At 56.0% G+C, this 57,539-nt stretch carries 52 protein-coding genes and 1 pseudogene (1 of these 53 running past the window's edge); 43 read left to right on the top strand and 10 right to left on the bottom strand.

Translation table 11 applies throughout. The features are described from left to right. A pseudogene (locus tag NQZ67_RS13370) lies at positions 1 to 496 on the top strand (NADP-dependent phosphogluconate dehydrogenase); the annotation flags it as partial. A gap of 3 nt (positions 497 to 499) precedes the next feature. On the opposite strand, the gene NQZ67_RS13375 reads toward NQZ67_RS13370, so the two are convergent. Further along, positions 500 to 805, bottom strand: coding sequence for a hypothetical protein (locus NQZ67_RS13375; RefSeq protein WP_257446361.1), 306 nt, complete (start codon positions 803 to 805; stop codon positions 500 to 502). A 152-nt stretch (positions 806 to 957) separates the two neighbouring features. On the opposite strand from NQZ67_RS13375, the gene NQZ67_RS13380 reads away from it, so the two are divergent. From NQZ67_RS13380 to ptsP, 6 genes are all read left to right on the top strand, one after another. Then, complete coding sequence (locus NQZ67_RS13380; protein WP_257446363.1) at positions 958 to 1,488, top strand: shikimate kinase; 531 nt, start codon at positions 958 to 960, stop codon at positions 1,486 to 1,488. A gap of 25 nt (positions 1,489 to 1,513) precedes the next feature. After that, on the top strand, positions 1,514 to 2,824 hold the full coding sequence (aroA, locus tag NQZ67_RS13385; RefSeq protein WP_257446366.1) for a 3-phosphoshikimate 1-carboxyvinyltransferase: 1,311 nt from the start codon (positions 1,514 to 1,516) through the stop codon (positions 2,822 to 2,824). 25 nt (positions 2,825 to 2,849) lie between these two features. Continuing rightward, on the top strand, positions 2,850 to 3,284 hold the full coding sequence (locus NQZ67_RS13390; RefSeq protein ID WP_257446369.1) for a CoA-binding protein: 435 nt from the start codon (positions 2,850 to 2,852) through the stop codon (positions 3,282 to 3,284). 123 nt (positions 3,285 to 3,407) lie between these two features. Beyond that, positions 3,408 to 4,052: a hypothetical protein gene (locus tag NQZ67_RS13395; RefSeq protein WP_257446372.1), complete on the top strand. Its 645-nt coding sequence runs from the start codon at positions 3,408 to 3,410 to the stop codon at positions 4,050 to 4,052. 139 nt (positions 4,053 to 4,191) lie between these two features. After that, positions 4,192 to 6,078, top strand: coding sequence for a glucose PTS transporter subunit IIA (locus tag NQZ67_RS13400; RefSeq protein ID WP_257446375.1), 1,887 nt, complete (start codon positions 4,192 to 4,194; stop codon positions 6,076 to 6,078). Continuing rightward, on the top strand, positions 6,075 to 7,829 hold the full coding sequence (gene ptsP / locus NQZ67_RS13405; protein ID WP_257446377.1) for a phosphoenolpyruvate--protein phosphotransferase: 1,755 nt from the start codon (positions 6,075 to 6,077) through the stop codon (positions 7,827 to 7,829). Before NQZ67_RS13400 ends, ptsP begins: the two co-directional genes overlap by 4 nt. Positions 7,830 to 7,852: 23 nt before the next feature. Here the strand turns inward: ptsP and NQZ67_RS13410 are convergent, their stop codons facing one another. Then, positions 7,853 to 8,383: a type 1 glutamine amidotransferase domain-containing protein gene (locus tag NQZ67_RS13410; RefSeq protein ID WP_257446379.1), complete on the bottom strand. Its 531-nt coding sequence runs from the start codon at positions 8,381 to 8,383 to the stop codon at positions 7,853 to 7,855. Positions 8,384 to 8,459: 76 nt separating this feature from the next. On the opposite strand from NQZ67_RS13410, the gene NQZ67_RS13415 reads away from it, so the two are divergent. The 4 genes from NQZ67_RS13415 to NQZ67_RS13430 all read left to right on the top strand — a co-directional run bounded on the left by NQZ67_RS13415 (position 8,460) and on the right by NQZ67_RS13430 (position 11,399). Next, positions 8,460 to 8,861 carry a VanZ family protein gene (locus tag NQZ67_RS13415; RefSeq protein ID WP_257446382.1) on the top strand — a complete coding sequence of 134 codons (402 nt, stop codon included), beginning with the start codon at positions 8,460 to 8,462 and terminating at the stop codon, positions 8,859 to 8,861. A 187-nt stretch (positions 8,862 to 9,048) separates the two neighbouring features. Beyond that, positions 9,049 to 9,462, top strand: a complete 414-nt coding sequence (locus NQZ67_RS13420) for a hypothetical protein (RefSeq protein WP_257446383.1) — start codon at positions 9,049 to 9,051, stop codon at positions 9,460 to 9,462. A gap of 228 nt (positions 9,463 to 9,690) precedes the next feature. Then, positions 9,691 to 10,695, top strand: a complete 1,005-nt coding sequence (gene ccpA, locus NQZ67_RS13425) for a catabolite control protein A (protein WP_257446385.1) — start codon at positions 9,691 to 9,693, stop codon at positions 10,693 to 10,695. Between the two features lie 5 nt (positions 10,696 to 10,700). After that, a complete protein-coding gene (locus tag NQZ67_RS13430; protein WP_257446386.1) occupies positions 10,701 to 11,399 on the top strand; it encodes a 5'-methylthioadenosine/adenosylhomocysteine nucleosidase in 699 nt (232 codons plus the stop codon). 48 nt (positions 11,400 to 11,447) lie between these two features. Here the strand turns inward: NQZ67_RS13430 and NQZ67_RS13435 are convergent, their stop codons facing one another. Both NQZ67_RS13435 and NQZ67_RS13440 read right to left on the bottom strand, forming a co-directional pair. Further along, on the bottom strand, positions 11,448 to 12,626 hold the full coding sequence (locus NQZ67_RS13435) for an acetoin utilization protein AcuC (RefSeq protein WP_257446387.1): 1,179 nt from the start codon (positions 12,624 to 12,626) through the stop codon (positions 11,448 to 11,450). Between the two features lie 36 nt (positions 12,627 to 12,662). Then, positions 12,663 to 13,298: a GNAT family N-acetyltransferase gene (locus NQZ67_RS13440; RefSeq protein WP_257446389.1), complete on the bottom strand. Its 636-nt coding sequence runs from the start codon at positions 13,296 to 13,298 to the stop codon at positions 12,663 to 12,665. Between the two features lie 212 nt (positions 13,299 to 13,510). On the opposite strand from NQZ67_RS13440, the gene acsA reads away from it, so the two are divergent. Further along, positions 13,511 to 15,235 carry an acetate--CoA ligase gene (gene acsA, locus NQZ67_RS13445; protein ID WP_257446391.1) on the top strand — a complete coding sequence of 575 codons (1,725 nt, stop codon included), beginning with the start codon at positions 13,511 to 13,513 and terminating at the stop codon, positions 15,233 to 15,235. A gap of 79 nt (positions 15,236 to 15,314) precedes the next feature. On the opposite strand, the gene NQZ67_RS13450 is transcribed toward acsA, so the two are convergent. Continuing rightward, positions 15,315 to 18,416, bottom strand: coding sequence for a transglycosylase domain-containing protein (locus NQZ67_RS13450; RefSeq protein WP_257446393.1), 3,102 nt, complete (start codon positions 18,414 to 18,416; stop codon positions 15,315 to 15,317). A gap of 352 nt (positions 18,417 to 18,768) precedes the next feature. On the opposite strand from NQZ67_RS13450, the gene NQZ67_RS13455 reads away from it, so the two are divergent. Next, positions 18,769 to 19,293 carry an NfeD family membrane protein gene (locus tag NQZ67_RS13455; RefSeq protein WP_257446395.1) on the top strand — a complete coding sequence of 175 codons (525 nt, stop codon included), beginning with the start codon at positions 18,769 to 18,771 and terminating at the stop codon, positions 19,291 to 19,293. 19 nt (positions 19,294 to 19,312) lie between these two features. Then, positions 19,313 to 20,836, top strand: a complete 1,524-nt coding sequence (gene floT / locus NQZ67_RS13460; protein ID WP_257446397.1) for a flotillin lipid rafts scaffold protein FloT — start codon at positions 19,313 to 19,315, stop codon at positions 20,834 to 20,836. A 48-nt stretch (positions 20,837 to 20,884) separates the two neighbouring features. Here the strand turns inward: floT and rpsD are convergent, their stop codons facing one another. After that, on the bottom strand, positions 20,885 to 21,484 hold the full coding sequence (gene rpsD, locus NQZ67_RS13465; RefSeq protein ID WP_257446399.1) for a 30S ribosomal protein S4: 600 nt from the start codon (positions 21,482 to 21,484) through the stop codon (positions 20,885 to 20,887). Between the two features lie 357 nt (positions 21,485 to 21,841). On the opposite strand from rpsD, the gene NQZ67_RS13470 reads away from it, so the two are divergent. From NQZ67_RS13470 to NQZ67_RS13495, 6 genes are all read left to right on the top strand, one after another. Next, a complete protein-coding gene (locus tag NQZ67_RS13470) occupies positions 21,842 to 23,743 on the top strand; it encodes a sensor domain-containing diguanylate cyclase (protein WP_257446402.1) in 1,902 nt (633 codons plus the stop codon). A gap of 136 nt (positions 23,744 to 23,879) precedes the next feature. Continuing rightward, positions 23,880 to 24,638 (top strand): hypothetical protein, encoded by a 759-nt coding sequence (locus tag NQZ67_RS13475; protein ID WP_257446406.1) that lies wholly within the window; start codon positions 23,880 to 23,882, stop codon positions 24,636 to 24,638. Positions 24,639 to 24,686: 48 nt separating this feature from the next. Continuing rightward, on the top strand, positions 24,687 to 25,802 hold the full coding sequence (locus NQZ67_RS13480; protein ID WP_257446410.1) for an aminopeptidase: 1,116 nt from the start codon (positions 24,687 to 24,689) through the stop codon (positions 25,800 to 25,802). A 105-nt stretch (positions 25,803 to 25,907) separates the two neighbouring features. Continuing rightward, positions 25,908 to 26,150 (top strand): HPr family phosphocarrier protein, encoded by a 243-nt coding sequence (locus tag NQZ67_RS13485; protein WP_257446413.1) that lies wholly within the window; start codon positions 25,908 to 25,910, stop codon positions 26,148 to 26,150. A gap of 136 nt (positions 26,151 to 26,286) precedes the next feature. Further along, entirely contained in the window at positions 26,287 to 26,580 is a 294-nt protein-coding gene (locus NQZ67_RS13490; RefSeq protein WP_257446415.1) for an Fpa/YlaN family protein, read from the top strand. A 113-nt stretch (positions 26,581 to 26,693) separates the two neighbouring features. Beyond that, positions 26,694 to 27,074, top strand: coding sequence for an Asp23/Gls24 family envelope stress response protein (locus NQZ67_RS13495; protein ID WP_257446417.1), 381 nt, complete (start codon positions 26,694 to 26,696; stop codon positions 27,072 to 27,074). Positions 27,075 to 27,141: 67 nt separating this feature from the next. Here NQZ67_RS13495 and ftsW read toward each other — a convergent pair whose 3' ends face one another. Together ftsW and NQZ67_RS13505 are read right to left on the bottom strand one after the other, a co-directional pair. Next, entirely contained in the window at positions 27,142 to 28,359 is a 1,218-nt protein-coding gene (gene ftsW / locus NQZ67_RS13500) for a putative lipid II flippase FtsW (protein WP_257446419.1), read from the bottom strand. 15 nt (positions 28,360 to 28,374) lie between these two features. Beyond that, complete coding sequence (locus NQZ67_RS13505) at positions 28,375 to 28,719, bottom strand: YugN family protein (protein WP_257446420.1); 345 nt, start codon at positions 28,717 to 28,719, stop codon at positions 28,375 to 28,377. A gap of 242 nt (positions 28,720 to 28,961) precedes the next feature. Here NQZ67_RS13505 and NQZ67_RS13510 point away from each other — a divergent pair, with 242 nt between their 5' ends. Continuing rightward, positions 28,962 to 30,152, top strand: coding sequence for an amidohydrolase (locus NQZ67_RS13510; protein ID WP_257446423.1), 1,191 nt, complete (start codon positions 28,962 to 28,964; stop codon positions 30,150 to 30,152). Between the two features lie 32 nt (positions 30,153 to 30,184). Here the strand turns inward: NQZ67_RS13510 and NQZ67_RS13515 are convergent, their stop codons facing one another. Next, a complete protein-coding gene (locus NQZ67_RS13515) occupies positions 30,185 to 31,045 on the bottom strand; it encodes a thermonuclease family protein (protein ID WP_257446426.1) in 861 nt (286 codons plus the stop codon). Between the two features lie 169 nt (positions 31,046 to 31,214). Between NQZ67_RS13515 and NQZ67_RS13520 the strand changes: the two genes are divergently transcribed. The 7 genes from NQZ67_RS13520 (at position 31,215) to NQZ67_RS13550 (ending at position 38,397) form a co-directional block, all read left to right on the top strand. Beyond that, positions 31,215 to 32,927 (top strand): DNA repair helicase XPB, encoded by a 1,713-nt coding sequence (locus tag NQZ67_RS13520; protein ID WP_257446428.1) that lies wholly within the window; start codon positions 31,215 to 31,217, stop codon positions 32,925 to 32,927. Continuing rightward, the gene (locus NQZ67_RS13525; protein WP_257446431.1) at positions 32,924 to 34,942 is read left to right on the top strand and encodes a helicase-associated domain-containing protein; all 2,019 of its coding nucleotides are present in this window, start codon (positions 32,924 to 32,926) and stop codon (positions 34,940 to 34,942) included. Before NQZ67_RS13520 ends, NQZ67_RS13525 begins: the two co-directional genes overlap by 4 nt. Before the next feature lie 72 nt (positions 34,943 to 35,014). Further along, positions 35,015 to 35,500, top strand: a complete 486-nt coding sequence (locus NQZ67_RS13530; RefSeq protein WP_257446433.1) for a YlbF/YmcA family competence regulator — start codon at positions 35,015 to 35,017, stop codon at positions 35,498 to 35,500. Between the two features lie 55 nt (positions 35,501 to 35,555). Then, positions 35,556 to 35,819 carry a YlbG family protein gene (locus NQZ67_RS13535; protein WP_257446436.1) on the top strand — a complete coding sequence of 88 codons (264 nt, stop codon included), beginning with the start codon at positions 35,556 to 35,558 and terminating at the stop codon, positions 35,817 to 35,819. 200 nt (positions 35,820 to 36,019) lie between these two features. Next, a complete protein-coding gene (locus NQZ67_RS13540; protein WP_257446438.1) occupies positions 36,020 to 36,457 on the top strand; it encodes a hypothetical protein in 438 nt (145 codons plus the stop codon). Between the two features lie 168 nt (positions 36,458 to 36,625). Next, the gene (locus NQZ67_RS13545; RefSeq protein WP_257446442.1) at positions 36,626 to 37,537 is read left to right on the top strand and encodes a selenium metabolism-associated LysR family transcriptional regulator; all 912 of its coding nucleotides are present in this window, start codon (positions 36,626 to 36,628) and stop codon (positions 37,535 to 37,537) included. After that, complete coding sequence (locus NQZ67_RS13550) at positions 37,528 to 38,397, top strand: PHP domain-containing protein (RefSeq protein ID WP_257446445.1); 870 nt, start codon at positions 37,528 to 37,530, stop codon at positions 38,395 to 38,397. The genes NQZ67_RS13545 and NQZ67_RS13550 overlap by 10 nt, the downstream gene beginning before the upstream one ends. A gap of 76 nt (positions 38,398 to 38,473) precedes the next feature. Here NQZ67_RS13550 and NQZ67_RS13555 read toward each other — a convergent pair whose 3' ends face one another. Next, the gene (locus NQZ67_RS13555) at positions 38,474 to 40,222 is read right to left on the bottom strand and encodes an Rqc2 family fibronectin-binding protein (protein ID WP_257446448.1); all 1,749 of its coding nucleotides are present in this window, start codon (positions 40,220 to 40,222) and stop codon (positions 38,474 to 38,476) included. A gap of 412 nt (positions 40,223 to 40,634) precedes the next feature. Between NQZ67_RS13555 and NQZ67_RS13560 the strand changes: the two genes are divergently transcribed. The 15 genes from NQZ67_RS13560 to pknB form a co-directional block, all read left to right on the top strand. Then, positions 40,635 to 43,415, top strand: coding sequence for a calcium-translocating P-type ATPase, SERCA-type (locus NQZ67_RS13560; RefSeq protein ID WP_257446450.1), 2,781 nt, complete (start codon positions 40,635 to 40,637; stop codon positions 43,413 to 43,415). 124 nt (positions 43,416 to 43,539) lie between these two features. Then, a complete protein-coding gene (dapF, locus tag NQZ67_RS13565) occupies positions 43,540 to 44,370 on the top strand; it encodes a diaminopimelate epimerase (RefSeq protein ID WP_257446454.1) in 831 nt (276 codons plus the stop codon). Between the two features lie 124 nt (positions 44,371 to 44,494). Next, positions 44,495 to 44,695, top strand: coding sequence for a hypothetical protein (locus NQZ67_RS13570; RefSeq protein WP_257446456.1), 201 nt, complete (start codon positions 44,495 to 44,497; stop codon positions 44,693 to 44,695). Positions 44,696 to 44,857: 162 nt separating this feature from the next. Next, on the top strand, positions 44,858 to 45,118 hold the full coding sequence (remA, locus tag NQZ67_RS13575) for an extracellular matrix/biofilm regulator RemA (RefSeq protein WP_005548256.1): 261 nt from the start codon (positions 44,858 to 44,860) through the stop codon (positions 45,116 to 45,118). 19 nt (positions 45,119 to 45,137) lie between these two features. Next, a complete protein-coding gene (gene gmk, locus NQZ67_RS13580) occupies positions 45,138 to 45,749 on the top strand; it encodes a guanylate kinase (RefSeq protein ID WP_371825302.1) in 612 nt (203 codons plus the stop codon). Positions 45,750 to 45,765: 16 nt separating this feature from the next. Next, positions 45,766 to 45,975: a DNA-directed RNA polymerase subunit omega gene (gene rpoZ / locus NQZ67_RS13585; protein WP_257446494.1), complete on the top strand. Its 210-nt coding sequence runs from the start codon at positions 45,766 to 45,768 to the stop codon at positions 45,973 to 45,975. Positions 45,976 to 46,408: 433 nt separating this feature from the next. Next, positions 46,409 to 46,933, top strand: coding sequence for a YfiT family bacillithiol transferase (locus NQZ67_RS13590; protein WP_257446497.1), 525 nt, complete (start codon positions 46,409 to 46,411; stop codon positions 46,931 to 46,933). Positions 46,934 to 46,990: 57 nt separating this feature from the next. Then, positions 46,991 to 48,205 carry a bifunctional phosphopantothenoylcysteine decarboxylase/phosphopantothenate--cysteine ligase CoaBC gene (gene coaBC / locus NQZ67_RS13595; RefSeq protein ID WP_257446500.1) on the top strand — a complete coding sequence of 405 codons (1,215 nt, stop codon included), beginning with the start codon at positions 46,991 to 46,993 and terminating at the stop codon, positions 48,203 to 48,205. Further along, positions 48,202 to 50,691, top strand: coding sequence for a primosomal protein N' (gene priA, locus NQZ67_RS13600; RefSeq protein ID WP_257446504.1), 2,490 nt, complete (start codon positions 48,202 to 48,204; stop codon positions 50,689 to 50,691). Before coaBC ends, priA begins: the two co-directional genes overlap by 4 nt. Positions 50,692 to 50,727: 36 nt before the next feature. Beyond that, positions 50,728 to 51,213: a peptide deformylase gene (gene def, locus NQZ67_RS13605; protein ID WP_257446506.1), complete on the top strand. Its 486-nt coding sequence runs from the start codon at positions 50,728 to 50,730 to the stop codon at positions 51,211 to 51,213. A 4-nt stretch (positions 51,214 to 51,217) separates the two neighbouring features. Beyond that, a complete protein-coding gene (fmt, locus tag NQZ67_RS13610; protein WP_257446509.1) occupies positions 51,218 to 52,174 on the top strand; it encodes a methionyl-tRNA formyltransferase in 957 nt (318 codons plus the stop codon). Further along, positions 52,171 to 53,688, top strand: coding sequence for a 16S rRNA (cytosine(967)-C(5))-methyltransferase RsmB (gene rsmB, locus NQZ67_RS13615; protein ID WP_257446512.1), 1,518 nt, complete (start codon positions 52,171 to 52,173; stop codon positions 53,686 to 53,688). The genes fmt and rsmB overlap by 4 nt, the downstream gene beginning before the upstream one ends. A 111-nt stretch (positions 53,689 to 53,799) precedes the next feature. Beyond that, complete coding sequence (gene rlmN, locus NQZ67_RS13620; protein ID WP_257446515.1) at positions 53,800 to 54,846, top strand: dual-specificity RNA methyltransferase RlmN; 1,047 nt, start codon at positions 53,800 to 53,802, stop codon at positions 54,844 to 54,846. Between the two features lie 7 nt (positions 54,847 to 54,853). After that, positions 54,854 to 55,627, top strand: a complete 774-nt coding sequence (locus NQZ67_RS13625) for a Stp1/IreP family PP2C-type Ser/Thr phosphatase (protein WP_257446517.1) — start codon at positions 54,854 to 54,856, stop codon at positions 55,625 to 55,627. Next, a protein-coding gene (gene pknB / locus NQZ67_RS13630) for a Stk1 family PASTA domain-containing Ser/Thr kinase (RefSeq protein ID WP_257446519.1) crosses the window boundary here: on the top strand, positions 55,624 to 57,539 show its 5' portion. 232 nt of this gene lie beyond the right edge of the window; the window shows 1,916 of its 2,148 coding nt (coding positions 1-1,916); the start codon lies at positions 55,624 to 55,626; the stop codon falls past the right edge of the window. The genes NQZ67_RS13625 and pknB overlap by 4 nt, the downstream gene beginning before the upstream one ends.

Genomic DNA, 57,539 nt, shown 5'->3' on the forward strand with positions numbered 1-57,539 from the left:
TGCTAAAGCGCCGTTCCAAGGCGACAAAGCGGCATTCATCGAAGCGGTCCGCAAGGCGCTGTTCGCGAGCAAGATCTGCTCGTACGCGCAAGGCTTCGCGCAGATGCGCGCGGCATCCGAGGAGTATAGCTGGGATCTGCGCTACGGCGACATCGCGATGATCTTCCGCGGCGGCTGCATCATCCGCGCGCGCTTCCTGCAGAACATCAAGGACGCGTACGACCGCGATCCGGAGCTGCGCAACCTGCTGCTCGATCCATACTTCCAGAACATCGTGGAATCGTACCAAGGCGCATGGCGCGAGGTAGTCGCGGCAGCCGTGACGAACGGCGTGCCGGTACCGGCGTTCGCGAGCGCGCTGGCTTACTTCGACAGCTACCGTACAGAGCGTTTGCCGGCTAACCTGCTGCAAGCGCAGCGCGATTACTTCGGCGCTCATACGTTCAAGCGCGTCGACAAGGAAGGCACCTTCCACTTCAATTGGATGCAATCCTAAGCGTCAGCGCTCGGGAATCAACCCGTAAGCTGCTTGTCTCAGCAAGTGCCGAAGCCGGCTGGCTTCTTGATCGCAGTAATGCCTGCGCATGATGAGGGCCATGGCGGCTTCGGCAAAATACAGAAAGTTCTGCATCAGGCGTGGCTGCGGCAGATCCATGAGCGATGGATCTTCGTCAGCCACCTTTTTTTTGATATAACCCAGCATCCATACGACGTCCTCTCGGCACAGAGGATGCTCGGGGTCCAGGATTTGTTTGATCTTTTGCTCGGTAGCTTGAAACGCCCGCGTCGAAGCTTCGCTTGGCATAGGCTTGTCGCTCCCTTTTTTGGAATAGGAATCGAGATTGCATCATTATCATCCATACGGCTTATTCCTATTTTTTATACCCCGAATACCGAAAAAAATGATATGATATGGAAGAAATGCGGCGCTGACCGCGCAAAAAGGATGGTTGATCGATGGTTTCACAAGCTTCGCGCGACAAGCTGATCTTAATCGGTTTTATGGGAACGGGGAAATCGAGCGTCAGCAGGCTCCTGGCGGATAAGCTGGGATGGCTGAGACTGGACGCGGACGAAGAGATCGAACGAGCCGAAGGGCGGACCATCCCGGAGATTTTCGCGAGCGACGGGGAGGAAGCGTTCCGCGCGATCGAGAGCCGGGTTTTGGCAGGCCTGATAAACCGCAAGGAGCCTATCGTGATAGCAACCGGGGGCGGAGCCGTCCTGAGGGAAGAGAATCGAGAGGCGATGCTGGGCGGCGGATTCGTCGTGGCGCTTGCGTGCAGCGCGGAGCGGATCATCGCTAGGGTGAAGGCGGATACGGAGAGACCGCTCCTCCAAGGAGATGTGGAGAGCAGGGTACACGCTCTGCTGGAGCAACGGAAAGGCATTTACGACTTCGCGCATTTCTCGATCGACACGACGGAGCTCACGGTCGAACAGGTCGTGGAGAACGTCTTAAGAGAATGGAAGCTTCATTTCAATTGACTATAGATAGGAGACGTAACGAGAAATGGATGTAATCGTCACGCCGACGCCCCGGCTGAAGGGTAGAATCGAGGCGCTTTCCTCGAAAAATTACACGACGAGATATTTGCTTGTAGCGGCGCTTGCCGAAGGTACCAGCACGATTTATTATCCTGCCCACAGCGAAGACAGCGACGCTATGCGCCGGTGCATCCGGGATTTGGGAGCGATTGTGGAAGAGGACGACGAGAAAATCGTCATTACCGGCTTCGGCCGGAATCCGAAGCCGGCGGAACAGCTGGACGTTGGCAACGCGGGAGCCGTGCTCCGTTTCCTCATGGCCATTGCTTCGTTATGCCCGGACGTCACCTTCATCAACCGGTATCCGGACTCGCTCGGCAAACGCCCTCATAACGATTTAATCGAGTCGCTGAGCAATATGGGCGTCACTATTGAGCATAATGAAGGCAAGCTCCCGATCCGCATTCAAGGCGGCAAGCCTCGCGGCGGGCACATTCAAGTATCCGGGAACATCAGCTCCCAATTCCTTAGCGCGCTTCTTTTTTTGACCCCGCTGCTGGATGAAGACAGCGAAATCGAGGTGCTCCACGATCTGAAGTCCAAGGTCGTCGTCGGCCAGACGCTGGAAGTGCTGGAGCAAGCCGGCATCGTTATTCATGCCGACGAGGATTATATGCGCTTCCGCGTGCCTGGCGGTCAACGCTACGAAGCGAAGACGTATCACGTTCAGGGGGATTATCCCGGCTCCGCCGCGATTCTTGCGGCAGCCGCCGTCACGGAATCGGATGTTGTCGTGAATCGTCTGATGGAGAACAGCAAGCAGGGAGAGCGCGCGGTCGTCGACGTGCTTCGCATGATGGAAACGCCTCTGACTCACGAGAACGGCGTTGTGCACGTACAAGGCAACTGCAAGTTGAAGGCCGTTGAATTCGACGGAGACCATGCGACGGACGCGGTTCTCGCCATGGTAGCGGCAGCCGTCTTCGCGGAAGGCACGTCCCGTTTCTATAACGTCGAGAATCTGCGTTACAAGGAATGCGACCGCATCACGGATTATTTGAACGAGCTTCGCAAAGCGGGAGCGAACGTCGAGGAGCGCCAGAGCGAAATTATCGTTCACGGACGGCCGGAAGGCGTCGAAGGCGGAGTCGATATCGACGCGCATTATGATCATCGCGTCATTATGGCGCTCACGGTGGTAGGATTGCGTTCGAAGGCGCCGATCCGGATTCATGACGCGCATCATGTCGCCAAGTCGTATCCGATTTATTTCGACCACCTGAAAGCGCTGGGCGCTAACGTAGAATGGGTAAACGGAGCATCCTCTTCTCATTAAAATCTTGATGGACCGAGGTGTGGCAATGGCGTTTCAAAATCCGGACAGAGAGCAGATCAAACATTTGCTGCAGGGCAGCGATACCGTAGCGGTCGTCGGCTTATCCGACAACCCGGAGCGGATATCGTACATGGTGTCCGAAGCGATGCAGAAGAAAGGCTATACGATTATTCCCGTCAATCCGAACGCGGATACCATACTGGGGCAGAAAAGCTATGCCAAGCTAAGCGACATTCCCGTGCCGGTCGATATCGTGAACGTGTTCCGGCGCAGCGAGCATACGCCTGGCGTGGCCGAGGAAGCGGCGGCGATCGGCGCCAAGACGCTCTGGCTCCAGCTCGGCATCTCGAATGAAGAAGCGGCCTCTATCGCTTCCGCCGCAGGAATGAACGTCATCATGGACCGCTGCATCAAGGTCGAGGATTCGATCCTCCTGCCCGAAGGAAAACCCAAATCCTAACGGTTATAATTATCACGTCTAATCTCCACAATAAGAAAGGCTTCAGGAGGAGCGGTCCGGAGCATAAAGCTTAACGGGCTGCTTGGCTGAAGACTTACGCTTAACATCCAAGGAGGACACGACGTGAATCAATATTCGCAACAGCCGGTACAATTCCAAGGCGGAAGACAGAATTTCTCGACACAATCGCAATTCCAACCATCCGGATTCGTTCAATCCAGCTACCAAGGTCAGCTGAGCCAACCTTCGTTCGGCCGCACGCAGCAATCCATCGTAAGCAGCCCGACGAACAACAGCTACGGCTCCCAAAACACGCAATACGGCTATCAGCAGAATTCCGCGTCCGCTTATAGCTCGTTTAACCAACCGGCTATTACGAACACATTCATTTCGCATCAACCGGTTCAAAGCCATGCCAGCTCCCCGGCTACGGCATTCGGCAATGTTGGTCCGGTGATCGCTCGCGTTGGCTACCAAGCCGGTATTGACAATCAGAACCAAGGTCAATACCAGTCCCAAAGCCAATTCGGACAGCAGCAGTCCTACTACCAACCGGTGCAATCCTCCTTTGCGGCATCGAACACGGGCATGGGTTTGCAAAATCAAAACCAATACCAAGCCGCTCAAGGCTTTGGCATGTCCCAGGTTCATTCCAGCACGACTTCGCAGCATCCGGTGTACGAAGCGACCAACGCCTATCAGCAAGCAGGTCCGGTCATTTCGCAGTTGGGATACCAAGCGGGCAATTCGAACTCGAACTTCCGTTAATCGGCAAGTAATCCCGACAAGGGAAAGAATCATCAACAGGGCGGGCCTTCGGCCCGTCTTTTATTTTGACAAATAAGAAGCCAGCGCTTAACATCGTAATAGACAAGTTCTAGATAGCGCTTACGAAGGAGGCAAGCCCATGACTTTCATAGGGAGCCTGCAGCAATTGGGCAGAGCTTTCATGCTGCCGATGATCGTGCTCCCCGCTGCCGCGGTGTTTTTAAGCTTAAGCCAGCTGCCATGGGATTGGATCGGATTGCCCGGCATGCCGGAGCATTTAAGGGCCGCCAGCGATATCATATTCGCTTATTTGCCGTTTGTGTTTGCGCTTGGCATCGCGCTTGGGCTTACCGGCAACGCCCTCGCGGCCGGGATGGCGGCATTGATAGGCATGATCATCTATACGGGCATCACCGGGTCCGCGAACCCCGAAATCGAACCGACCGTGCTGATTGGATCCTTTATGGGCATCATTTCGGGCTTCAGCCACGAACGATTCAAGGATCTTAAGCTGCCGGAGTATATTCAATTTTTTGGCGGGCCGCGATTTGTTCCGTTGTTTGTTAGTTTTATTTCGCTCTTATTTGCCATAGGTATGGTTAATATTGCTCCTTATTTGCAAGCCCTGCTAGTTGAGCTAGGGAAAACCGTATCGTCGGGCGGAGGGTTCGGCGTTTTCCTATACGGCTTCATCCATCGTATTCTCACCGTTTTCGGTCTTCACCATTTGGTTAGCCATGTGTTCTGGTTCCAAATCGGCGGCTATGAAACGGAAGCCGGAAACATGGTGTATGGCGACTTGCCTCGGTTTTTCGCCGGCGATCCGACTGCGGGCAGCTTCATGGCGGGGCTTTATCCGACGATGATGTTTGCGCTGCCGGCCATTGCGTTCGCGATCATCCATGAAGCGCGGGAGGACCTCAAGCCGAAAATTCGCAAAACGTTTCTTTACGCCGCGCTTGCTTCGTTCTTGACGGGCGTAACGGAGCCGGTCGAGTTCGCGTTCCTGTTCGTGGCTCCTTATTTGTATGTGGTACACGCTCTGTTATCCGGCGTTATTATGTGGATTACATATGAGCTTGGCATTCTGCACGGCTTTTCCTTCTCGGCGGGCGCCATCGATTTTATCATTAACGAGCACCTGGCCACGAGAGGCTGGCTGCTTCTTCCAATCGGCGTCGTCGTCGGCATTGTGTATTACTTCTTATTCCGCTGGGCGATTCGCCGCTTCCGTATTCCGACCCCTGGACGCGAAGAAGGTTCTCAGCTTGACGAATGGGCAGGGGACATTCCGTACCGGGCGCCCCTTATCCTGCAAGCGATCGGCGGCAAGCAGAACATCGTCCAAATGGAATCATGTATTACTCGGCTTCGCCTGAAAGTATCGAACGAGAAAATAATCGATATCAACGCGCTTCGTAATCTAGGCGCGGCGGGCGTAATCAGGCTGGGCGGCGGACATGTTCAAGTCGTTTTCGGCACGTACTCCGAGCTCATCCGCGAAGAAATGCTGAAGGCTATCCGCCGCGATCAGGCGCAGGTGCTGTTCCATTCCCCGATGCAAGGGAAGATGATTCCGCTCGAAGAGGTTCCCGATCCGATATTCGCCGGGAAGCTCGTAGGGCAGGGCGTCGCGTTCATCCCGGACCGGGGCGAGCTGGTATCGCCGGTCAAAGGGAAAGTCATCCATATTTATCCTACGATGCACGCGATCGGAATCAAGACGGCGGAAGGGCTGGAAGTCCTGCTGCACATCGGTATCGATACGTCCCGATTGGCCGGGAAATCATATTTCCAGTCGCTCGTGAAGGAAGGGGACGACGTTACGCCAGGCATGCTGCTTATCCGCTTTAACCTGCAGCGGGTGCGGAAGGAAGCCAAATCTTTGGCCACACCAATGGTCATTACGAACTCCGACGTCGTCCAGTCTTGGAGATACGCGCCTTTCAAAGCGGTGAGAAAGGGACAATCGTCGGTCATGTCAGTCGTGCTTAAAGAGAGCAATGGTGGAGGGGAAACACAATGATTCAAGGGATTGGCGCCTCGTCGGGCATCGCGGTCGGGAAGGCGTTCGTATTGCCGAACTGGGAATGGGAAGTGCCTGATCAGAAAATCGACGTTGCGGATTTCGCCAGGGAGTTCGAACGGGTCTACGAAGGCATTCGTACCTCGAAAAATGAAATCGAACAAATCAAGGACGAGCTAAGAGAGGTTGTCGGCTCGGAAGAGACACATATATTCGACGCGCATATCGCGATTCTGGACGATCCCGTCTTTATGAACGAGATTCAAGGCATTATCCAGCGCCAGTACAAAGCGGCGGAAGTCGCGGTCAAAGAAGCGATCGACCATTTCGTTACCATGTTCGACCTGCTTGACGATGATTACATGAAGGAACGGGCGCTCGACATCAAGGATGTCGGCAACCGGCTGCTCAAGCATTTGCTGGGCGTGCCGGAAATCGCGCTGCCGAAGGATACGCAGCCATTCATTCTCGTAGCCAAAGAGCTGTCGCCGTCTCAGCTAGCCCACATCAATCCCGATCATGTGCTCGGAATCGTCACAATGGCGGGCAGCACGACCTCGCACTCGTCCATTATGGCTCGAGCTTTGGGCATTCCGCTCGTCGTGGGCATCGAAGGCGATCTCAAGGAGCCGATTACTACCGGGCAGACGATCGTCATCGATGGCGGGGACGGCAAAGTGTTCATCGATCCCGCGCCGGACGTCATCGAACAATATCATTCACTTCATGAGAAGCAGACGGAAGCGAAGAGGAAGCTGCAGCATATCGCGGACCGCCGAGCGGTCACGCCGGACGGGAAAGCGCTCAGGCTCGAGGCCAATATCAGCTCCATGAAGGAGCTTGAAATCGCCCTTTCCAGCGGAGCGAACGGCGTAGGGCTGTTCCGGACTGAGTTTCTATATATGGACCGTAACCGATTCCCCCGGGAAGAAGAACAGTATGAAGTATATCGCAGCGTGGCGGAGAGGCTGGGCGGCGACCCGCTCGTCATTCGAACGCTAGACATCGGGGGCGACAAGCAGCTGGATTATTTCGAGCTGCCGGAGGAAGACAACCCGTTCCTCGGCTATCGGGCGATCCGTATATCGCTCGACCGCAAGGATCTGTTCAAGACGCAGCTGCGGGCTATCCTCCGGGCGAGCGCCTTCGGAGAAGTGAAATTAATGTACCCGCTTATCTCGTCCATCGAAGAAGTGCGCGCGGCTAATGCCATTCTTGACGAAGCCAAGCGGGAGCTGGATCGAGAAGGAATTCCATACAACCCAAATATGAAGGTCGGCATTATGATCGAAGTGCCGGCAGCGGTCATGATCGCCGATTTGCTTGCGCAGGAAGTCGATTTTTTCAGCATCGGGACCAATGATTTAGTGCAATTCACGCTGGCCGTCGACCGAATGAACGAAGAAATTTCGCATCTCTACGATCCGTTCCATCCGGCACTGCTTCGGATGCTGGTGCAGACGACTGCAGCGGCCAAGAAGAGCGGCATTACGATCAGCGTGTGCGGGGAGATGGCCGGAGATTTGCGGGCGCTGCCGATCTGGCTGAGTCTGGATGTCGACGAGCTTAGCATGTCCGCGCATTCCATCCTTCATGTCAAGCAGCGTCTTCTTGACACCCGGCAGGAACAATGCCGAGCTCTACTCGAGCAGCTGAAGACATGCCGCACCAGCGGCGAGATTGTTCAGAGGCTTGAAGATTTCAGCGCCTCCTCAATAAGCCCCGTTTTCAGCGCCGATAAGGTTGAATAGAGCCATAAAAAAACAGCGAATGGTTATCCCATTCGCTGTTCTAATGCGTCCACAAATGCTTTTGCATACGGAGGAAGATCGGGGGGTCTGCGCGCGGAAATGAGATTCCCGTCGACAACGACGGGCTCGTCCAGCCATTCGGCTCCCGCGTTCTCCATGTCGTCCCGAATACCCGGGGTGGAGGTCACTTTCCGTCCCGTTAATATTTTGGCCGAGATGAGCACCCAGCCCGCATGGCAGATTTGGCCGATCGGCTTATCCGCTTCGTTCATTTCCTTGACCAACTGCAGAACCTTCGGATAACGTCTCAGCTTATCCGGCGCCCACCCTCCGGGTACGAGCAGACCGTGAATGTCATCGCCGTTCACTTCGTCGAACGACAGATCGGCAACGGCAGGCACGCCGTATTTGCCGATGTGGGTTTTGCCTTTCTCGGGTCCCGCGAACAGGACGGTCGCGCCTGCTTCGCGCGCGCGATATACCGGATACCATAATTCCAAATCCTCGAACTCGTCGTCCAGCAGGCAAATAACCGTTTGGTTATGCAAGGTCATATCGCAAGCCTCCATCTCCATGAAATGTTGAACAATCAATCATTCCTATTGTAACGAAGGAGTATATATGAATCAAATGAACAAATGGCTACGCTTTATACCCGCTTTGGCATGGATGGGCGTCATCTTCGCGTTATCCTCCCGCACCGGCGACGAGATCAACTCGGTTCTGCCATTCTTCCAAAAGTTTTTTCCCGGCATGACGGACTTTAACTGGGGACATTTCGTCTCGTACTTTATTCTCGCCGCCGCATTCGATTACGGCTTCGGCAGAAGAGCCGACGGGATTGTTCTCAAGCTCGCCATTATTTTGTTATGCGGCTTATACGGCGTGACGGATGAGCTTCACCAGTCGTATGTCGGAGGGCGCATGATGGATATGAAAGATATACGCAACGATATGATCGGAGCGGCTGTTTGGACGATCGTCATCTCCATTCCTTTTGTTCGGAAGAAGTGGAGACGTTACGCGAGTTAATCGTTTCGATGGTCGTAGAAAAAATTACAAAGCATCGTCAGCAGGATTTTTGACAAAAAAGGTCGAATATTTTATTCACAAAGCTGAAACGAAGGAAGGCAATTCCCCAGCAGGAACGCCGCCGTTTCGCGTGATTAAAGTAGGATAGATAGCGGCTTTTCGCCGTTATGAGAAGGAGTTGGCCATCTTGCGGAAAAAATGCCTCTGCGGCGAAACAATGACGATGAAATTGCGTACGGTCATCTATTCGGGGAAAGTGGAAATCGATAATGTGCCGATTTTTTCGTGCGCGTCATGCAGTAGAAGCGAGGTCATTCCCGAAGTGAAGCCGGATTTGACGGGTCTGATCGCTCAGCTTGGAGCTCATCCTCATAAAGGTAGCTTTTTGTTTAACGAATGCAACGAATGGGCAGATTTGTTAGTAGAAGCAAAAGCGTACAAGCAACAGCCGGAGGCGCATGAAGTAGAGGCGCTGATCGAGCAGCGCGTGAATATGCTTCTTGATTTGTATTTGCTGGCGCAATCCTTGAACGACGAATCCTGGATCGAGGATATTAAGAAACGTCTGAACCAAATCAGCAGACGAACATTGCATACATAACGCCCTCAACGAGATTGAATAAGCTAGACGAGCGGCTGATATGATCCCTGCAACTGTTCCATCAAACTGTCATCCGTTGTAAATTCGTTACCCGCAGCAGGATTCCTCACATGTATTTCTTACGACCGATAGGCGTTAACATTGCGAAAAGTAATATTTTGTCGTATTATTACGTTAATATACGGCGTACGAAAGAATGAAAAATTTGAGCAAATGGAGAGAGAATCCGTGACGGTAACCATTTATGATGTAGCAAGAGAAGCAGGTGTATCCATGGCAACGGTTTCCCGGGTGGTCAACAACAACCCGAACGTGAAACCGGCAACGAGAAAGAAAGTATACGAGGCCATCGAACGTCTCGGCTATCGTCCGAACGCGGTAGCTCGCGGCTTGGCCAGCAAGAAGACGACAACGGTCGGCGTCGTGATTCCCGATATATCCAACGCGATTTTCGCGGAAGTGGCGCGCGGCATCGAAGATATCGCCAATATGTATCATTATAATATTATTTTATGTAATGCCGACAAGAAGAAAGACAAGGAAATCCGGGTTATCAATACGCTGCTGGAGAAGCAAGTCGACGGCTTGCTCTTCATGGGCGGCGCCGTCACGGACGACCATCTGGTCGCTTTCCGCACGGCGAACGTGCCGATCGTATTGTGCGCGACCAGCGACGAGAACAACCAAATTCCTTCCGTTGACATTAATCACGAGGAAGCGGCGTTCGACGCGGTCATGAAGCTTATCTCCCAAGGCCATCGCCGCATCGCGATGATCAGCGGAACGCTTCAGGATCCATCCAATGGTTATGCGCGATTCCAGGGCTACAAGCGCGCCTTGGAGCAATCGGGCATTACATACGATGATACATTAGTTCGCATCGGGAACTACCGTTACGAGTCGGGCGTCGATGCGATGAAATATTTTATCGAGCTCGAAGAAAAACCGACGGCCGTCTTCTCCGCTACGGACGAGATGGCGATCGGCGCGATTCACTGCATCCAAGACTCGGGACTTAATGTGCCGGGAGATATTTCCGTGATCAGCGTGGACAACAGCCGCATGGCATCCATGGTAAGACCTCAGCTCACGGCGGTAGCGCAGCCGATGTATGATATCGGAGCCGTTTCCATGCGCCTGCTGACGAAGCTCATGAAGAAAGAAAATGTCGAGCACTCGAAGGTTATTCTGCCGCATGAAATCGTGGTTCGCCATTCCGTTGGAGGCATTTAATCGCGATGACGACAACGAAAATCGGCATAATCGGAGCAATGGCGGAAGAGATCGAGCAGCTTCACCGGCATGTTGATGTCACGTCGGAGTTTACGAAGGCGGGCATTACGTATTATGAAGGCAGCTTCCACGGGAAGAACGTAATCTTCTGCAAATCGGGAGTCGGGAAGGTGAACGCCGCGGTATGCACGCAGCTTCTGCTGGAAGCGGGCGCGACCAGCGTATTGTTTACCGGCGTCGCGGGCGCACTGGATCCTGCCTTGAACATCGGTGACATCGTCGTATCGACCAGCTGCATCCAGCATGACATGGATGTAACGCCGCTTGGTTTCGCCAAGGGTGTCATTCCATACCATCCCCGTTCGGAGTTTGCGGCGGACGAGCAGTTGGTTCAATTAGCTTATGAGGCCAGCGAGCGTGTCTTCCCAGGGCACAGCTTGAAGGGCAAGGTTTTATCCGGCGATCAGTTCATCGCGGATAGAGGCACCGTTGAAGGGCTTCATCAGACGCTGCAGGGTGCCTGCGCGGAGATGGAAGGCGCGGCCGTCGCGCAAGTTTGCGATATGAACGACATTCCGTTTGTCGTCATTCGTTCCATGTCGGACAAGGCCGACGGCTCCGCCCATGTGAACTTTGCGGAATTTACGGTTCAAGCTTCCGAGAATTCGTTCCGCATTATCGATGAAATCGTGAAGAGCCTTTGAGAGAAGTAGAAGCGCCGCATAACGCGGCGCTTCTTTCTTTTTGCATTTCTATAGATCTTGAATGACAATCGATTGAATAGTCCTGTTCTGCTCGGTTATGATGTCGCGCCTAGGGATGGCCGGAATGTCGGAGCGCTCATCCTGCCAGTAAGCGGGAAGCGCCACGGGACTCTGATCCTTCCAACGATCCAGCCATGCCTTCGGGAGAGGCATACGGCGCCCCTCCTTAAGGGCCGCCGCGAGCGGGTGATCCGACATTTCCAGCCAAACATGCGACCAGGCGCGAGGCACGACTCTCCATATATCGTAGCCTCCGCCGCCAAGCGCTATCCACTTGCCGTTCGTATAAGCATGAGCAAGCTCGTGGAGGATCGCGGGGATCTCCTCGTAGATTCTCATGCTGCAATGGATATGGGACAGAGGATCGTACGCATGAGCGTCACAGCCATGTTGGCTGATAATGACATCGGGTTTGAACGCTTCGATGACTTTGCGAAGCGTGACGTTAAAGCTCTCCAGCCAAGAATCATCTTCGGTATAGGGCTCCAGCGGTACGTTAAAGCAAGCGCCGAAGCCGGAATCGACGCCTTTCTCGTAAGCAAAGCCGGTGCCGGGGAACAAATATTTGCCCGTCTCATGGATCGAATACGTGCATACGTCAGGGTCTTCATAGAAGCACCATTGCACCCCGTCGCCATGATGGACGTCCGTATCGACGTAAAGAACGCGCGCATTGTAATGGCGGCGAATATGCTGAATCGCGATCGAAGCGTCATTATAGACGCAGAAGCCGGATGCGCGATCGGGAAATGCATGATGATGCCCGCCCGCAAGATGGAAGGCATGCTGCGCCTTGCCGCTCATGACGGCCTCAGCCGCTTCGAGAGAGCCGGTCGCGATGGCGGAGGCCGCTTTGTGAAGCCCGGGAAAAAAAGGCGTGTCCTCCGTCTGAAGGCCGAATTGCTCCGCGATGACCGATTTGCGGCGAGGATCGTCTTCATGATCCAACTGCTTCACGGCTTGTATGTAATCGTCGCGATGAACCCAGCGTAATTGCTGCTCGGAGATTGTATAGCCGGGGGAGACGATCTGATCGTCCTTCAAAGCTCCGGCTTCCTTCAGCAGATCGATCGTCAACGTCTGACGGATGGGATCGAACGGATGGTCGTCATGGAATTTGTAGCCGGATGAATCGGAATGATGAATGAATATTGCCTTTGATACCATTCTAAGCTCATTTCCTTTCCCAGTAGATAGTTCGGCTTAATACATGAATCGTCCGCGGAACCGGACTCGGTCGAATTGCTCGATGGAAGAGAGCGGCACTTCCTTGCCTATCCGCACCATCAGGCAGTTCGCGGGATGGGAGCATATTTCCGGATCATCGGTTGCATACCAGATCATACCGGCCGATTTCATGAGCTTCTCCATCATGGCCCGGTAATCCCACACGTTAAGACCCGTTCCTTCCAAGTCCCAGTGCCAATAATACTCCGTCGTGAACACGATCATGTTCTCCAGCTGTTCCTCGGCGAAAGCCATGGCGATCAATTTTTTGCCGAGCCCGTAGGAGCGGTAATCGTCTGCCACTTCGATGGCCCCGAGCTCGATCAAATCTTTCATGCCGCCTTCCGACCACCGTTCCAGCTCGTCCGGATAATGAAAGGTTACGTACCCTACGATTTGATTGCCCTCGCGGGCTAATAGGATGCGGCCTTCTTCCAGCGAGGCGATTTCGACTAGCGCCTCGTGCTGATCCGCCGGGCGGCGGAAAGCGTCGAGCTTCGGGTGCATCGTATACTCCGCTAACGCATCGGGAGGAACGGGGCCTTCTATGATCAATTCGCGATGGTCGCGGGTCGTAACGGTTTCTCTGAGCGCTATTTTGCGGTGCTCCATCTGCGGGTCGTCCTCCTTCGTCATTATGATCACGCCAATAAAATGATTGAATCCATCGTTAATATGATTGTTTTCTACTATTTGTTTATAACAAACAATCAAGAAAATGAAAAGCGTAGTCGAGAGTTAACAGGTTGTGGTATAATGAGAGAGGTCAATTGAAAGCGCATACTATAACTGAAGTATTACAGATTTGATGGGAGAGTGATAGAATGATCAACTTGCATCAAGAACGTATTCCGGCAACAGCGGCTAATCCGAATTTAGAAAATTACGAAGAAGCGAAAGCGTCCTTTGCATGGGAGCAGGTAGAGAAGCAATTCAGCTGGCACGAAATCGGCAAAGTGAATATGGCCTACGAGGCGGTCGACCGCCATGTCGAGCTCGGCAAAGGACAAAAGACAGCGCTTTATTATAGCGACAGCGAGCGCGATGAATCGTATACATTCGAACAGCTGAGCCGCCAATCGGGCCGATTCGCTAACGTCTTGCGCGGCCTCGGCATCGGCAAGGGCGAGCGCGTATTTATCTTTATGCCCCGTACGCCCGAGCTGTACTTCAGCGTGCTTGGCGCGCTTAAGATCGGAGCGGTAGTTGGCCCGTTATTCGAAGCCTTCATGGAAACCGCCGTCAAGGACAGGCTGCAAGACAGCGAAGCGGTTGCGATCGTAACGACGCCCGCGCTGCTGCACCGCATTAAACGCGACGAGCTTCCGGCTCTCAAGCATATTATCGTCTTCGGTGACGACGTCCCTGCCGAAGAGGGAATCGTAAACTACAAAGAAGAGATGGCCACAGCCTCCGAGACGGCCGAAATCGAATGGCTGGACCGCGAAGACGGACTTATTCTCCATTATACATCGGGATCCACCGGAAAGCCAAAAGGCGTTTTCCATGTCCAGAACGCGATGATCCAGCACAAATTGACGGGTCAAATCGTTCTCGATTTGAAGGAGGACGATATCTACTGGTGTACGGCGGACCCTGGCTGGGTAACGGGAACGTCGTATGGCATTTTCGCTCCATGGTTGAATGGCGCGACCAACGTCGTTCGCGGGGGCCGATTCAGTCCGAGCGATTGGTACTCTGTCATTCAGAAGTACGGCGTAACGGTCTGGTATAGCGCGCCGACGGCGTTCCGCATGCTGATGGGAGCGGGCGACGATTTGTCGAAGCAATTCGATCTGTCGAGCCTTCGCCATGTGCTTAGCGTAGGGGAGCCGCTTAATCCCGAAGTCGTCAGATGGGGGATGAAGGTGTATAACCAGCGGATTCACGATACATGGTGGATGACCGAGACGGGCGGACAGCTGATTTGCAACTATCCGAGCATGGATATTAAGCCGGGCTCCATGGGCAAACCGCTGCCGGGCGTACAAGCCGCCATTATCGATGACAGCGGCAACGAGGTGCCGCCTTACCGTATGGGCAATCTGGCGGTTCGCGTGCCATGGCCGTCCATGATGCGCAAGATTTGGAATAACCCTGCCAAGTACGAGGAGTATTTCCGCCTGGAAGGCTGGTACGTATCCGGGGATTCCGCTTATATGGACGAAGACGGTTACTTCTGGTTCCAAGGCCGGATCGACGACGTCATTAATACGGCGGGCGAGCGCGTCGGTCCGTTCGAGGTCGAAAGCAAGCTTGTCGAGCACCCGGCGGTAGCGGAAGCGGGCGTTATCGGCAAGCCGGACCCCATGCGGGGCGAAATCATTAAAGCGTTTATCGCGCTTCGCGAAGGCTACGAGGCCTCGGAAGAGCTGAAGAAGGAAATTGCCCAGTTCGTTAAGGTAGGTTTGTCGGCGCATGCGGCGCCAAGAGAAATCGAATTCAAGGATAAGCTTCCGAAGACGCGCAGCGGCAAAATCATGAGAAGGGTGCTTAAGGCATGGGAGCTTAACCTGCCGACGGGCGATCTTTCTACCATCGAGGATTAGTAGTCGGAACCATATCGAATGAAATAGAAGAAGGCCGCTTAGGCTCCGTTCCGGATCCTAAGCGGCCTTCTTGCTTTTCTTATTCGCTTACCGTAATCGCGGCGGAAGGGAGGGATACTCCGACGCTGTTCTCTGCCGTAACCTGGTAGCTGCCGTTGGACAGCGGGGCCATATGCTCGAAGCTCGTTTGCGTTGTAGAAGCGAGCTTTACATAGCTGCCGTCGTTATTCGCGCTGTAGTACACATGATAAGTGGTGACTTGATCGGACACGGGATTCGCTGCCCAGCTTAGAATGATGCTAAGCGCGGATCTCTGTGCCTGAAGACCGCTTGGAGCGGCAGGCGGAGCCGACGCTTCGGCGTTTTGTTCGCCGCCGTTGCCGTCCGTGCCGCCGTTGCCTTCGCCAGGCAGGCCCGTGTTCGGCAATTCCGGAATAACTGGCGGAAGACCGAGCGACACGAGTGTGCCCTGCGGCGATTCTTTGCCTACGACGTCTACCGCCGCCACGTAGTATGCTGCGGATTCGTTCGCAGCGGTCTGGAAGCTGAACGTAGTGCCTTCCCCGAAATGAATCGATTCGCCGAACTTGGCGAATGGCCCGCCACCGACAGAACGGTATAAGCGATAGCCGACGATATCGGGCGACTTGCTGTCCGTGAAAGTGATCGTCGCGCTGCCGTTCGAGCCCGTAGTGAGCTTGACATCATTCGGCGGCGCAGGCAATGCACCGTCGTCCGTTCGAGGATCCGTCTTGGAAGGCGCGTCGTTCTTGGCGTCAGCCGGCACGTACACCTCGAGCGGTCTGCGGTTTTTTGCGGGCAGCTTCGACTGTGCCGCTTTGATTTCGTCCATTAATACGTCTAGCGGCTTCTTCCGCTTGATTACGACCTTCTCCTTCAGCATATCTTCGGGAGTCGCTTCGTTAGGCACGTAGTTAATGCCCTCGTACGTAATGTATTTCATATTGACCAGTGCATCGTCCGGCTTTTTCGGTAAAAATTGTTTATTGAAATAGTCCGTGACCAGCATGCCTGCCGACTTGGTCAATTGCGTCGGCACTAGACCGCTTGCGCTGGAGACGGTCGCTTTCACGATGCCATCCGGCTTCGCGAACGCATCCGTCACGAACAGCTCCGGTTTCTCTTCGGTCAGCTTGTTCATGATCAGCGTCCATATGGAGCGCGCGCGCGTGCGTCCGTTATTGGACAACGAGTTGATCTGCTCCTCGTAGCCGGCCCATACGCCAAGCGTGACGTCAGGCGTAAAGCCCATAAACCATACGTCGCCGTAGCTTTGCGTCGAACCCGTCTTCCCGGCGACCGGGATTTTGCCGTATTGTTTGAACTGCTGCGCAACCGAATGACCGGAGCCGGCGCGGTCCGAGATGACCGTTCTCAGCATATCCGTCATGAGGAACGCGGTTTGCTCGGAGAATACGCGCTTCGGCTGTTCTTGATGCTCATAGATGATTTTCCCGTTCGCGTCCGTAATTTTCTCGATCATGTAGGCATCCTGCAGAACTCCTTGGTTCGGGATCGAACCATACGCGTTCGTCATCTCTTCGACGGATACGCCGAGACTTAAACCGCCGATTACGCCTGTCTGCGCATACGCGTCCTCGGGCTGCAAAGTGGTGATGCCCAAGCTTCTAACGAACTCCCATGATTTCTCGATCGTAACCTCTTCGTTGAAAATCTTGAGCGCAGGGAGGTTCAAGGAGCGGTTAAGCGCTTCCCGGGCGGTGACGAGACCCATGAACTTGTTCGTTACGTTCATCGGGATGTGGAAGCCCTTCTGGCCGTCCTTCATGACGATCGGCGCGTCGTCCACGATGCTGGCCGGCTGAATGATGCCTGCTTCGATGGCTGGCAAATAGGCGGCGAGCGTCTTCATCGTCGAGCCGGGCTGACGGATCATCTGCGTCGCGAAGTTCATCTGCTCCTCATAGAAGTCGCGTCCTTCAAGCATGCCGATAATCGCGCCGGTCTTGTGGTCGAGCATGATGCCGGCGATTTGCTCGAGGCCCTTCTCTTCGCTGTACGGCGTGAAGTTTTCTTCGTTGCTCGCGATGTCGCGCATGATCGAATAAACTTCCTTGTCGATCGTCGTATAGACGTGATAGCCGCCGCGCAGGAGCTGCTCGCGGGCTTCTTCGATCAGAGCCGCGTTCTCCTTCTTGCGCAGGTCTTCTTTCGTCAAGGACGGGTCCTGCTGCATCAGCAGCACTTCCGCCGCCTGGCGCTCGGCTTCGAGCATGAGGTAAGGATAGGTCGTGTACGCCTTCTCGCTTGGCGGCGCAAGCGACGCCTTCATGTCGAACTTCAACGCCGCATCGTGTTCTTCCTGCGTAATCTTGCCCGTCTCGAGCATGCGGGCGAGCACGAGCTGCTGACGCTTCATCGCGCGTTCGAAGCCCGCTTCGTTGAACTGGCCCGAACCGTTAAACGCATTGTAGAGCGAAGGCAGCTGCGGCAAGCCTGCCAGGTAAGCCGATTGCGCGATATTCAGTTTGTTCAAATCGGTGATGCCGAAAATCCCTTTCGCGGCTGCCTTAATGCCGAATACCTGATATCCGTTGGAGCCGTTCCCGAACGGCATCTTGTTCAGATAGGCGGCCAGTATCTCTTGCTTCGTGAGATAACGTTCCATTCGCAAGGACAGGAAAATTTCTTTGATCTTGCGGCTGTCGGTGCGGTCGAGGCTGAGGAACACGCGGCGGGCCAGCTGCTGGGTCAGCGTGCTGCCGCCCGTCTGCGTGTCCTCGTTGAACAGCTTCTGCTTCACGGCGCGGCCGAGACCGTTAATGTCGACGCCCTTGTGCTCGAAGAAATTGTTGTCCTCCGTCGCGATTAACGCGTCGATGACGGATTGCGGAATTTCGTCGTATGTAATGACGATGCGGTCCTCGTCGGTCCGCAGCTGCCCGACGAGGGAGTCGTCGTTGAAATAAACGTAACCCGTCATCGAATATTCGCCGACTTTGTTCTGGATGAGCGTCTGCGGCCGAACCTCTTCGTCCTTGACGAGCGCCGCGACATAGCCGGTTACCGCTCCTCCGGCCAGTAATCCAAAGAATATGCCGAAATAAATAATCCATTTAAACGTGATGAATGATACCAGCCCAAAAAATCGCCATTTGCTATAGGCTTTTGCCGACGACGGTTGCTTTTCTTCTTCCATCCTTATAACTCCTCCTCCAAAATTGCATTATCATTATAGCATAAAACCCCATTCGGTACATGAAATAAGGCGACAGGCGTCTGACTTTGTCGACCTAGGAAGGGAATTGGCTTATCTAAACAAAAGATTCGGATCAGCGTTTTATAATAAGACGCATGAAGCTGGCGAAATGTTTTCCAGCATGCGGCGGGGATGGCGGCCTATTAAATAATCAATGAGCGCGGCCATTCATCATTTTGCAAATCCAGCTAAATGAGAAATTGTTAATTTTTCCAGCAACGTTTGTAAATAATTCCCGTATAACTAGTAAGTTTGGATAACAGGATTATACGAAGGAGAAAGGAGGGGAGACATGGAGACCGTTTACCTCGCCTGCTTGATAGGCGGCGTCTTGTACGCCATTGTCAGCGTGATTTTCGGAGACTGGCTCAGTCAGGCTTTGGATGGGGCCCTCGATTTTTTGTCGGTCGATTTCCTGCAGCCCATGACGATCGTGGGAGGCATAACGATCTTCGGCGGAGCGGGATTTCTAATGGAACGTTACAGCAGCTTTGCCGGACCCGTCATCGTACTCGGATCGGTGCTGATTGCTGTCGCGGGAGCAATTATCGTTTATTTCTTGTACGTGAAGCCGATGGAGAACAGCGAAAGCTCGATCGCCTTCTCGGTCGCGTCGCTCTCGGGCTCAATTGGCGAAGTGCTAGTCTCGATTCCGCGGAACGGCTACGGCGAGGTGCTGGTCAAGGTCGGAGCGGGGAATACGAACCAGATCGCGGCCAGCTTCGACAACGAGCCTATTCCATCCGGATCCAAGGTCGTCGTTGTCGAAGTCCGCGAAGGAGTCCTGTACGTGTCCGAGTTGAACTTAGAACTATAATGGAGAGGGGCAATTTCACATGCCAGAAGTTTTTATTGTGCCGGCAATCGTAGTCGGGGTCATCATCGTATTGGGGTTAGCGTTCTGGGCGAGGTACAAGACGGTCAGCCCGGATGAGGCGATGCTGGTAACGGGTTCGTTCCTCGGCACCCGCAATACTTCGGTCGACGAATCGGGCCGCAAGGTGAAAATCATAAGGGGCGGCGGCGCGTTCATTCTCCCGGTGTTCCAGAAAGCGGAGTTTCTGTCCCTGCTGTCCCATAAGCTGGACGTATCGACGCCGGAGGTCTACACGGAGCAAGGCGTGCCGGTCATGGCCGACGGCGTGGCGATCATCAAGATCGGCGGCGCGGTGGAGGATGTCGCCACGGCGGCGGAGCAGTTCCTCGGAAAGCCGACTGAGTCTCTAAAGGGAGAGGCGCAGGAAGTGCTCGAAGGCCATCTGCGCGCAATTCTCGGCACCATGACGGTAGAGGAAGTATACCGTAACCGGGACAAATTCGCCCAAGAGGTGCAAGGCGTCGCCGCCAAGGACCTCAAGAAAATGGGGCTCCAGATCGTCTCGTTCACGATCAAGGATCTGCGCGATAAGCACGGTTACCTGGACGCGCTCGGCAAGCCGAGAATAGCGGCGGTGAAGCGGGATGCCGACATTGCCGAAGCGGAAGCGGTCCGCGACGCGAGAATCCAGAAGGCGCTCGCGGCCGAAGCCGGACAGAAAGCGGAGCTGCTGCGCGATACGAACATCGCGGAAGCGGAGAAGGATAAAGAAATGAAGGTTGCTTCCTTCAAACGCGATCAGGATACGGCCAAGGCGGAAGCGGATCAGGCGTATTCGATTCAGGAAGCCCGCGCGAAGCAAAGCGTCGTCGAAGAACAGATGAAAGTCGAGCTCGTGCGCAAGGAGAGGGAAATCGACCTCGAGGCCAAAGAGATCTTGCGCCGCGAGAAGCAGTATGACGCGGAAGTGAAGAAGAAGGCGGACGCCGACCGTTACGCGGTCGAGCAAGCGGCGGAAGCGGACAAAGCGAAGCGGATTCGCGAAGCCGACGCGCTGCAATACCGGATTGAAGCGGAGGCGAAGGCCCAAGCTGCCCAGAAGCGGCTTGACGGTCTCGCGGTCGCGGAGGCCGAGCGGGCGAAAGGTACGGCCGAAGCGGAGGTTATCCGCTTGCGCGGCCTAGCGGAGGCGGAGGCGAAGGAGAAGCTGGCCGAAGCGTTCGCGAAGTTCGGAGAAGCGGCCGTACTCGATATCATCGTGAAGATGCTGCCAGAACTTGCGGGCAAAGTAGCGGAGCCGATCGGCGCCATCGACAAGCTGACCGTCGTGGACACGGGGAACGGGGAAGGAGCCGCGCGCGTAAGCAACTACGTTACCTCGCTAATGGCGACGGCTCCAGAAATGCTGAAGAGCGTCTCCGGCATCGACGTGAATAAGCTGATTCAAGGCTTAACCTCGAAGGCCATTCCTGCTTCCTCGCCAGCCATTGCCCCCGCGGTCGAAGCGAAGAGCATCGTGCCTCCGGCGAAGCCGACGGAATAAGCAAGAAAAAACCTTGAACCGAACGGTTCAAGGTTTTTATTCTCAATATTAACGGCTGTAGAACTCGACGATTTGTTTCTCGTCGATCTCTTGGCTCAGCTCGGCGCGGTCTGGCAGGCGAACATACTTGCCTTCCATAGCTTGCTCGCTGAATTCCAGGTAGTTCGGAAGGTGATGACGGCCTTCCAGAGCTTCCTTGATGGATTTCAAACCGCGGCTGCGCTCGCGCAGGCCGATTACGTCGCCGACTGCTACCGTGTAGGAAGCGATGTCGACTTTCTTGCCGTTAACTGTAACGTGGCCGTGAGCTACCAGCTGACGAGCGCCAGCGCGGGAGTTCGCGAATGCAAGACGGTAAACGAGGTTGTCCAGGCGGCTTTCGAGAAGCGCCATGAAGTTTTCGCCCGCTTTACCTTTTTGCTTAGCCGCTTTGTCGTACAGGTTGCGGAATTGCTTCTCGTTCATGCCGTACATGTGGCGAAGCTTTTGTTTCTCTTGCAGTTGGATGCCGTAGCCGCTCATCTTTCTGCGTTGGTTAGGGCCGTGCTGTCCCGGAGGGAAAGGGCGTTTCAAGTCTTTGCCTGTACCGCTAAGGGAGATGCCCAGACGGCGGCTTAGTTTAAATTTAGGTCCTGTATAACGTGACATGTGTCAATTAACTCCTTCATCAAATGTAATTTTGAGAATGGGGTTGTAGTGCGCGGATGACATCCATGGATGGCTGCCCATCCCTGACAAGCACTTCAGCCGCTGGCCTGTCAGCGAATGTCGATCCTGAGGGTGACACAAAACCGTACGCCCATATTTTCAACAATTAATATTATAGGAGATCTATACGAAAAGTCAAGTTCTTAGAACAAGAGAGAGAAGAAAATGGAAGGCTCGCAAAAAGTGCCATTAGTCCTATAAAATATGGAAACGATAGTGCAAAATTCTTAAAAATAAAGTATGATGGTAAAAATGAAAGTTGTCTCCCTGCACGGATAGGAAAGGGTCAGGTGCGCAATGGTTAATGAATGGAAGGTTGAACAACCCATTTGGTTTGCCAATGAAGATATTCATGAAGCGGACGAGCCATATCTTCCGAATCTTCTCGCCGAAAGTTTTTCCGCATGGAGAGACGAAGCGTCGGGCTTGGATTCATTCCAGCTGGGGCAATTTCGTATATACGCCAAGGACGCGAGTTGCCACGGCCTAGCGGGAGGGACGAACGGCGCGGAGCCGTGTCAGGACGAAGAGGATACGATGCTTGCGGCCGTGCTGTTGGCCTTGGAGCATAGGGAAACCCGCATCAGCAGCTCGGACACGTTGGAAGCGACGGCGATCCCGATTCGCCGCCGATCGGATTCTTCCTCGTTCGCGGTGCTCCTGTTCGCCGCTCGGACCGGCACGCCGGTGGGCCGGAACGAGCTGGAAGCCGTGGCGCTTCATTTCCGAAGCTGCTTCTACCGCTTCTTCGAGCACTTATATGTGAAGGATCTGCTTCAGCAGCAAGAGCGCACGGACCGGGAAGCGAACCGGCGGGATGCTTTATTCCTGGCGGCCAAGCGGCTGTATGACCAGACGGACGTCACGTCGGTGCTGTCGGAGATGCTGCACAGCCTGGAGACGCTGTACCCGAATTCCATCGTTCATCTCTATTTGTCACAAGATTATGTCGACGGCGATCCTCGAATCAAGCCGCTCATGTTCAAGAATACGGCCCACGACATCGTGGCCCAGGCTTTCTTGGCCGGCAAGCCGGCGACGGAGTACGAGCGCGACGGGACCATGCGTCTCGCGGTGCCCATGACGGGGAAGCAGGCGGCTTACGGCGTGCTCTGCATCACGGTCGGGCAGGGCAAATGGGATGATTCGGACTTGCCCGCCGTCATGCTCGTGGCCGATACGGCAGGCACCGCATTCGAGAACGCGAAGCTCTACGAGCAGTCCAATTTGCTAATTAATGAATTGCGGCTGATCAACGAGATGACCAAACGGCTCAATCAGTCGTTGAGGCTGAAGGAGATTTTCCAGTTCGCAACCAACGAGCTGCTTTCCATTTTCGATGCCGATTACTGCTGCGTCCTTCAGCTGGATAAACCAACGAACCAATTCATCGTCAAGTCGAGCAACGTGCCGGCCATGGCAAGCGAGCAATTTTCGCCGGAATACGGCTTCTGCGGTATCATTTACCGAACGAAGGAACCGCTTATCATCTCGGATTATTGGAATACGAGGGTCGTCACATCGAAGCTGATGGACAATACCGGGTCCCGCTCTCTGATCGCCGCTCCGATATTCGTGGACGGCGAGGTCGTCGGCGTCATTCTCGTCACCCATAAGATACCGAACTTTTTCTCTTATGATAATTATAAGCTTCTGCAAGTTATGAGCACTCATATCGGTCTTGCCGTCACGAACGCTTCTCTTCATGCCGAGGTTCGCCGTATGGTCATCACGGACAACTTAACCGGACTGCATGCGCGGCATTATTTGAACGAACAGATACAGAGCAGGCAGCGCAAGGATCCATTCGGTTCGCTTATTTTGGTCGACATCGATTACTTCAAAAAAATTAACGACACCTACGGCCATCAGGTCGGTGACCGGATTCTGATCCAAGTGAGCCAAATTATATCCGGGGCGATCCGGCAGGGAGATATTGCCGCAAGATGGGGCGGCGAAGAACTGGCGATCTATTTGCCCGGCATTCGCACAGAGCAAGCGCTGCGTATCGCGGAGCGCATCCGCAAGCAAGTGGCCGACGAGACCAATCCAACCGTAACCGTCTCTTGCGGCGTATCGGAGTGGACGTTCGACAATGAGAGGATCAGCGTCGAATCGTTATTTTACCGGGCGGACATGGCCTTGTACGAAGCGAAGCACAAAGGAAGAAACCGAATTATCGTGGGAGAGATTTCATAAGAGCAAGGCGCCTTCGCAAAGGCGCCTTTTTTGTTTGGCCGGGAACAAGCAGCGTCTGGAATAATCGGGGAGGAGTGAGGGATGATAGAGAAAGGCATGGATACGGTCAGGAGATTTGGCAAGAGGAGGAGTGGACATGCGCAGATTTTATTATCGTATATCAAGTGTAATCACGTGCTTGATCCTAATAGCCGGCTGCGCCGAAGCGTCGCCGAAATATTCGCCGGAGGAATGGCTTAGTTTGTCGTATGCCGGACTCGCCGCCATGGATCAATATTCTTTTGCCGGCTCGATGCGGCTGGGCATGGACGAAGGGGTTCTGCTTAAACCCCGGATGTTCGAAGGCAAGGTGGTAAACCATCATCAATTAACGATTCAATCCAATCAGCAGGATCCTTTGTACTGGAATCCGGTACAAGTGCTCGAGGCGTTGAATGAGTCGCATGAGACCGTAGAGCTTCTCCCGCCTCAGGAGCCTGGCGCCTACAGTGCCGAAGTCGTTACCATCCGGGTTAAGGAGAAGGAAGAAGAGTCGAAGAAAAGATGGGGGAGCGCTTTAAGCGAGGAGCTGGAGCATGTCGCGAATGACCCGGCATTGGCCGGAAGCGAGCGGAATGCGGTCAAGCGCAAAGAGCTGCTGGAACGGGCTGACGCCGAATTGCGGGATATGCTGAGTACTCTTCAAGTCGAAACCGAATACGACATCGTGATCGACAAGCGCCAGATGCTCCCGCTTAAGATGGAAGAGAGGACGACTTTCACCTATGAACGGGATAAGCGGACGAGGAAGGAGAATCGGCATACGACCGTCCGATTCGAAGCGTTCGACGGGACGTCGACCTTGCCTGGGGAAGTGCACGGAGCCGCGAATCGTGATACGATGAAGAAGCGGTAACATCCATTATTTAATAAGTAGATCGGATAAAAAAGGAGAAGATTCGCGATGCGCGACCCCAGATTAAAAAAATTAGCTCAAAACCTAGTGCAGTACTCGATCGACGTACAGCCCGGCGAAAATATTCTTATCGATATGATCGGATCGGAAAAAGAGCTTGCCAAATGCATTATAGAAGAAGTCGCCGCTCGAGGCGGACGTCCCTTCCTCGAGCTTAGCGACCGATCCGTGCTGCGCACGATGCTGATGCATGCCACCAAAGAGCAGATCGAGCTTTGGGCGGCGCTCGATCTCGAGCGTATGAAGCAGATGCAGGGATATATCGGCGTCAGATCGGGCGACAACGTGAATGCGCTCGCGGACGTTCCGAAGGAAAACATGCGCATGTATGAGCAGCTATACCGTAATCCCGTACATACCGAGCAGCGCGTAAACAAAACGAAGTGGGTTGTTCTGCGTTATCCAAGCCCCTCCATGGCGCAATTGGCCAATATGAGCACGGAAGCGTTCGAGGACTTCTACTTCGACGTATGCAACCTTGATTACGCGAAGATGGAGAAAGCGATGGATCCGCTGAAAGCGTTGATGGACCGGACCGATAAAGTGCGGATCGTGTCGCCGGGCACGGATCTTACGTTCTCGATCAAAAACATCGGCTCCAAAAAGTGCTGCGGCCACCGGAACATTCCGGATGGAGAAGTGTTCTCGGCGCCCGTTCGCGATTCGGTGAACGGAACGATCACGTATAACGCGCCGAGCGTTTACTCGGGCGTTACGTTCCAGAACGTCTCGTTGACGTTCGAAAACGGGAAGATCGTCAAAGCGGAGAGCAACGACACCGCGCGCTTGAACGAAATTTTGGATACGGACGAAGGGGCAAGATACATTGGCGAATTCGCGATCGGATTCAATCCGCATATTCTTCATCCGATGAACGATATCCTGTTCGACGAGAAAATCGCGGGAAGCCTTCATTTTACGCCGGGGCAGGCTTACGAGGACACGGACAACGGCAACCGCTCCGCGGTTCACTGGGATTTGGTGCTCATTCAACGTCCGGAATACGGCGGAGGAGACATTTATTTCGACGATGTTCTGATCCGCAAGGATGGGCTGTTCGTCCTTCCCGAGCTTTCGGCGCTGAACCCCGAAAACTTGAAATAATTGCAAGTGAAGCGTTTTTTTCACCAAACCTCTTGATGCTGATTAGGTTTCCATGTATCATGATGACAAAGGAAAGCTTTACTAATTTGTATGGAGGGATTCCCCATGTCCAATAACGCAGCAATTGTAGAAATTTCTCAAGCAGCTAGCCAATTCACATCGTCCATCGTTTTACAGGCCGACAGCAAGTATATCGATGTGAAAAGTATTCTGGGCCTGTTCACGACATTGGTCGGAGGTCACTCCTACGAGCTTCATGTCCATGGTCCGGATGCGGAAGAAGCGAAGCAAAAAATGTCCGAAGTATTCGCGAAGCACAACCTGAACGTCACCGTTATTTCCGAATAATCATTTCATCAATGCACACTAGCGCTTTCTCCGGCCGGAGAAGGCGCTTTTCTGTTTTGTCCTTGTTTATTCTTCACATTTCGTCTAATATAAAGGGTATAGAAGTTGCAGGTTCACGCGCACAGGGGGGAGAAGAATGTCTGCACCGGAAATGACCGATCTATTGCAAGAGCGAGCGCTTCGTCTTCTTCAAGAGGACGCGGGTAAAATAGAAAAGCTGATCGAGGTACAGATGGAGAATTTGACGACCCGTCAATGTCCGCTGTACGAAGAAGTGCTGGACACGCAGATGTACGGGTTCTCGCGCGAAGTAGATTTTGCGGTACGCGCGGGGTTGATCGCCGAGCTCGCGGGCAAAGATATTATAAGCAGGCTGGAACGGAATTTGGCCGTATTATACGAGGCTTTGGATCGCAAGGCGCAAGGGTAGTCCTCCATCGGAAGACTGCTCTTTTTTTGTATATGGTTGCCAGGCGGCATTCTTGCTTCACGACGTCCGTTCCATTACAATAAACCTATATGGCAAATTGAGGAGTGGATGACATGACCGAAGACCTTCAAACTGGCATTATCCGAATATCTGATGACGTAGTAGCGACAATCGCGGGACTTGCAGCACTCGAAACGCCAGGCATCGCGGCAATGTCAGGCGGCATCTCGGAAGGACTTGCCAAGCGGCTCAGCGGGAAGAACGTACAGAAAGGCGTATCGGTCGAAGTCGGCCAAGTGGAAGCGGCTATTGACCTCCGAATCATCGTGCATTACGGGATTCCGATTCAAGAGGTTTGCCGTCAGCTTCAGCTCAATGTGCGCGAATCCGTAGAGAATATGACCGGACTGCAAGTAGTGGAAGTGAACGTGAAAGTAGAAGGCGTAGCCTTCAAAGAAGACGAACCCGAAGAAACTCCTCAGCGATTAAAATAACGGTTCAAACAACAAATACGGCGCTTCTCGCTATTTGAGAAGCGCCGTATTATTTGTGTTTAGCGGATCAAGCGCGCCGAGTCGTGCTTAACGATTCGATCGCGGTTACTTTTGTGCTTGTCTTTTTGGTTTTGGCTGAACGGCTCGGCTTGTCCGAACGATTGTATTCACGCGATAAGCTAAGCATGATTCCCATACTAGCTAAGCTGAATAACAAGGAAGAGCCGCCGTAGCTGATGAATGGCAACGTCACGCCCGTAATCGGGATGGTCGCGGTAACGCCGCCGATATTAACGAAAGCCTGCATCGCGAACAGTCCGACGATTCCGACGCCTACCACCGTGCCGTAAATATCCGGACACCGGAGCGCGACGATCAATCCCCGCCATAAGAAGAGGAGATAAAAAATCAAAAAGACCGCGCAGCCTATAAAGCCCAGTTCTTCCGCGATGACGGAGAAGATGAAGTCGTTGTACGGATAGTCCAAATAATGCAGCTTCTGCACGCTCTCTCCGAAGCCCGCGCCCGTCAGCCCGCCGTGACCGAGCGCTTGGAGCGAGGAGATGAGCTGGAACGCGCTGTCTTGCTGGTTGGCCAACGGGTCCATGTACGAAGTGAATCTTTCGATGCGGTATTGCCAGGCGTCCGGATTAATGGCCATCGATACGGCGACCACGATCGTCACGGGAATGGCAAGCACCATGCCCGATACGAAAACCTGTTTTAGGTTAGCCCCGCCGGCCATTATCATAATGGTGGCGCAGACGGCGAGAACCATGGTGGAGCCCAAATCCGGCTGCATCATGATGAGCCCGCAGACAATACCTACGATAATCATGACGGGCAAGAGGCCGGTTTTGAAATCCCGGAACTTCTCGCCTTTCTTCGCGATGAGTGCCCCTAGGTATAAGATTATGGCAAGCTTCGCAGGCTCCGTAGGCTGAATGCCGAGAGAACCGATCCCGAACCAGCTTCTAGCCCCGTTAATCTCTTCGCTAGTAAACGGTACGAGAATGAGCATGACCAGCACGGGGATGAAGAAGAGCATGAACGCTTTCTTGTAAAACTGATACCGAAGATTCATCGCGAGGAACATGACGAACAAACCGAGGCCAGCCCACATGAGCTGGCGTTTCGTAAAGTACATCGCATCGTTGTATTCGATGGCAGCAACGCCAGAGCTGGCGCTGAATACCATCAGGACGCCGAAGCCTACGAGCAGCAGCGTCATGATGAGAAGCAGAAAATCCGGCCTTCCCCGACTGCCGTTCTGCGAAGCCTTCATTAGAGGCCGCCTTCGTTATACGAGCTGCTGCTTCAGCTGTTGGAGCCGTTGCGTAGCCGTATCCATGATATGCTTCGGAATCGGCGACTCGTATTCCATGCCGTGCGGGAACGTTGCCCGGCCAATGTATATGGCTTCGATGTTAAGGACGGCATGCGCATTCTCCAGCTTGCCTTCAACGGCGCGCGTGTTGACCCGGAGGAAATAATCATGGCCGCTCGTGCGGTCCGTCAATTTCAAATCATATGTAGCGCGATAGTATTCCCACTGCCAACGAACGAAGCCGGCTTTCTCCGCTGCGTCGTCCAAGTGGTGCAGCTCGCTCTGAACACCGTTTAATCCGGAGTTTTCAATAATCATTTCAGTTCCTCCCAAATTCAAAAGACATAGTTGTACACATTCTTTACTCATGATAGTATGTTTCCCCAGTCTGCGCAAGCCTTAGTCCCAGACGTCGAGCCGAAGTTCGTGACATTTTTGAGAACGTTCACAAGCAGGCGGCGCTTGCGGGGCAGGCTTCCATTCGGCATCCCCTATCTGCTAAACTAGATGGAACAAGCAAAAGATTTGAAGAGAACAATCGCGATAGGAGGATGATCGAGATGGGACTTGGGGCATTGGCCGAAAAAACCGTAGCCGAGCTGTATCCGGAAATGGTAAAGTGGCGCAGGCATTTGCATCAGCATCCAGAGCTTTCGTTCCTCGAGAAGGAGACGTCCTCATGGATCGCGGAGAAGCTCAGAGAATTTGGCTGCGAGATCCGGACGGGCGTAGGCGGTCACGGCATCGTCGCCGTGATCAAAGGCGGCTTGCCCGGGCCGGTTATCGCGCTAAGAGCGGATATCGACGCGCTGCCGATTCAAGACGAGAAGGAGTGCGAATACGCCTCCAAGACGCCCGGGATTATGCATGCTTGCGGCCATGACGGCCATACGGCGACGTTGCTTGCTATCGCCCGGTTTTATAACGAGAACAGGGATAAGCTGTCCGGCGAAAGAAGGCTGATCTTCCAACCCGCCGAGGAAGTGACGCCGGGCGGGGCGATCGAGATGGTGCGCGCGGGCGCGCTTGATGGCGTCGATGTCGTCTATGGCGTGCATCTCTGGACGCCACTGCCGTACGGAAGCGCGTCGTCCAAGCCGGGAGCGTTCATGAGCGCCGCGGACGAGTTCGTTATCGATATTGAAGGAAAAGGCGGCCATGGAGGGCTTCCGCATAACGCGGTCGATTCCATCATCGTCGGCTCGGCTCTCGTGCAGGGGCTGCAGTCGATCGTAAGCCGCAACGTGAATCCGCTGCACCCCGCGGTCTTAACGATAGGCTCCTTCCAAGCCGGAACGACAAACAATATTATAGCGGAGAAATGCCAGCTGAAAGGGACGGTTCGTTCGTTCGACGAGACCACGCGATTCATGATCCACTATCGCCTGGAGACGTTCGTCCGGCATACCTGCGACATGTACGGAGCGAAGCACTCCTACCATATGCGGGTCGGCTATCCTCCCGTCGTCAACGACGACAAGGAAGCGGCGCGGTTTTTCGCGGTTGCGCCGACCCTCTTCGGCGAGACGGGAACGCTGGAAGCCGAAGCGATTACCGTCGCGGAGGATTTCTCCTATTATCTGTTGGAGAAGCCAGGCTGCTTCATGTTTGTCGGGGCGGGCAATCCCGATTGCGGCGCCGTCTATTCCCATCATCACCCGAAATTCGATTTCGACGAGAGAGCGATGAAGAAATCCGCCGCGCTACTTATCGGAATGGCCGAGCATTACGCGAGCGAGCATGCCGAATAAAGAAAACGAGCTTGTTGCTTGAGGAAGGACGTTTATTCGTCCTCCCACAAGGCGACAAGCTCGTTCTTTTCGTTATAGAGCTCGGCGGGATCCGGCTCCATGTTATTCCACACATTGTCGACTTCCCACTCGAGCAGCAGCGCTTCGGCGTCCAGGCCGTCGGGTTCTTCCGTACCGGACAAGAGGATCAGCTTGGCTTGGCCCGGCAGCTCGATCGGCTCGAACGTATACGTCTGGTTGCCTCTCACGCTGACCAGCTTCCAATCATCCATATTGATGGACTCGAACGTCGTGTTCGTGATCGTCACCATTTCCTCCGCCTTGTCCACTTTCATCTCGAGCCCGATTGGCTGCACCTTGCGTTCGGGCAGCTCCGTCTGGCTCGTTTCGTTACCGGAGCTCCATAGTCCCGCAGCGTTCTGCTTCGCGGATTGTTCCAGCTGTTTGTATACATTCTCCATCTTAACGTTAGGTTCAACGATCAAAACTTTTGCAAGCCCTTGCTCAAGCAGCAGTTCGTTCAGGATGCTGCCATCCTTCAGCTCGACGACGGCCAAGGTCCGATCGTAATGGTCCTTCGTCTCTTTGTCGAACGAGAGCTTGACCTCCCCGGATTCCTCCAAGCGCTGTTTCGTGAACGCTGCCGCTTCAGGGCCAAAAGGCTGAACGGGCGTATCCGGCTTCTTCGTCTCGGGCGTATCCACGTATAACAAACGAATGGTCGTTTCTTGGTCTCCTGTTTTGACCCGGAACGTATCGCCGTCGACGAAGCCCGATACCGGATACCACGTATCCGATTTCAAGGACGGGGCGGCCGTTGATGACAAGCCGGAACAACCGGCCGTTATGATAACGAGCATGATTAGGAAGGGAATAATAAACGTATATCTCATGGAAGTAGAGCCTCCAGCTCGAATTAAGATTAACCGATACAATCTTTTCTACTATAACACATTTTGCGGTCAATAATCGAAAAGGTTATGAATAACGGGGATAAAATGCGCCGATTCCCATCATACTGAGGGTGAGAATAGGGAAAACCTGCGTAAAGGAAGTGCCGGAATGCAAAGCGAAGGAAGCATTATCGTACAGTCCGATTTAACCATATTGCTGGACGAAAGACAGCCTGCGGCCGGCGCGCGGGAGCTGCTTCTCGCCGTTGCGGAGGCTGTCAAGCGGGTCGGGTCGGTTCATACATACAAAATAACGCCAATGTCTCTCTGGAACGCGCTCAGCGCCGGATGGGAAGGCGAGGAAATGATCGAGAGGCTGAAGAGCCACTCGAGGTACGAGCTTCCCATGCAAGCGGAAGCGACGGTCCGTCTGTGGGCCAGCCGATACGGCAAGCTGAAGCTGTCAATGGACGGCGGCGAGCTGTTATTGACGGGCGACGCGCAAATTCTTCAGCAGCTTAAGCTGAAAGGGAGTGTCGCCGAATGGGTAAGAGATTTCCGCGGAGAGACGGAATGGCTCCTTCATCCGGAATGCCGGGGCGTGTTGAAGCAAGAGCTGACGCGGCTTGGTTATCCGGTTTTCGACCGTGCCGGCTATCATGCCGGCCAAGCGCTTTCCGTCGCCCTTAGAGAGAAGACGGCCGGAGGCGTACCGTTCGTGCTCAGGCCCTATCAGCAGCAAGCCGTCAGCATTTTCTCGGAAGAATCGGAGACGTCCGGAGGAAGCGGCGTCGTCGTGCTGCCTTGCGGCACGGGCAAAACAATCGTCGGAATAGCGGCTTTGGCGAAAATCGGGGCGGAAACGCTTATCCTGACTTCGAGCCGGACCTCGGCGGAGCAGTGGAGGGATGAGCTGCTCGACAAAACGAATTTAACTCCGGACTCGGTCTGCGTATACGGCGGCAAAGGAAAGCAAGTAAGTCCCGTTACGATAGCCACGTATCAATTGCTGACCTACCGCAAATCGAAGAGCGACGATTTCCGGCATATGGGCTTGTTCAATGAACGGGACTGGGGGCTCATCATCTACGACGAAGTGCACTTGCTTCCGGCGCCCGTCTTCCGGATGACGGCGTCCATACAAGCGACCCGAAGGCTCGGCTTGACCGCTACGCTGGTGCGCGAGGACGGCTGCGCGGAGGATGTTTATTCGCTAATCGGACCCAAGCACTACGATATGAATTGGAAAACAGCCGAGGAGCAGGCATATATATCATCGGTCAGCTGCGCGGAAATAAGAGTTCCTTTAGCCGACGCGCAGGTGAACAGCTATAGGGCAGCCGCGCCGCGCTCGAAGCTGCGGATCGCCGCCGAGAACGCGAATAAGCTGCCGGTCGTCAGGGAGCTTCTCCGTAAGCACGGGGACAAGCCGACTCTGGTAATCGGACAATATTTGAAGCAGCTGAAGGAAGTGGCCGAGGAGCTCGGAGCGCCGCTGCTGACCGGCGAAACCCCGCAGGAGGAACGCCTGCGTCTGTACGATGACTTCCGCGCGGGGGAGCATCCGGTACTAGTCGTATCGAAGGTCGCGAATTTGGCGATCGATCTGCCCGATGCCGCCGTGGCGATTCAGCTGTCTGGGAGCTTCGGGTCTAGGCAGGAGGAAGCTCAGCGGGTCGGGCGCCTGCTGAGGCCGAAATCGGGGAGCAACGAAGCCTGGTTTTACACTTTGGTCACCGAAGGAACCAAAGAAACCGAGTTCGCGTTAAGACGGCAAATGTTTATGCTGGAGCAGGGCTACGACTACATGCAGCTTCCGGCGACAGCCGATTGGCTTGATCCGAGAGACGGGAGCGAAACGAAGGAGGCGGCGCAAGGATGAATACGGAGCAGCTCACGCGCATGCTGCCGGATGAACGGCTTCGATCGTTTCTGCGGCAAGACGTTTGGCTGCATGCGGCGGAGCGGGGAATGTCGTGGCAGGAAGCGGTGAAGGATCGGGAAGCGGCTGCGATCGCGATAAACCGTTTATCGGCATACGCGTCGGATACGCTAAAGATGATTGTTTTGCGTTTTGGAGCGGAGCCGGTGGCGGAGGAAAAGCTGATTCAGGCGCTGCGGGATTATACGCGGATGGCCGGCGCGGAGTCCCGAATCGGCGTCAAACAGCTGGAGTCGGCCGGCTTTTTGTTCGCCGTGCAGAAGCTGTGGGGGGAGAAGATCTACTGGATACCCTCGGACTGTTATACGGTTTGGCAGAATGCTCTGTTCCCGTTTGCGTTATCGCCTGTTATTTCGTCTGCGCGCCCATTGGCGGGAGCGAGCGGCATCCGGGAGCCGTTCGGCAGAAGAATACTGTATCTGCTAGCGGCGCTTGCTAAGGGAGACGCTTCGTTTACGGCCAAAGGCCTGCTGTCCAAAAAAACGGCAGCGAAGCTCGACGAAGCGCTGCTTCTGGATGAGTCGAAGCTAACCGTCTTCCCGCTCGATTGGGCGAATAAGGATCATTATTCCCTTAAAACGGCGTTTGCCTTGACCGTCTCCTCGGAGCTCGGTCTGCTTCGGAAGGAAGAGGGAGGACTCGCGCTTCATACGGAACGTATGGAGGCATGGCTTGCGCTGGCGGAGGAGGCACGTGAACGCGAGCTGCAGGACCGGCTAGGCGGCATGCTATTCCGGTGGGTCGGAGCCGACGCCCTGTTCGGTTCAATATTAATGGGGGCCTCCGGCGGAAGCTGGTATTCCATAACCGAAGCGGAGAAGCTTATCGCGGGCTTGACCGATTCGATGCATGAGCGGGCGATGCGGGGGCAGGTCGAGTCGGCGGCATCCCGTCTTGGAATGTCGGAGTGGACGCATCTGTTTCACGAGCTTGGCTGGATGGAGCTGGCGGAGGCGGATGTGGAGGGGCAGGCCGTCCAAATCTTCAGATGGCGGGCTTTCCCCCGCGAGAACACGCCTGAGGACCTCATCGTTCAACCGAACGGCGAGATATGGGCGCCGCCGGGATGCGGCTACGCCGCGCGCTGGGAGCTGGAGCTGCTGGGCGAGCGGGTGAACGCCGAGGAACCGCTGCTTTACCGGCTTTCGGCCGCGGCAGTATCGAATGCTCTCGAGCAGGGACGCACGAAAGGAGATATCGAACGGTTTCTGCAAACGGCAGGCGGCGGAGAGCTGTCCGTCCACGTTCGCGCGCTGCTTCGCGAGTGGACGGGCAAAGCGTGCCGTTTCTCCTTCGAGGAGGTGACGCTGCTGCGCTGCGATTCCGATGAGATGGCCGGACACGCGAAGTCGTTAGCGGAATTAGCGCCCCGGCTCATCGAGCAGATCGGGGAAAGGGACTTTATCGTGGAAAGCTCGTCTGTCAGCGAAATCAGACGTTTGCTGCAGAAATCGGGCTACCCGCCGCGCAAAGGGATTGGCGGCGTAAAAGCAGCGGCTGCTTCTTATCCGTCTTTTCTTTCTGCTCATGAGAGGGCGGGAGCCGAAGAGGTCCGAGCGGAGCAAGACGCGATTTCGAACGAACGCGCAAGCTGGCTGCTGGAGCCGATTGTTCTCCGGCATTACCAGCTGGTTCAAAACGCGCAGGATGACCCCGAGGTCGTTCTATTGCCCGGCATCGAAAGGGTGCCGGCGGCTTGGTGGAGGGAGATGCGCAGCTACCATGCTTCTACGCGCAAGGAATTCATGCAGCAGGCCGTCTCGCTCGAGACGGCCGTACAGCTTCGGTTAAACGGGGAAATCCGGTCGTTCGTTCCCGAGCAAGTCGAACAGAGGGGACAAGAGTGGGCCGTAACCGGACGTATGATTGCCGGCGACCGGCCGGAGCGCAGCAGGCTGACTCCGGATATGTGGGAGGAGATGAAGCTGGTCCTTCCGAGCGGGATCGGTTCATAAGATCTCTATCTATTGGCGAGCCGTGTGTGTTATGATATTGTAGTAGCAAGCGAATAGGAAAGAGGTGGATCCATGCCGGTTGCCGAACAGGGACACGTAAGTGCGGCGCAAGAGGATGGCGGTAGATCTTCGCTCGATATGGGATCGCTGCTTCTGTCCGCTTACGAGCTGGGAGACTGGATTAATCAATCGGCCGAAGTGGCCGATTATCTATATTGGAAGTCCGTCGTGGAAGCGAACGAGGAAGTGAAGGAGCTGCAGGCGCAGTTCGCGAAAGCCAAGGAGCTGTTCGAGGAATGCCAGCGGTTCGGACGCTTCCATCCGAACTATCACGAAGCGAAGGACAAGGTGAAGCTGATCGAGAAGCAGCTCGCTGCCGTTGAGTGCGTGAGCAAATTCAAAGCGGCGGAGCAAGCGGTAGACGATATGCTGTACGAGGTTTCGCGCCTGATCGCGGAGTCCGTATCCGATATGATCAAGGTTCCCGGAAACGAAAGAAATCTGGGCGGCTGCGGAAGCGGCGGATCATGCGGCTGCGGAAGCGGCGGCTGCGGCTAACATGCCGTGCCGCCCCGTTCATCGGGCGGCAGACAGGCTGGAGGGGGACTAGAGGATGTTACCGGATCGAACGGGATTTATCGTATGGGTTAGCGATTTGAAGGCCGCTAGAGCGCTTGAACGGTTCGGTACCGTTCATTACATGTCGCGGAAGCTGCATTACGTGGTGATGTATATGAACGCCGACAAGGTCGAGGAATCGTTGAAGCAGATGAGCCGGTTGTCTTACGTGCGCAAGGTCGAGAGATCCTACCGCGCGGAGATACCGACCGAATACAGCAAGGACAGCGAAGACAAAACAAGATTTTATAGTTTATAGGCTCAAACGGATTACAGGAATAAGGCCGCTCTTCGAGTGCTGAAATGGCGCTTGAAGAGCTTTTTTATTTGTGATAACTTCCATTTATATACAAATATGGCCTGTCTTTATTTTATTGTTGAAATATCGGACAATCATGGTAGAATGGATAGTAATCGTAGGATAAAAGCCCTGGTTCCTTGGAAGGAGTAGGTTGCGATATGAAGGATAAAGTGACGAGAAGATGGAGCACATACGAGTCGTTTTATGTTGAATTAGGCGACAAAAAGGTGGTTGATGTCATTATTACGAACCACGCCAAGAGTCGCTGGCTCGATCGGATCGAAAGCGAAAAAACCGGCTTCGAGGACATTGCGGAATTTCTGTGGGAATGTCTGAAGAAGGGTCGGGTCGAACCTTATTATCGCAATGAGCAGGACGTGTATTTAATCGACGAGGATCTTGTGTTCGTAGCGGAGTTTTCGGATTCCTTGACGGATCGGGACTTACTGGGCAACCCCCTGCAGAAGATGATCGTGGTCACCTTCCTCGGCAGAATGTCGGAGACGATCGAGCTTCGGGATTTGAAGTCGTATTACTCCTGGCTGCGGCATTCCAGACGCATGACGCTGGTCAAGAACAGCAGAAAGCGTAGATGAGCTTCGATTAGCAAATATGGTACATATTACAATATTTAGATATAATGCGCAATCCTGGCGGGTTGCGTTTTTTTATGCGCGGAAATACGGACCGGAGAACTACGGCGGATTGCCTGCACTGCTTCATCGTTTGATGTATAATAAGACAAAAGAAAGGACGGATCGAGAATGGCGCTTAACTTTCATCAATTGCATATCTTCTATACCGTCGCGGAGAAAGGCAGCTTCTCCGCCGCCGCGCAAGCGCTCCACATGACGCAGCCTGCCGTGACGATGCAGGTTCAGTCGCTGGAGGATTATTTCGGCACCAAGCTCCTTCAGCGCTCCACCAAACGAATCGACCTGACGGAAGCGGGACGGGCTCTCATGCCCTACGCCAAAAGCAGCATCGAACTGATCCGCGATACGGACCAAGCGATGTCGACGTTCACGAAGCAGCTCAAAGGCAGGCTGCAGCTGGGCTCCAGCTTGACGATCGGCGAATATATCCTGCCGCGCCTGCTCGGACCGTTCGGACAGGAATATCCGCATATCTCGATTAGCATGAAGGTGATGAACACGGCGCAGATTATGGAAGAAATATTGAACCATCAGCTGAATTTCGGCTTGATTGAGGCGCCGGTGAACCATCCCGACATGCATATGGAAGCGGTCATGAGCGACGAGCTGATGCTGGTCGTTCCGAAAGGGCATCCGCTGGCGGATAAGTCGTCCGTCACGCTCGACGAAGCTCTGCAGTACCCGTTCGTGCTGCGGGAGCAAGGCTCGGGCACGAGGCTTGTCATGGAGGAGCAGCTGAGGAAGAAAAAAATAGATCCGGCTTCGATGAAAATCGTAATGGAGCTCGGCAGCACGGGCGCGGTCAAATCGGCCGTAGAGGCGGGGCTCGGCATATCGTTCCTGTCGTCATCCTCCGTTAAGCACGAGGTCGCACTCGGCTTGATCAAGCTTGTGAAGCTGTCCGATTCCAAATTCCAAAGGCAATTTTATTCCATCTATTTGAAATCGGCGCTCCTGCCCATATCGGCCGTCACCTTCCTGACCTTCCTGCGCGAAAGGGATCTGCAGCAATGGTTATGACGGGAAGGGCGGACCTGCATGCGCACACGACGTCTTCTGACGGTCTGCATTCGCCGGCCGAGGTCGTGCGCAGAGCGCGCGAAGCGGGACTCGCCGCCGTCGCGATCACGGATCACGACACGGTATCCGGCGTAGCGGAGGCGCTGGAGGAGGGGGAACGGGCCGGCTTGACCGTCGTCCCTGGCGTGGAGCTGAGCACTATCGCGGAAGGCAGCGATATCCATGTGCTTGCTTATTATACGAATAATGAAGACCCGCTTTGGCTGGAACGGCTCGGAAGCATAGCAGGGGCGCGCGAGAGAAGGAACGGCCTGATGGTAGCCAAATTGCGGGAGCTGGGCATTCCGATCGCGCTTGAAGACGTGAGGGACGCCGCGGCCGGAAGGGGCAAGGAGGGCAGCATTGGACGCCCTCATTTCGCCGAAGCGCTTATACGCCTTGGCATCGTCGGCAGCATGAACGAAGCCTTCGATCGCTTTCTCGGATCCGGCGGGGCAGCGTATGTCCAAGTGCCCAAGGTTCATCCGCTCGAGGCTCTGACATGGATTCGCGAGGCGGGAGGAGCAAGCGTCATCGCGCATCCTGGTTTGTACGACCGGGACGAGCTGGTCGAAGAGTTAATCCGGAGCGGGGCGGACGGCATCGAGGTATTCCATTCCGACCATGGCGAAGCGGAAGAGCGGCAATACGGCGGGCTTGCGGAGCGGTACGGCATTATTGCTACCGGAGGATCCGATTTCCATGGAGAACGGGAAGGACGGAGCTATCACGGCGCGCTGGGCAGCAAATACGTGTCGGTCTCCGTGGTGGATCAGCTGCGGGCAGCTTCAGGTAACCTTCGCCGTTCGCGCGGCGTGTAGCCAAATGACAGCATTAAAATAGGAAAAGACGGTTCCGCCCGAAAGAGCGGCAGCCGTCTTTTTTTGTTGGTTCTTATTATTTTACGACCGAAGGCAGCGACTTTAGACGCTCCGGTTCCGGCGTAATAAACAACGTCTTCTGATGGTCGTAGATGACGAAGCCTGGCTTCGCTCCGCTCGGTTTGCGGACATGGCGAATGAACGTGTAGTCGACCGGCACCATGCTCGAATCCTTGGCTTGGCTGTAATGCGCCGCGAGCATCGCGGCTTCTTCGAGCGTCGCGTTGCCGAAATCGCCGCCGCGGATGACGACATGGGAGCCCGGGATATCCTTCGTATGCAGCCAGGTGTCGGACGGGGATGCCAGCCGGTTCGTCAAATATTCGTTTTGAGTATTGTTTTTGCCTACGTAGATTTGGACGTTTTCGGACGACGTGTAGCAGAGCAGCGCCGGGTTTTGCGATTTTTTGCGTTTCGGTCCCCGCGACTTCCGCTCTCTTAGATAGCCTTGCTGCACCAGCTCGTCCCGGATCTCCTCGATATCGGCAAGCGAGGCGTTGTCCAGCTGCTGGATCAGCGATTCGAAATAAACGACCTCCGCTTCCGCGAGCTCCATCTGCTCCGCCACGACGCTGAGGCTGTTTCTCTGCTTCGTATATTTGCGGAAATAACGCTGCGCGTTCTCGGACGGCGTCAGCTGCGGGTCCAGCTGTATGGTTACCGCCGCCTGCTCCTCGTCGTAGAAGTTGACGAGCTCGATCGATGTGTCTCCACGGTTAATCTGATGCATGTAGGCGGTGAGCAGCTCGCCGAGCACCCTGAACTTCTCCGCGTCCTTCGCCTCATGGAGCGTTTCTTCCAGCTTTTTGATTTTTGCTTCGTTTTTCGCCTTTTCGTTCTGCACGAAGCGGATCAGGTCGGCGGCGCGCTGCTTGACCGTATCCCGCTCCGCTTTGTCTCCGTAATAGGCTTCCAGGCATTCGCTGATTGTCTCGTAACGAACCGATTGGCCTGAAATGTGGGTCAGCGGCGTGATCGAGAAGCTCGCTTTGCCGGATTCGGCTTCGGTGACGATTACCGGCTCGTAGCGGTCTTCTTCCATCGCTTGCATGAGCGAGCGGAAGCTCTTCCATAACGATGACGCGTTAGCCGTCTCGCCGTTCTCCGCCGCGCGGTGCACGATTTCTTTGGCTGCCAGCGGGCTGAGTCCGCTGTACGCGGAGACGAGCGCTTTGTGCCAAGGGGCGGGCTCGTCGCCCATGGCTTCGGAGAGAAGCGCCCTAAAGCGCTCTTCGTCCTTCACGTCGAGCGGGTCCGTCTTGCCTTGATCCGGCGGAGGCGTGTACGCGCTGCCCGGCATGACGATCCGATAGCTGCTGATCGCGGGAGTGACATGGTGTATGCCGTCGTGGATGGTCCCGGACGCTTGGTCAAGCAAGATAATGTTGCTGTGCCGTCCCATAATTTCGATGACGATCGTCTTATAGCTGAGATCGCCAAGCTCGTCGCGCTGCCTGACGTCGATATGAAGGATGCGCTCGCGGCCGATTTGACGGACCGCCTCAATGACGCCGCCTTCGCAGTGCTTCCGAAGAAGCATGCAGAACATAGGCGCTTCCAGCGGATTGACGAAGGACGCTTCCGTGAAGTGAACCCTTGGATACGTCGGATTGGCGGAGAGCAGCAACTTGCCGGAAACGCCGCTTCCCCGCACGGAGAGCACGAGATCGTGCTCTGTTGGCTGATGGATTTTATGAATACGCGCGCCGACGCATCGCTGCAGCTCCGCAGCGACCGCCCGGACGACCAAACCGTCTAATGCCATGATGATATGTACCTCTCTTTGTCGCAGTATGACTCTATCATGCCATATTCCGGACAAAAACTTAAGTAGTCCTGGGATATTTGCAGGGCTGTCCGAATACATTTCCGTAGTAGAGGATGTTCAAAAAGTCCACTTTTGATCACGAAGCAAGTCAGGAAGCCTACTCGACATCGAATATCGAATTCAGCCGGAACTAAGCGTATGCTTACGAAGAATGTTTCCTTCTGAAACATTTGAGGTGCTCACGTAGCTACCACTAAGCGTATGCTTACGAGGTCGTTTTCTTCGAAAACGTGAACCGCTCCTCATTTCCTAGCTTCATTCGATCTTCTCGGTGCTGAAAACCGGACTTTTTGAACTCGCACTAGTAGGCTGTCCGCTGGAACGGCAACCAACGGGAGGGAGTCATGGAATGGAACAAATGAAATGGCATCAATTAGGCGCAGAAGAGCTCCTCGAATCGCTCGGCAGCTCGGGCGGGAGCGGGCTGAAGCCGTCCGCCGCCGCGGAGCGGCTGGAGAAGGACGGGCATAACGAGCTGTCGGAGGGCAAGAAGGTATCGCCGATCTTGCTGTTCCTGAACCAGTTCAAAGATTTTATGGTGCTGATTCTGATGGGGGCGACCTTAATCTCCGGCTTACTCGGCGAATATTTGGACGCCATTACGATCATCGCGATCATCGTGCTGAACGCCGTGCTGGGCTTCATGCAGGAGTTCCGCGCCGAACGGTCGCTCCGCGCGCTGAAGGAGCTGTCCGCTCCTTCGGCCAAAGTACTGCGGGGCGGCGAGCTCGTCACGGTCCCGGCCAGGGAGCTCGTGGCAGGCGACATCGTGTACCTGGAGAGCGGAGACCGGGTGCCGGCGGATTTGCGTTTTATCGAGGCGAACAGCTGCTACGTCGAGGAGTCGGCGCTTACGGGAGAGTCGGTCCCCGTTGGCAAGCACGCAGCCGTCATCGGGGAAGAAGAGCTGCCGCTTGGCGACCAGCGCAACGTCGGGTTCATGGGGACGATGGTTACGCGGGGAACGGCCAAGGGCGTCGTTATCCGAACGGGCATGGCGACGGAAATGGGCAAAATCGCGGGGCTTATCCAGGAGACGGAGGCGATGGAGACGCCTCTGCAGCACCGTCTGGAGCAGCTTGGGAAAATCCTCATTTTCGTCGCGCTTGGCCTTACGGTCATGGTCGTCATCGCGGGCATTCTGCACGGCCAGCAGCCATACGGCATGTTCCTAGCGGGCGTCAGCCTGGCGGTGGCCGCCATTCCGGAAGGGCTGCCCGCGATCGTCACGATCGCTCTCGCGCTTGGCGTCCAGCGAATGATCAAGCGCAAGGCGATCGTACGGAAGCTGCCGTCGGTCGAGACGCTCGGCTGCGCGTCGGTCATCTGCTCGGACAAAACGGGGACGCTCACGCAAAACAAGATGACCGTCACGCACGTATGGCTGAGCGGCAGGAAGCTCGAGGTCAGCGGCGAGGGCTACGACCCGACTGGCGCGATCTACGAGGACGGGGCGGCGCTGGACATCAAGGGCGATCAATCGATTAAGCGGCTGCTCCAGATCAGCGCGCTCTGCAACAACGCGCAGCTGGTCCGGTCGGAGCCGGAGGAAGGGAAGCGCCGGAAGGGCAAGGAGACGCAGGAGGAATGGACGCTGAAGGGCGATCCGACCGAAGGCGCGCTTACCGTCCTCGCGACGAAGCTCGGCTCGTCCGCCAAATCGCTCGAGGCGCTTTATCAGCGGGTGAAGGAATTCCCGTTCGATTCCGAGCGGAAGCGGATGTCCGTCCTGCTCTCACATCAAGGCGGCCGGCTGCTGCTGACGAAGGGCGCTCCGGACATGCTGATGGAGCAATGCGCATATGTGCTGTGGGAAGGCAAGGTCGTGCCGTTCACGGGCACGCTGAAGCGCAAGGTGGCGGAAGCGGGCGAGCAGATGGCGCAGTCCGCGCTTCGGGTGCTCGGCTTCGCGTACCGGGATCTGCGCCAAAGCGACCGGTGCGAATCCGAAGAGGAAGCGGAGACGAACCTGGTGTTCGTCGGGCTCACGGGCATGATCGACCCGCCTCGGCGCGAAGTGAAGGACGCGATCGCGACTTGCCGAAGGGCGGGCATCAAGACGGTCATGATCACGGGAGACCATCAGCTGACGGCGGAAGCGATCGCCGGGCAGCTGGGCATTATGCCTCGGAACGGCATCGCCATGAGCGGCAAGCAGCTGGAGGCGATGAGCGACGAGGAGCTCGACAAGACGGTGGACAACGTGTACGTCTACGCCCGCGTGTCGCCTGAGCATAAGCTTCGGATCGTGAAATCCTTGCAGCGCCGAGGTCATGTCGTCGCGATGACGGGCGACGGAGTGAACGACGCTCCGGCGATCAAAGCGGCGGATATCGGCATCGCCATGGGCATTACGGGAACGGACGTATCGAAGGAAGCGTCCGCGCTGGTCTTAAGCGACGACAACTTCTCGACGATCGTGGCCGCGATCGAAGAAGGACGCGGCATCTACGAGAATATCCGCAAATTCATCCGCTATTTGCTCGCTTCCAACGTCGGAGAAATTTTGGTCATGTTTTTCGCGATGATGGCGGGTCTTCCGCTGCCGCTCGTGCCGATTCAGATTCTGTGGGTCAATCTCGTGACGGACGGCCTGCCGGCCATGGCGCTCGGCGTGGACCAGGCGGAGAAGGATCTGATGCAGCAGAAGCCGCGGCCGGCCAAAGAAAATATTTTCGCGAGAAGACTGGGCTGGAAAATCATCAGCCGCGGCGTGCTGATCGGCCTCTGTACGCTCGGCGCCTTCTGGATCGCGCTGAAGGAAGGCGGCGGAGACGCGGCCGGCCTCGTGCACGCGCAGACCGTCGCGTTCGCGACACTCGTCATGGCGCAGCTTATTCACGTGTTCGACTGCCGCAGTTCGCGCTCGATATTCCACCGCAATCCGCTGCAGAACAAATATTTGGTGCTGGCCGTCCTGTCGTCGCTCCTGCTTGTGCTTGGCGTCATCTATATCGAAGCGCTGCAGCCGATCTTCAAGACCGTGCCGCTCGGCTTCCGCGACTGGTGTCTGGTGTTCGTCGCGGCGGGCATTCCTACCTTCGTGATGGGAATCGGCAGCGTTCTCGGCAAGCCTGGCAAAGCGAAGGGAATGAAGCGCCCGGTCGGTCCGCAGACGGCAGCGCGCTAACGGAATAATGCAAAAGATGATGCAATTACTGAATACCGTTTCTCCCGGCATTACGGTATGCTAATAGCAATAATTTTGATAGGTTAGCATATACATAGGCCATTTATAAGGGAGAGAGCAATAGATGATTTTCACGAAAATGCATGGACTCGGCAATGATTTTATCGTAGTGGCGGGGAAGCAGTCGCTCCCCGATAACGCCGCTGAGCTGGCGCTGCGGCTTTGCAACCGTTTCTTCGGCATCGGCGCGGACGGACTGGTCTATATTCTTCCTTCGGAGAAGGCGGATTTCCGCATGCGCATCATCAACTCCGACGGCTCCGAGGCGGAGCAGTGCGGCAACGCAATCCGCTGCGTAGCCAAATACGTCTACGATAACGGCATGACCGGCAACGAGGAGATCACGGTCGAGACGCTTGGCGCGGGCGTGCAGAAGGTGCAGCTCACCGTGGCGGACGGCAAGGTGCAAACCGTGCGCGTCGATATGGGCGAGCCAATTCTTAAAGGTCTGCAGGTGCCGACGACGGTCGACGCCGAGCGCGTAATCGAACATCCGATCGAGGTCGACGGCCGCGAGTTCAAGTTCACGGCGGTATCGATGGGCAACCCGCACTGCGTCATCTATGTGGACGACGCCGTGTCGTTCGATCTGGAGACGTGGGGGCCGAAGCTGGAGACGCATCCGATGTTCCCCCGCAAGATTAACGTGGAATTCGTCACCGTCAATTCCCGCACGCAGGCCGATATGCGAGTATGGGAGCGCGGCGCGGGTCCTACGCTTGCTTGCGGCACGGGCGCTTGCGCGACGCTGGTTGCCTCGGTGCTCACCGGCGGAACGGACCGTACGGCGACCATCTCCCTCAAAGGCGGCGACCTGTTGATCGAGTGGAGCGAGGAAGACAACCATGTCTACATGACGGGACCTGCCGCGGAAGTTTTCCGCGGAAGCCTGTAGGGCGGCTGCATTGTCTGGGGCAAAGAACCATTCATAAGACCGAACTTGAGGGATGCGTTCGACGAGCGCATCCTCGTCGGCGACGGAGCCATGGGAACCTTTCTGTATCAGATGAGGTTCCCTGTTGGCGTTTCGTATGAAAGCGGGACGCGCGGTAGGCGCCGCCATCGCGAAAGAGCTGCTCGAACGCGCGCCTCCGCGCTTCAAAGTTATTTATTTGATCACGCGGTTTTTGTTCTACCATATGGCGGTACAGCTGACCCCATTCGCGTGGGAGAAGGCGAAACGGCCTTCTTCATTCGACCTCTTGTTGAGCGATTTCTAACTTTTGCTTGTTCCAAGGGGAGAAATCAATTAGAATAAGGCATAAGTTGGAGCATGCGTATGCTCATGCAAATTTTCGTCAACAATAGAGCAATGGTCTGTCGTTTTTTGGCAATCGGCAGAAGTTGCGCATCGAAGGACCGTAGGCGGAGGAGGACCTGGCTTGGCAATTAAGCTTATTAATATCGGATTCGGCAACATCGTGTCTGCGAATCGCATCATTTCGATCGTAAGTCCGGAATCGGCTCCGATCAAGCGTATCATTCAGGAAGCGCGCGACCGACACATGCTGATTGACGCGACATACGGGCGCCGCACCCGCGCGGTTATCATTACGGACAGCGATCATGTTATTTTATCAGCGGTTCAGCCGGAGACGGTTGCCCATCGGTTATCCACGAAGGATGACGATAACGACGAATAGTACGGGGAGCATGGAACGAATGGGATTGTTGATTGTTTTGTCCGGTCCTGCCGGAGTGGGGAAAGGAACGGTATGTTCCGCGCTACGCGGCCGTATGCCGGAGATCGTATACTCCGTATCGGCTACGACCAGGCAGCCGAGGCAGGGCGAGGTTGAAGGCGTAAATTATTTTTTTAAGAGCAAGGAACAGTTCCAGGAGATGATCGCGCGCGACGCGCTTCTGGAATACGCGGAATACGTAGGCAATTATTACGGTACCCCGCGCGATTTCGTAGACCGCACGCTTGCGGGCGGCAAGGACGTCATCTTGGAGATCGAGGTGCAAGGCGCTCTCAAGGTGAAGGAGAAATTCCCGGAGGCGATCTTCATCTTCTTGCTTCCGCCGTCGCTCGACGTACTGAAGGAACGCATTACGGGACGCGGCACGGAAACGCAGGATATTATCGATACCCGCATGAACGTCGCCGTCGAAGAGATGAATCTTCTTCGCCATTATGACTATGCCGTTATTAATGATGAGATAGACGCGGCTTGCGACAGGATCCGCAGCATCGTGATCGCCGAGCACTGCCGCAGGGAACGCTTCATGCCTTATGTGACCGGGATGAAGACCGCAATCGAGAAAGCTTGAGTGAGGAGAATGTACAATGTTGTATCCGTCCATCGACGAAATGGTTAAGAAAGTAGACAGCAAGTACACGCTTGTTGTCGCGGCATCGAGAAGAGCGCGCATGCTTCGCAACGGAGAGAAGTCGGATCTTGCGAATCCGCGTTCGCATAAATTCGTGGGCGTGGCGCTCGAAGAAATTTACGGCGACGTGATCCAAGTCGAGAACCTGGCCACGAAGGAAGACTAGCAGCATAGAACGTTCAAACAAGAGGGGTGTGAGCTGGCGACAGTGTTACACCTCTTTTTTTGTACAAGCTATTGAACGTATGCAAGGGTGAGAGGAGAGAATGTCGTGGAAGTTCGCGGAGGAATCGATTCCTCCAAAACCTCACGAAAGCTCGACGAGCTTGTAGCGGAAATACGGATGTTGAGACGTGAAATCAAAGAGAGCAAGCATATCATTGATAAAAAATGTAGAGTCTTCCGGATCAGTTTGCATGGAGAGAAGGATTAGCCGCCGCGAGTCCGGTGACACTCAGGTTCACCCTACTTTTTGGCAGGCGTTGTGGTATGATATGGGATGGATGCTTGAGCATACAACGCAAGCTTTGCTGCACAAGACGATTACGCTTTCGAAGTAAGTGCCATTATTCTAATCATACTTTGGAGGGTGATAATTCATGGAGCAATTGCGGTATCCGGTTGGCAGGTATTCGTTCGACGGGATGACGACGGCGCAGAAGGACATCTGGATTCGAGAGGTGGAAGCTTTGCCCGCGCAGCTGAAGGCGGCGCTAGAAGGGCTTAGCGAGGAACAGCTGGATACCCCGTACCGCACGGGGGGGTGGACGGTCAGGCAGGTCGCGCATCATCTCGCGGACGCCGCGATGAACTGCTTCTCCAGATTCAAGCTGGCGCTGACGGAATCCAATCCCACGATCAAGCCGTTTAACGAAGAGGGCTGGGCGGGGACGCCGGATTCGCTTCGCGTGGCGCCGGAGGTCAGTCTCGCGATCGTGGAAGGCATTTACGCGAGGTGGGTCGTTCTTCTTCGATCGATGGAGCGATCCGATTTCGAAAAGCAATTTTATCATCCCGAGCAGGGAAGCCAAATCAAGCTGTCTTGGTTCTTGGGATTCGTGGCATGGCACGGCAGGCATCATGTCGCTCATATAACAGGCTTAAAGGAAAGAATGGATTGGTAACGCGTTTCTCGGCCGGCATTTCGGAGGAGGAGCGGACGGGATAGGAGCTGTGGCATCATGATAGCAGGAAAAAGAATCATACTCGGCATTACCGGCGGCATCGCCGCTTACAAAGGAGCGGCTTTGTGCAGCAAGCTGGCTCAAGCGGGGGCGGACGTCCATGTCATGATGACGGAGTCCGCCGCCAAATTTATTACGCCTCTAACGCTGCAGACGCTTTCCCGCAACCCCGTGCTCATCGACACGTTCGACGAGCGGGATCCGGCGGTTGTCACACATATTCACCAGGCGGATCACGCCGATCTGATCGTGGTGGCGCCGGCGACGGCCAACAGCATCGCCAAGCTTGCGAACGGTATGGCGGACGACATGCTCAGCACCACGCTGCTTGCCGCGACATGTCCGATCCTGATCGCGCCGGCGATGAACGTGCATATGTACGAACACCCGGCGGTCGTCGAGAATATGGAGCGGCTGGCTGCGCGGGGAGCCATGTTCGTAGAGCCGGGCACGGGCCAGCTGGCATGCGGGTACGTCGCCAAAGGAAGGCTCGCGGAGCCGGAGGATATCGTCGCGGCGATCGGGACATGGTTTGCCGGCAACGGAATCTTGCAAGGGAAACGCGTGCTTGTCACAGCGGGCGGAACGATCGAGCGGCTCGACCCGGTGCGTTTTTTGACCAATGACTCCTCGGGCAAAATGGGGTTCGCGGTCGCCGAGGCGGCAAAGCGGATGGGGGCGGACGTCACTCTCGTGGCGGGTCGCTCCTCCGAGACGCCGCCGGCCGGCATTAAGGTGATCCGGACGGCTTCCGCCGCGGATATGCTGGATGCCGTCATGCGGGAGTTTCCGGATACGGATATCGTCGTGAAGGCCGCCGCGGTCGCGGACTACAGGCCGGCCACGGTTCATGAGCAGAAGGTGAAGAAGACGGGCGAGAAGCTGGTGCTGGAGCTGGAGCGGACGACGGATATATTGGCGGCGCTCGGCGAACGCAAGACGCATCAGCTGCTGGTCGGTTTCGCGGCGGAGACGGAGAATGTGGAGCGGTACGCGCTGGATAAGCTGAAACGCAAAAATTGCGATCTAATCGTGGCGAACGACGTCAGCAAGGAAGGGGTCGGCTTCAACGGCGACACGAACGCCGTGGACGTATACGGGCCGGAAGGATTGGTATCGTCCCTGCCGCTTATGTCCAAGCGGGAGACCGCAAGCCGCCTTATGGAGCTAATCACAGACCGCTTGTCCTCGCGCGGAGGGGATCGTTCATGATTGCCAAAGTCATTGTCGACGTGCCGAGCCGCCAGACGGATCGGCCGTTTGATTATGAGGTGCCGGAATCGATGTCCGGCTGGCTGGAGGTCGGTAGCCGGGTCGGCGTCCCGTTCGGAGGCAGGGTGCTTCAGGGGTTCGTGATCGGAATCGCCGATTCCGCCTCCGTCGACCGGACCCGGCTGAAGATGGTCGCGGAGCTGCTGGATCCGGTGCCTCCGCTTCTTCCCGACATGATCGAATTATCGCAATGGATGAGCGAAAAATATTGCTGCTCCTGGACCCAAGCGCTGCAAGCCATGATTCCGGCCGCGCTCAAGGGCAAGGAAGAGCGCCAGATCGCGCTTGGCGACGAAGACGCGGCGGATCAGCTTCCTTCGGAGATAGCGGAGTGGATAAGGGGCGCCGGGGGGCTTGTGAAGCTGGAGGCGCTTATCGCCCGTTATCCGGAGCATCTGCGGACCGTGAAGCATGCCCTTCGGAGCGGTGCGCTCGCCCAGCAGTCCTCCATCAAAGACCGATTATCCGTCAAGAAGGTATTGACGGTATTCCTGCCTGACGCCGCTCCGACCTTGGAGCAGGCGCTGGAGCAGGTGCCGGCACGGGCGGCGAAGCAGCGCGACGCGCTTATGATGATGTACGAACGGGCGGAGGCGACGCCGCTGCAGGAGCTTGCGCAGCAATCGGGCGCTTCCTCGGCCAGTATCAAAGCGCTAGCCGATAAGGAGCTGCTCGTCATTCGGGAGGTGGAGCGGGACCGCGATCCTTACAAGGATCGGGATTTCGCTCGGACCAGGCCATTGCCGCTTATGGACGGCCAGCGCGAGGTGTTCAGCCGGATTATCGAAGCGATGGCGGAGGAGCAAGGAAGGACGATGCTCCTGCACGGCGTGACGGGAAGCGGCAAGACCGAGGTCTATCTGCAATCGATTCAATACTGTCTGGATCAAGAGAAGCAGGCGATCGTCCTTGTACCGGAAATATCCCTTACCCCGCAAATGGTCGAGCGCTTCAAGGGCCGGTTCGGCGACGCGGTCGCCGTGCTGCACAGCCGTCTGTCCAGCGGGGAGCGTTTCGACGAGTGGCGCAAAATCCGCAGCAAGAAGGCGCAGGTCGCCATCGGCGCGCGCTCCGCGATATTCGCCCCGTTCGAGAGGATCGGACTGATCATCATCGACGAGGAACATGAATCCTCGTACAAGCAGGAAGAAAGCCCGAAGTACCATGCGAGGGACGTCGCGGTTCGGCGCGCCAAGCAGCACGGGGCGGCGGTCGTGCTCGGCTCGGCGACGCCGTCGCTGGAGTCGTTCGCCGCGGCCAGCCGGTCGGCGGCGCAGGCGGCTGCCGGCGGACCGTCCGCCCTGCTGCCCATGCCTGAGAGGGTCGGCGGACGCCCCATGCCGGAGGTTGAGGTCGTCGATATGCGCGAGGAGCTCCGCGCAGGCAACCGCTCGATGTTCAGCCGCAAGCTTCATTCCGCTCTGCTGGAGCGGCTGGAGCGAGGAGAGCAATCCGTCCTGCTGCTTAATCGGCGGGGATATTCGACGTTCGTGATGTGCCGCTCCTGCGGTCATACGGCAACATGTCCGCATTGCGATATTTCGCTCACGTTTCATCAGAAATCCAGGGTGCTTCGATGCCACTATTGCGGCCATGCCGAAGGGGCGCCTGCGACCTGCCCGTCCTGCGAAAGCGAGCATATCCGTTATTTCGGCACCGGCACGCAGCGCGTGGAGGAAGAGCTGGCCAAGCTGTATCCCGGCATCCGGGTCATCCGCATGGACGTAGACACGACGAGCGAGAAGCACGCGCACGAGAGGCTGCTGAAGCGATTCGGCGACCGCGAGGCGGATGTGCTTCTCGGCACCCAGATGGTGGCGAAGGGACTCGATTTTCCATATGTTACCTTAGTGGGCGTAATCGCGGCCGACACTTCCTTGCATCTGCCCGACTTCCGGGCCGCGGAGAAGACGTTCCAGTTGCTCACGCAGGTTGCGGGCCGGGCGGGCCGGCACGAGCTCGAAGGCGAGGTCGTCATTCAGACGTATACACCGGAGCACTACGCGATCGAGACGGCGAGGCATCACGATTATGCGGCGTTCGTCGCCGAAGAGCTGCGGCATCGTTCGATGATGGGTTATCCGCCGTACTGCCGCCTCGTGCTCGTCACCATGTCGCACGAACAGCTTCCGCTGCTTGCGAGCGTCGGCGAACAGTTCGCCGGCGAGCTCCGGGAGCTGGCCCGGCACGAAGGGCTGCTTGTCCCGCTTACCAGCGGAATGCCGCGCGCGGTCGAGGTGCTTGGTCCCGTCGCGTCGCCGATCGCCCGAATGAAAGATCGCTACCGTTTTCAATGTGTGATAAAATATCGGGGAAGCATCGACGCATCCGCGCTTGTACGGCGGGCGCTCCGCCCGTTCACGGAAGGGCCGCAGCAGAAAGGTATACTGTTCAGCGTAGATGTCGATCCTCAAGTTATCTTATAATTTTATGATAGATTTAGAGCAAAGGAAGGGAACAACATGAGTATTCGTTTGATCGTTAAGGAGCCGGACCCGGTATTGCGCGAGGTCGCCAAAGAAGTGACGAAGTTTAACGATAATCTGAAAAAACTGCTGAAGGACATGGCGGAGACGATGTACGACGCCGAGGGGGTCGGATTGGCCGCTCCGCAGATCGGCATCTCGAAGCGCGTCATCGTCGTGGACGTGGGAGACGAGAACGGCCTGGTCGAGATGGTGAATCCCGTCATCGTGGAGCAGGATGGCGAGCAACTGGGCCCGGAGGGCTGCCTCAGCATTCCAAACCTGAACGGAGAGGTGCGCCGCGCCGACCGGATCGTGGTGGAAGGACAGAATAGCAACGGGGAAAAATTCACCGTGAACGCCAGCGGCTATTTCGCCCGCGCGTTCCAGCATGAAATCGACCACCTGAACGGCATCTTGTTCACGGATATAGCCGAGAGCGTGTACGACGTGTCGGACAGGCAAAGAAAAGGCGGCGAATAACAGCATGCGTATCGTATTTATGGGGACGCCGGACTTCGCCGTCCCTTCCTTGCATTTGTTAGTGTCAAGCGGTTACGAGGTCGTCGCGGCCGTCACCCAGCCGGACCGTCCGAAGGGTCGCAAAAAAACGTTGACGCCGCCGCCTGTCAAGGAAGCGGCGTTATCGCTTGGTATACCCGTGCTGCAGCCCGAGCGGATGCGCAGTCCGGAAGCGGTGGCCGCGGTCGCCGAATATAAGCCGGATTTGATCGTGACGGCCGCATACGGACAGATCCTTCCGAAAGCTGTACTCGAGCTGCCGCGTCTCGGCTGCATTAACGTGCACGGCTCGCTGCTGCCTAAGTATCGCGGCGGGGCACCGATTCAGCGGTCTATCATCAATGGCGAGAGCGAGACGGGCGTCACGATCATGTACATGGCGGAAGGCCTCGATACCGGCGATATGATCAGCGCGGTAGCGCTCCCGATCCTCGACGAGGACACGTCCGGCATCATGTTCGAGAAGCTAAGCGCTGCCGGCGCCAAGCTGCTCGGGGAGACGCTGCCGTCTATTATCGACGGGACGGTCCAGGCCGTGCCGCAGCGGGAAGAGGATGCTACATACGCGCCGAATTTGACGCGCGAAGACGAGAGGATCGATTGGAGCAAGCCCGCCCGGGCTTTGTTCAATCAGGTAAGGGGCTTGTCGCCGATGGCGGGAGCATTCACGTCGCTTGGCGGCGAGGTATTCAAGGTATGGGCTTGCGAAGCGCCGAAGAGCGGCTCCGCGCCTGGCGCATCCGCAGAGCCCGGCACGATTCTGTCCGCGGACGCGAGCGGAATCGTCGTACAGACCGGCGAAGGCAAGCTGGTGCTCAAGGACATCCAGCCGGCAGGCAAGCGCGTCATGCCGGTCTCCGAATGGGTTCGGGGAGCGCGCATCGAGCCGGGGACGAAATTCGGCGAAGGTGAGCGCTTATGAGCGGCGGAGATAGAGGCCGCTCGCCTGCCGGGGAGCGCGCGGGCAAACCGCATGTAAGCGGGCATGGCGGGAAGGCCGCCCCCCGCAAAGGCGGAAGGGCCGGAAGCTCGTCTTCGCAGGCAGGCAATCAGCCCGCGAAACGCAAGCCTGCGTCGCCAAGAGAAGTGGCGCTCGACATTTTAGTAAAAGTCGCGAAGTCGGGCGCGTACAGCAATATTCAGCTGAACCGCTCCTTGCAGGATTCGGGAATGTCGAGAGCGGACGCCGCTCTCGCGACGGAGCTTGTGTACGGCACGATCGGCAGGCAGGCCACGCTTGATTACTGGCTTGGGAAGTTCGTCGCCAAAGGTCTCGGCAAGCTTGAGACTTGGGTGCATCAGCTGCTGCGCCTCAGCGCCTATCAGCTGCTGTTTCTCGATCGGATCCCGGTCCACGCCGCCGTGAACGAGGCGGTTACGATCGCGAAGCGGAGAGGGCATGCCGGCATCTCCGGCATGGTGAACGGCGTGCTTCGCAGCATCGACCGCGGCCGCGCCGAGCTGGTTCCGGAGAAGATCGAGGCGTCAACTCCGTCCGCGACGCTCGCGCTTCGGCACTCCTACCCGGAGTGGCTCGTCGATCGGTGGCTGGATACATACGGACCGGAGACAACGGAGGCGATTCTGGCCTCCGGCAACGAGCATCCTCATGCCAGCATCCGCGCGAATACGATGTTCGGCAGCCGGGACGAGCTGGTGCTCGAGCTGAGGGAGAGCGGCATCGAAGCCTCGCCTTCCAAGGTCGCCCCGTCCGGCATCGTCGTGAACGGCGGCGGCAATATGGCGGACACGGACGGCTTCCGGCAGGGGCGCTGGTCCTTGCAGGACGAAAGCTCGATGCTGGTGGCGGAGGTCGTCGCGCCGAAGGCCGGCATGAAGGTATTGGACTGCTGCGCGGCGCCAGGGGGCAAGAGCGCCCATATGGCGGAGCTGATGGAAGGCAAAGGCAAAGTATGGGCGAACGATCTTCACGCGCACAAACGCGAGCTGATCGTCACCCAGACGGAGAGACTGAAGCTGCGCAACGTGGAGGCAATTACGGGGGACGCCGCGGCCTTGTCCGGGCGGTTCGCGGAAGGCTCGATCGACGCGGTGCTGCTGGACGCGCCATGCTCCGGCTTCGGCGTTATCCGCAGGAAGCCGGAGATCAAGTGGAACAAGACGGAAGGCGATATTGCGGACATCGCGGGTCTTCAGAAGCAATTGCTGAACGAGGTATCCAAGCTGGTTCGTCCGGGCGGCACGCTGGTGTACAGCACCTGCACGATCGAGAAGGAAGAGAATGAGCGGCAGATCGCGGCATTTCTGGCCGAGAATCCGGAGTTCGAGCTTGATCCGAATTGGCCGGAGGCGATTACGGCGCGCCTGCGCCAAGATGGCTTGATCGGCAACGACTTTGCCGGAGAGCTGCAGCTATTGCCTCAGCATTACGGGAGCGACGGATTCTACATCGCCCGTATGAAAAGGCGCGCCTGACCCGGCTTATGGCTGGTGATGGTCGTTTGTGGTAAAATAAATCGACAGCAGCCCAAAATTAGGCATATTCAGAGAGAGGGCTGTCCTACAATAAACTACAGGTGTGATGAGATGAAACCTTTTATTTATGACTATACGCTGGACGCTCTCCGCGATTGGATGAAGGAGAACGATGAGCCGGCGTTCCGCGCGGACCAGCTGTTCGATTGGATCTATGTGAAGCGCGTGAAGAGTTTCGAGGACATGACGAATCTGTCCAAAGGCCTTCGCCAGAAGCTTGACGACCAGTTCCAGTTCGTAACGCTTTCCGAAATTACGAAGTTCGAGTCCAAGGACGGAACGGTCAAGTTCCTGTTCGGCCTGCACGACAATCACGCGATCGAGACGGTCATCATGCGCCATAATTACGGGAACAGCATATGCGTGACGACGCAGGTCGGCTGCCGGATCGGCTGCACGTTCTGCGCGTCCACGCTCGGCGGATTGAAGCGTAATCTGACGGCGGGCGAGATCGTCGCTCAGGTCGTGACGGCCCAGCAAATGCTGGACGCGAGCGGCGAGCGGGTATCCAGCATCGTCATTATGGGCTCGGGCGAGCCGTTCGAAAACTATGACGCGACGATGACGTTCCTCCGCAACATGATTCACGAGAAAGGGCTGAATATCGGCCAGCGGCATATCACCGTCTCGACGAGCGGCATCGTGCCGAGCATGTACAAGTTCGCGGACGAGAACACGCAGATCAACCTGGCGATTTCGATCCATGCGCCGAACGATAAGCTTCGCTCGAAGCTCATGCCCGTTAACCGGCGCTTCCCGTTCGAGGACGTGATCGAAGCCTGCCGCTACTACATTGCCAAAACAGGAAGACGAATTACGTTCGAATATGCCCTCATCGGCGGCGTGAACGATCAAGCTGAGCATGCTCAGGAGCTTGCCGACGTGCTGAAGGACATGTTGTGCCACGTGAACCTCATCCCAGTCAACCATGTGCCGGAGCGCAATTACGTCCGTACGCCGCGTGAGGATATCTTCGAATTCCAGCGCGTGCTGGAGCGGAACAAGATCAACGTGACGATCCGCAGAGAGCAAGGCCATGACATTGCCGCGGCTTGCGGCCAATTAAGGGCCAAACATATGGAGTCTCAGACGAGGTGATGACGTTTTGTTAACGGCAAACCGCAGTAATATTGGACGAGTCAGGCATCTTAACGAAGACCAGTCCTGGGTGGGACAGCTGGAGAATGGCGTAACGCTGGCGATCGTCGCCGACGGAATGGGCGGCCATCAGGCCGGCGACGTCGCGAGCCTTATGGCGGTGAACGCCTTCCGGAGCGCGCTTGAGCGGAATGCGGCGAAGCCGGAATTATCGGAGCAGGAAGGCAAGATGCTTATTCGCCAAGCCATAAGCGAAGCGAACGAGACGATCTATGCCATGGCGTCAGGCGACGATCGTTACCATAACATGGGCACGACGATCGTTGCGGCGCTTCTTCATGCGAACAACGCCATTATCGGACATGTCGGGGACAGCCGGGCGTACAAAGTAACCAAAGATTCAATCGATCTGCTTACGATGGATCACTCCCTGGTGAACGAGCTGGTGAAATCCGGCCAGTTGACCGAGGAAGAAGCGGCGCACCACCCGAGACGCAACGTGCTCACGAGAGCGGTCGGCACCGATCCGAACGTGGAGATCGACGTGCAGGCGGTTCTATGGTCTCCTGAGGACGTTCTGCTCTTGTGCAGCGACGGCCTGACGAATATGGTCAGCGAGCAGGAGATGCACGCCGTCATTGCGGGCGCCGAGGACCCGACGCTGGAGAGCAAAGCGGATCATCTCATTCAGCTCGCGCTCGAGGCGGGAGGCGACGACAATATTACGGTCGTTCTCCTGCAAGAGCAAGCCGGCATGAAGCGGGAGGAGAGTGAAATATGATCGGTCATGATTTAAGCGGCCGCTACGAGATACTGTCGAGGATCGGCGGAGGCGGCATGGCGCTCGTCTACAAGGCGCACGACGTCCTTCTCAACCGGAACGTCGCCGTGAAGGTGCTGCGCCAGCAATTCGTGAACGACGAGGAGTTTATCCGCAGGTTCCGCAGGGAGGCCCAATCGGCGGCGGCTTTGTCCCATCCGAACGTCGTCAGCATCTATGATGTCGGTCAAGAAGACGATACGCATTATATCGTCATGGAATATGTCGAAGGCAATAATCTAAATGAAATTATACAAGAACGCGCGCCTCTGCAGGCCGACGAAGCGGTCCGCATCGCGGTGCAAATTTGCGACGCTCTCGACCACGCGCATCAGAATCACATCATACATCGCGATATTAAACCCCATAACATATTGATCGGGAATAACGGACGCGTGAAGGTGACCGATTTCGGCATCGCCCGCGCGGTGACGTCGACCACGATCACGCAGACGGGATCGGTTGTCGGCTCTGTCCATTACTTCTCTCCGGAGCACGCTAAGGGCATTAATACCGGGGAGAAATCCGATCTGTATTCGCTCGGCATCGTGATGTACCAGATGCTGACGGGCAGGCTGCCGTTCCTCGGCGAAAGTCCGATAAGCGTCGCGCTGAAGCATCTGCAGGAGAACTTCGAGGATCCGCGGTTCGTTAACCCGCATATCCCTCAGAGCGTCGAGAACGTCATTCTGAAGGCGATGCGCAAAAATCCGAGCGAGCGCTACGCTTCCGCTCACGAGATGCTGTTGGATCTCGATACTTGCCTTCGTCCCGACCGGCTGAACGAGCCCAAAATCTCGTTCGCGGCTTATCACGATATGGAAGAGACGCGGGTTATGCCTGCCATTCGGGGAGAGACTGGCGTTATGGCCTCGTCTTCTGGACGCGAACGGTCGGAATCGAAGGCCGCCGTATCGACCGATACCGGCAAGTGGCAGGAGGAAGAAGAACGCAAATCGAAGGGCTGGAAGAAACCGCTCATCGTCGTGGGCGTCACCTTATTCATCCTGGCCCTCATTATCGGAGGGTTCGTCTGGCTGCTCGATAAGCTGGACGCCGATGAGGTGTTCGTGCCGAACGTGGTGGGCATGACGCTGGACGATGCGCGCAAAGCGCTGCAGGAAGAAGGCCTTCGGGTCGAGGAGCCTGTCGAAAGAGTGTTCGACAAGGAAGCGCCGAAGGACCAGGTGCTCGAGCAGAATAAGAGTAACCAGAAAGTCAAAGTGAACACGCATATCCAGCTGGTGGTCAGCGACGGTCCGGAGCTCGCCACCGTCAATAATTATGTGGGGCAATCCTTTAAGACCGTCAAGGAGGAGCTGCTGGCGCTCGGCTTCACGGATACCCGGATAAAGGTGTCGGAGGAGCACAGCGAGGAAGCGCTCGACACCATTCTCGAGCAGACGCCTGCCAACGGCGAGAAGCTCGATCCCGAGAAGGATACAATATCGTTTGTCGTCAGCCTTGGCCCGGAGACGGTCCCAATGCCTGATTTGGTCGGCGAGAGCTTGACGACGGCGCGCAAGATGCTGAATACGGCAGAGCTTGTGCTCGAGGAAGAAAACATTCTTTCCGAGCCAAGTTATCTTCATCGGAAGGACGTAGTGATCAAGGTCGAGCCTTTTAACGCGGGAGATCAGGTGCCTAAGGGCTCAGCTGACATCACTCTAACCGTCAGCTCCGGTCCACCGGCCGACGCGAAGACGTATACGTTCACCGTCAAGATATCGCCGGCTGTCGCCGGCAAATCAAGCGAAGTGAGGATCGATTACTCCGACGCGACGGGCGAGAACATCACCGGCGAGACCCGGACGATTACGGGAACCGTCGATATTCCGGTAACGGTCGTGCTGGCTCCGGACACGGTCGCAAC

This window comes from Paenibacillus soyae (assembly GCF_024623455.1).
GTDB classification, from domain to species: domain Bacteria; phylum Bacillota; class Bacilli; order Paenibacillales; family Paenibacillaceae; genus Pristimantibacillus; species Pristimantibacillus soyae.

What these genes read in the sequence shown, in the direction of transcription:
- NQZ67_RS13375 (WP_257446361.1), bottom strand. Translation starts at nt 805, where the DNA reads ATGCCAAGCGAAGCTTCGACGCGGGCGTTTCAAGCTACCGAGCAAAAG.
- NQZ67_RS13380 (WP_257446363.1), top strand. Translation starts at nt 958, where the DNA reads ATGGTTTCACAAGCTTCGCGCGACAAGCTGATCTTAATCGGTTTTATG.
- aroA (WP_257446366.1), top strand. Translation starts at nt 1,514, where the DNA reads ATGGATGTAATCGTCACGCCGACGCCCCGGCTGAAGGGTAGAATCGAG.
- NQZ67_RS13390 (WP_257446369.1), top strand. Translation starts at nt 2,850, where the DNA reads ATGGCGTTTCAAAATCCGGACAGAGAGCAGATCAAACATTTGCTGCAG.
- NQZ67_RS13400 (WP_257446375.1), top strand. Translation starts at nt 4,192, where the DNA reads ATGACTTTCATAGGGAGCCTGCAGCAATTGGGCAGAGCTTTCATGCTG.
- ptsP (WP_257446377.1), top strand. Translation starts at nt 6,075, where the DNA reads ATGATTCAAGGGATTGGCGCCTCGTCGGGCATCGCGGTCGGGAAGGCG.
- NQZ67_RS13410 (WP_257446379.1), bottom strand. Translation starts at nt 8,383, where the DNA reads ATGACCTTGCATAACCAAACGGTTATTTGCCTGCTGGACGACGAGTTC.
- NQZ67_RS13415 (WP_257446382.1), top strand. Translation starts at nt 8,460, where the DNA reads ATGAACAAATGGCTACGCTTTATACCCGCTTTGGCATGGATGGGCGTC.
- NQZ67_RS13430 (WP_257446386.1), top strand. Translation starts at nt 10,701, where the DNA reads ATGACGACAACGAAAATCGGCATAATCGGAGCAATGGCGGAAGAGATC.
- NQZ67_RS13435 (WP_257446387.1), bottom strand. Translation starts at nt 12,626, where the DNA reads ATGGTATCAAAGGCAATATTCATTCATCATTCCGATTCATCCGGCTAC.
- NQZ67_RS13440 (WP_257446389.1), bottom strand. Translation starts at nt 13,298, where the DNA reads ATGGAGCACCGCAAAATAGCGCTCAGAGAAACCGTTACGACCCGCGAC.
- acsA (WP_257446391.1), top strand. Translation starts at nt 13,511, where the DNA reads ATGATCAACTTGCATCAAGAACGTATTCCGGCAACAGCGGCTAATCCG.
- NQZ67_RS13450 (WP_257446393.1), bottom strand. Translation starts at nt 18,416, where the DNA reads ATGGAAGAAGAAAAGCAACCGTCGTCGGCAAAAGCCTATAGCAAATGG.
- NQZ67_RS13455 (WP_257446395.1), top strand. Translation starts at nt 18,769, where the DNA reads ATGGAGACCGTTTACCTCGCCTGCTTGATAGGCGGCGTCTTGTACGCC.
- floT (WP_257446397.1), top strand. Translation starts at nt 19,313, where the DNA reads ATGCCAGAAGTTTTTATTGTGCCGGCAATCGTAGTCGGGGTCATCATC.
- rpsD (WP_257446399.1), bottom strand. Translation starts at nt 21,484, where the DNA reads ATGTCACGTTATACAGGACCTAAATTTAAACTAAGCCGCCGTCTGGGC.
- NQZ67_RS13470 (WP_257446402.1), top strand. Translation starts at nt 21,842, where the DNA reads ATGGTTAATGAATGGAAGGTTGAACAACCCATTTGGTTTGCCAATGAA.
- NQZ67_RS13475 (WP_257446406.1), top strand. Translation starts at nt 23,880, where the DNA reads ATGCGCAGATTTTATTATCGTATATCAAGTGTAATCACGTGCTTGATC.
- NQZ67_RS13480 (WP_257446410.1), top strand. Translation starts at nt 24,687, where the DNA reads ATGCGCGACCCCAGATTAAAAAAATTAGCTCAAAACCTAGTGCAGTAC.
- NQZ67_RS13485 (WP_257446413.1), top strand. Translation starts at nt 25,908, where the DNA reads ATGTCCAATAACGCAGCAATTGTAGAAATTTCTCAAGCAGCTAGCCAA.
- NQZ67_RS13490 (WP_257446415.1), top strand. Translation starts at nt 26,287, where the DNA reads ATGTCTGCACCGGAAATGACCGATCTATTGCAAGAGCGAGCGCTTCGT.
- NQZ67_RS13495 (WP_257446417.1), top strand. Translation starts at nt 26,694, where the DNA reads ATGACCGAAGACCTTCAAACTGGCATTATCCGAATATCTGATGACGTA.
- ftsW (WP_257446419.1), bottom strand. Translation starts at nt 28,359, where the DNA reads ATGAAGGCTTCGCAGAACGGCAGTCGGGGAAGGCCGGATTTTCTGCTT.
- NQZ67_RS13505 (WP_257446420.1), bottom strand. Translation starts at nt 28,719, where the DNA reads ATGATTATTGAAAACTCCGGATTAAACGGTGTTCAGAGCGAGCTGCAC.
- NQZ67_RS13510 (WP_257446423.1), top strand. Translation starts at nt 28,962, where the DNA reads ATGGGACTTGGGGCATTGGCCGAAAAAACCGTAGCCGAGCTGTATCCG.
- NQZ67_RS13515 (WP_257446426.1), bottom strand. Translation starts at nt 31,045, where the DNA reads ATGAGATATACGTTTATTATTCCCTTCCTAATCATGCTCGTTATCATA.
- NQZ67_RS13520 (WP_257446428.1), top strand. Translation starts at nt 31,215, where the DNA reads ATGCAAAGCGAAGGAAGCATTATCGTACAGTCCGATTTAACCATATTG.
- NQZ67_RS13525 (WP_257446431.1), top strand. Translation starts at nt 32,924, where the DNA reads ATGAATACGGAGCAGCTCACGCGCATGCTGCCGGATGAACGGCTTCGA.
- NQZ67_RS13530 (WP_257446433.1), top strand. Translation starts at nt 35,015, where the DNA reads ATGCCGGTTGCCGAACAGGGACACGTAAGTGCGGCGCAAGAGGATGGC.
- NQZ67_RS13535 (WP_257446436.1), top strand. Translation starts at nt 35,556, where the DNA reads ATGTTACCGGATCGAACGGGATTTATCGTATGGGTTAGCGATTTGAAG.
- NQZ67_RS13540 (WP_257446438.1), top strand. Translation starts at nt 36,020, where the DNA reads ATGAAGGATAAAGTGACGAGAAGATGGAGCACATACGAGTCGTTTTAT.
- NQZ67_RS13545 (WP_257446442.1), top strand. Translation starts at nt 36,626, where the DNA reads ATGGCGCTTAACTTTCATCAATTGCATATCTTCTATACCGTCGCGGAG.
- NQZ67_RS13550 (WP_257446445.1), top strand. Translation starts at nt 37,528, where the DNA reads ATGGTTATGACGGGAAGGGCGGACCTGCATGCGCACACGACGTCTTCT.
- NQZ67_RS13555 (WP_257446448.1), bottom strand. Translation starts at nt 40,222, where the DNA reads ATGGCATTAGACGGTTTGGTCGTCCGGGCGGTCGCTGCGGAGCTGCAG.
- NQZ67_RS13560 (WP_257446450.1), top strand. Translation starts at nt 40,635, where the DNA reads ATGGAACAAATGAAATGGCATCAATTAGGCGCAGAAGAGCTCCTCGAA.
- dapF (WP_257446454.1), top strand. Translation starts at nt 43,540, where the DNA reads ATGATTTTCACGAAAATGCATGGACTCGGCAATGATTTTATCGTAGTG.
- gmk (WP_371825302.1), top strand. Translation starts at nt 45,138, where the DNA reads ATGGGATTGTTGATTGTTTTGTCCGGTCCTGCCGGAGTGGGGAAAGGA.
- rpoZ (WP_257446494.1), top strand. Translation starts at nt 45,766, where the DNA reads ATGTTGTATCCGTCCATCGACGAAATGGTTAAGAAAGTAGACAGCAAG.
- NQZ67_RS13590 (WP_257446497.1), top strand. Translation starts at nt 46,409, where the DNA reads ATGGAGCAATTGCGGTATCCGGTTGGCAGGTATTCGTTCGACGGGATG.
- coaBC (WP_257446500.1), top strand. Translation starts at nt 46,991, where the DNA reads ATGATAGCAGGAAAAAGAATCATACTCGGCATTACCGGCGGCATCGCC.
- priA (WP_257446504.1), top strand. Translation starts at nt 48,202, where the DNA reads ATGATTGCCAAAGTCATTGTCGACGTGCCGAGCCGCCAGACGGATCGG.
- def (WP_257446506.1), top strand. Translation starts at nt 50,728, where the DNA reads ATGAGTATTCGTTTGATCGTTAAGGAGCCGGACCCGGTATTGCGCGAG.
- fmt (WP_257446509.1), top strand. Translation starts at nt 51,218, where the DNA reads ATGCGTATCGTATTTATGGGGACGCCGGACTTCGCCGTCCCTTCCTTG.
- rsmB (WP_257446512.1), top strand. Translation starts at nt 52,171, where the DNA reads ATGAGCGGCGGAGATAGAGGCCGCTCGCCTGCCGGGGAGCGCGCGGGC.
- rlmN (WP_257446515.1), top strand. Translation starts at nt 53,800, where the DNA reads ATGAAACCTTTTATTTATGACTATACGCTGGACGCTCTCCGCGATTGG.